Below are 57,671 nucleotides of genomic sequence, written 5' to 3' on the forward strand. Positions count from 1 at the left end.
CAGGATTACAGAAAGATCCCAAGTATTCATAGGCCTTAATATCAACCATGCCTAAAGGCATTTTTGGGCACTACTCTCTTCTTATCTATGTGGGTTAAAACCCACCCTTACAATACCGATCATGCCTAGCGGCATTATTGCTGCTTTTCTTCTCTTCTTTGTATGGGTTGAAACTCTCCAGAACAATATCTGATATCCCAAAGGCATTAATTTATAAGAAAAAATTCAAATTAAGTGACTCCCTTAACAGCTCCCTCAATTTATCCTTGGCCCTGAGCAACTGGGTTTTGATGGTGTTTTCGGAAATCTCCAGCTGCTCGGCAATTTCCCGCACGGACTTCTCCTCCAGGTATTTCAACCGAAAAATCTCGGCCATTTTGGGAGGAAGCGCTTCAATGGCTCTTTCGATTTTTTGGTTGATTTCGGCATCTTCCCAATCCACATCCGAGTCGTTTAAACTTGCCTCTAAATAAAGTAGATGGTGTTTGTCCTGAATCTTGAGGTTTCTGATATGGTTCAGGCAACGGTTGCGTACAGAAGTATACAGATAGGATTTAAAGGAAGTGGTAATGTTCAAATATTCGGCCTGCTCCCAAATATGGACAAAGATATTCTGAACAATGTCCTCGCACACTTCACCGTCAAACACAAATCCTTCTGCAAACCTTAACAAACTCGGATAATAGTCATGAAAAAGCGCCTCAAAAACTTCCTTGTTCCGTTTTTGAATTTCCCTTAACAGTAATTTATCCTCGATTCTCAAAATGGGGGCGATCTTGTTGCTTAACTTTCCGTGCAAAATAGAAAAACAATGCGATAATCCGGACACTACCCTGTATACTTTATTTCTGATTGGAGGATGAATGAACACCACACCTATTTCTTCCATTAGGCTCAGAAGCGAAAATATTCGCCACGAAGGCATTAAGAAAAATAAGTATGAACTTAAAAACCTCCATTTCCTTCTATCCTTCAAGATATCATCTTAGCTGGTTTCATACGTTTCCGTCATAGCGAACCTGTCTGCTCCAGGCAGGCATTCTTCTAATTATGAGATTCCCACTCCGCCTGTGGCGGATCGGAATGACGTTTTTGAAACTCGAAATGAGGTTAATAAAACCTTAACACCCTTAATTCCTTCATGGTTATTTACCCCCTTACTTTTTAACCAAAACTCAATTGGTTAATTCAATAAAAAATTCGTGAAAATTCGTGCAAACTTGTCCGCCGTGGCGGATTCGTGGACACTTTTCCTTTTTTACGAATCAATCTATCAATTCAAACCCCACCACATTCTCATGAATCTGCTCTTCTCCCCGGACCGCATCCACTTTGATATTGCTAAGCTGGACATTCTCCACCGGCTGCTCTTCTTCTCCTAATATCCTGGAAACAAACTCCACATCCGCAGCATCCACATTGCTCATATAGATATCCCGGATAGGGGTCAGCCTGCGCTCGTAAGTGGGCACCAAGTCCCTCCACTGATAAAGCACATCGGTTTCAATGCCCAAAACGCCCTTGTCAATCCTACCACATTTGATATCCTTCATCCTGATATTGGACACATACCCGCCCCTTCGTTCATTGGTTTTGATAAAGAGCAGGTGGTTCAGTTTGGCCCCTTCTTCCACCTCACAGTTTTGCATGTACACATTTTCCACCCCGCCGGAAAGCTCACTGCCTATCGCCAGCAGCTGATGGCCATTTTTGACCAGGCAGTTGCGGATCACCACGTTTTTGGTGGGCATATTCAGCCTTCAGGCATCCTGGTTCCTACCGGATTTCACCGCTATGGCATCATCCCCCTGGTCAAACACACAGTTTTCGATCAGCATATTCTGGCTCATCTCGGGATCAACCCCATCGTTATTGTGTCCATGGGCATACACGTCGACATTTCGGATCACCACGTCTTTGGACATAAAAGGGTGGATCACCCAGAAGGGGCTGTTTCTGATTTTCACCCCTTCCAGCAGTACATTTTCACAGCGGTTAAACTGGATGAACTGGGGCCTGAAGTTGGAAGTATCGTTCACAAACTGTCTTTCCTCCACCGGAACGTCTTTTGCGGCCAGGTTATACAGCCTCTTAAGGCTTTCCATATGGGGCTTTGGCCGGGCAAACCAGATTTTCCAGGTATCCATTTGGGCCTTTAAGGTTCCTTTTCCCGTAATGGCCACATTTTTACATTCAAATGCATATATCAAAGGTGAATAATTAAAACACTCCATGCCTTCCCAGGTCGTCTGTACAGCGGGCAGGTAATCCTTTGGATCACCGGAAAAAAGCAGGGTGGCACCCTCTTCCAAATGCAGGTTGATATTGCTTTTCAAGTGGACCTTGGCCGTGGGCCATTCTCCTTTGGGGATCACTACTGTTCCCCCTCCGCCGTCATGGGCTTTTTCAATCGCCTGTGCGATGGCTTTGGAGGTGGCTTCCTGGTCGTTTTGATCAGCACCAAAATCGGTAATGAGGTAGCGCTCTGCCTGAGAAAAGTCAGGAACTTTGATGACGGGCATTTCAAAGGGTGCATCCACCTGTATTTCTTCCATAATGAATCTGGGCTTTTGCTCTTTACATGAAGTCCATAAGGCTGCGAGGAAAACCAATATAAACAAAGGCATTTTACTAAGGCTCATAAAGTAATGGTAATTATACTTCCAAATTTTAGGCAAGGACCGTCCATTGCATCTAACCCCGGATCCTGCATTTTCAGTCCATAATAGTTAGGCGAATGCATATTTCGGGTAAATCCAAGGTAATTTAAAAAATTGCTATTTTGAAAGTGTTATGTCCTATACTGTAAAAAGGCTATTTTGGGAAGGCCTGCTTGGGGATCATTCTAGAAAGTGGTAACTTTTTACTCGACTGAACATAAAGCATAGGGATTTCATTATTTTCAAGGAATCTATTGAGAAATCAAAATGGATGATTTAAACCTATATTCAATGATAAACTCCCTTCCTTCAGATTTAAAAAAGGAAGTAAGTGATTTTGTGGAATTTTTAAAATTTAAAGCTGAGAAGCAAAAAGCTCCAAAAAAAGAGAGGTCCTTTGGAGCCCTTGAATCCAAAATTCACCTGTCCAAGGATTTTGATAAAAAGCAGTAAGGGCGTTTATGTTCGGCCTGTCTCCCCGAACACAAACGCCCCCACTTATTGGTGTTTCATCGCTTTATTAATATACACATCAAATATCAAAATGTAAAATAAGTCAAAGCCTATTTCCAAATTCGCAATACCTGATAAGTTAATTTTTAGAGGACTCATCCAACAGCTGAACAGAGCTGTCATTGATTTCGAAATCATGCATTTGCAGCATCCGGATCACTTCAGCGCCTGCGGCGATCACCGGACCATAACCATGTGCCGCATAAGGATTGATCGGACGATGGTAATAAAAAGCAGGGTCAAAGCCCATGCCCGTTCCCACACAAGTTCCTTCCACCTGGCCTTTGTCATTGACCATAGTACTTACCGCATTCCAGGCCAGCAGGGTCATCGGCGCATAAGCCTGATCATCCACCCAGCCTTCATTTACGGCTTTGGCAATACAATAGGCATAAATGGCCGTAGCAGAAGTTTCCAGATAGGAATCATTTCTGTCCAACAACTGGTGCCAAAATCCCGAGCCGGACTGAAGCCTTGCCAATCCTTTGATATGTTTTCTCAATAGGTCCAATACAAATGGTCTTCCCGGATGGTTTTCAGGAAGGGCGTTCAGCACCTCCACCTTGGTCAGGATGGCCCAGCCATTGGCACGGCCCCAGTGAAACTGAGGATGCTCCTCCATACCCTGCACCCATCCGTGCATATAGAGTCCCTTTTCTTCGTTGAACATCCGCTCCGAGAACTGCCGGATCTGGCGCACCGCCTCATCAAAATACTTTTGCTCTCCGGTATATTTCCCCATATTGACAATGGCCGGCACACTCATGTACAGGTCATCCAGCCACAGGGTGTTTTTCAATGGCCGGTTTCTGGCCAAGGTACCGTCTTCCAGCCTAAACTCCTTGTTCATGATATAGTCCATGAAATTATCGATCACAGGACGTACCTCTGCATCCAATCCGGCCAGGTCGGTCTTGATAAAGGAAGCACAAAGTGCCCCGGCATCATCCAAAGCTCCCGGATAAAGCACCGAATGTAAGGCATGTTCCTTTCCTGCCACCTTCTTAAAGTGGGGATAAAGGTCGGCAATGAACTTTACCCTTTGTTTGCTGTAATTGGTATAGTTTTCATCTCCGGTAACCTCTCCCGCCAGTAACATGGAAGAATAGGTCACGCCCCATTCATAGCTCAATAACCTGAAATCCCCTTGCTTCAACACGGACTTTTCGTCCACTTTGCTGAAGTCTGTAATTACCTCACCATTCTCGGCGGTAAGGATTTCAGTTGGCGTGGTGGATTCCAGGTACTTGTACACCCTGTCAATCACTGCTTTTACTTCCTGCTCCTCCGGAAAGCCATAGGGCACCGGATAATCAGGCTCTAAAAGGTGCAGCGGAGTGTTGGTATCGGTAAGCACTTCCTTGGTTTCCGTGCTGGTCTGGTCTTTTTCTGCCTGGGGAGAGCAGGCAACGGCGAGGCCCAATGCCCCGATGATTCCTGTTTTAAGTAGTTGTCGGACTTCCATAAACAATTTGGTAAAACTTGGGTCTTCTTTTATTACTGACTGATTTTAAAAATATAAAATTAAGCATTACCAAAAAATTTCCGTGCTGTACTGTGGGGGAGTTATTGGTTATCATGGTAGAAGTTATTAAGTGTCTATGGCCAACAGTCCACTAGATCCTTTGGGTAATTCATGGCATGACTCAAAGTCATGCCATGAATCAGCTTTCCTCTTTATCTTTTAGGAAGTGTCATGAACACTGTTTGTTATTCACTTCGTACCACGTACTTGAAACCTCGTACTTACTACTTGATACTCCATACTCCCCCATACTACAGTACAGGTTTTTTGCACCGATTGCTTAGTTTTATGATTAGGCTATGTCAAATGGCCGCTATTGTAAACAGAACCCAAAGAATATTTCAGGAATGAGGAATGTAAAATATGGGCTTTCAGCAGTCCTTACCATCATCAGCCTGCTGCTGGCCTTTACCCCTAAAGAACAAAAACACACCCTTTACATCATCGGGGACAGTACCGTGCGCAACAGCCGAGGTGATGGCGGCCCTGGACAGTGGGGCTGGGGAACCTTTATCGACGACTTTTTTGACAGCACCCAACTGACAGTCAGCAACCAGGCCATGGCGGGGAGAAGTACGCGGACCTTTGTCAAGGAAGGCAGATGGCAAAGGGTATTGGATGAACTTAAACCGGGAGACTTTGTCATGATGCAATTTGGCCACAACGAAGGCAGCAAGCCGGATACTACCAAAGCAGGTTACCGTGGGGTATTGCCCGGCACCGGAGATGAAACAGTAGCACTCACCTGGCCGGACGGGACAGCCGAAACCGTTCATACCTACGGTTGGTATTTGAAAAAATTCGTCTCCGAAGCCAAGAAAAAAGGAGCCACTCCGATCATCTGTTCCATGATCCCCAGAAACAAATTCCATGATGGAGAAGTGGAAAGGGCCAGCCAAGACTATGGCAAATGGGCCGCTGAAGTAGCCCGGAGAACCGGGGCCTTTTTCGTGGACCTCAACAGCATCGTGGCCGACCAATATGACCAATGGGGACCCGAAGTGGTCAAAGCGCTCTTTGAAAAAGACCATACCCACACCAATGAGGCCGGGGCCCGCATCAATGCCTGGTCAGCAGTGCAGGGCATTAAGGCGCTGAAAGACTGTACACTGAAGGCCTATCTGAAAAAAGACAAGCCTACGCTTTATCTGATCGGGGACAGCACGGTCAAAAACGGCCGCGGCGACGGTGCAGGAGGCCTTTGGGGCTGGGGAGATTTTATAGCCCCCTATTTTGACCTGGACAAGATCAAAGTTCAAAACCATGCCCTTGGCGGCACCAGCAGCCGCACCTTCCAAACTTATGGACTATGGGAAAAAGTACGTGAAAAGCTGGAACCTGGAGATTATGTAATCATGCAGTTTGGCCACAATGACAGCAGCCCGCTGGATGACAGCCACCGTGCCCGCGGCACCATCAAGAGTGCCGGCACAGAAGCGGAAGAAATTTACAACCCCATCACCAAGCAGCATGAAACGGTATTTTCTTACGGACAGTACCTTAAACAAATGATCACCGACACCAAAGCCGCCGGAGCCACCCCGATCGTTTGCTCCCTGATCCCTAGAAACAGGTGGGAAGAAGGCAAGGTAATGCGTTCGGATGACAGTTACGGTCTTTGGGCCAAGCAGGCTGCTGAGACAAGGGAAGCCTGTTTCATTGAGCTCAATAGGATCATTGCCGATGGCTATGATGAGCTGGGGGAAAAATATGTCAGGGAACATTTCTTCAATGACAAAGACCATACCCATCCCATCAAAGAAGGAGCCGAGTACAATGCCAAGGCCGTGGTCAAAGGCATTCAGGAACTGGAAAAATGTAAGCTAAAGGATTTTCTAAAGTAATAATACGGTTTAATAGGTTTGAAAAGGCCAGGGGTTCGCCTCTGGCTTTTTTGTTTTCCATATGAATGCTATTAACCATTAAGGTTTTTGGATTGTTTTTAAACGAAGAATCTTTTATGTCCTTTATACCTTCACTTCTTCATGTTTTGTTTTTTGAACCATTAAGGTATTAAGGGACATTAAGGTTTGGATTGGTTTATTGGGACGACAAGTCCTTCATGTCCTTCATGCCTTCATGTTTATATTTTTAAATCATTAAGTGCATAAAAATCCCTATACCTACTTCCCTTTTATGCCCTTTTCAGACCTTAACTTAATGACAAATGTAGCCTCTTACCACTGCAGATCAATTCCTATAAAAAAAGTGATTATTACCGTGCTTCGCAACCAAGCAATAGAAAAGCAGCGCACATTAATAGACCTTCAAAAAAGGAAACTTTTCAGCTACGGTTTCTAACCAAGCCTTGGTCATGATCTCATGGCCAGCCACAGTAGGGTGAACCCCATCCCAAACCCAATATTCCGGATCGGCTCTCTCCATTGCCTTATCAAAAGCCGCTGGATAATCCACCAATAGGGCATCAAATTCCTTTGCCAATGACGTTACCATTTCTTGCCTTCTCAGCACATCTTTTTCATAAGTATCCCAATGTTCTATTCGCTTTCCTATGGGATAGACAAATGGCATGCCCATAACAATGATCAGCTCCGGGTTCTGGGCCAAGCTTTGGGTTAAAATATCCCGATAGGCATTTTCAAACACTTCAAACTGGGGGCCATTCTCGGGATTTCTTACATGCTGCCCGACATCATTGATACCCACCAAAACACTAAGCAAATCAGGTTGGAGCTCCAAAGCATCCTTGGTCCAGCGCTCCTGCAAATCCGTAACCGTGTTTCCTGAAATGCCCCGATTAAAAAAAGACCATCCCTTTTCTGGAAAGTCAGCTCCTATGCGGCTGGCGACGGAAAAAGCATAACCATGCCCCATGATATGGTTCAGGTCCATATTACGACCCCTATTCCCATCGGTAAGGCTGTCTCCTTGAAACAAAACTCTCATTCCTTTTTCTTCAATTAGTGGTTTAGATTCTTTTATAGATGTCCTGGCTTGAACAGGAATGGCTCCTACCCCTAGTCCAAGCCCTGTGATGGCAGCAGATTTGACAAAATCCCTTCTGGAAAACAAATTATGCATGGGTGTTTTTTTTTGATCAATATAATGACCAACTGTAAGTAATCCGAAATTGGTTTATAAAAACAATGTTCCTCCCTTCAATCTTTGAAGCGCTGTTTTTGATTTGTCAGATTACTGCCGTAATTGTAGTAATATCCAATCATTTATCAAAACCCCTGATCAATGAACAGCGACACCATCCGAAAACACCTTTCCCGCCTTCTTCAATGGGAGGATGCCCATGTGAATTTCGATACTGCCATTGATGGCATTCCGGAAGAACTGCGGGGTGTACAGCCCCAAGGTCTTTCCTACTCTCCCTGGCAGCTACTGGAACACCTTCGTATCGCTCAACATGATATTCTGGATTTCTGCCAAAACCCTGACTACAAGGAATTGGCATGGCCGGAAGAATACTGGCCAAAATCAATTGCCCCTGCGTCAAAAGATGAGTGGGAGAACAGTATCGGGCAATACCGCTCAGACCGGGAAGCCTTGATCAAAATGGCTACCAATCCAAATCTGGACCTTGCTGCAACCATCCCGCATGGTTCGGGACAAAGCTATTTGCGCGAGCTTCTCCTTGTGGCCGATCATAATTCCTATCACATCGGACAACTCGTTGCGGTACGTCGTCTACTTGGAATCTGGCCTTAGGCTCGGTAATGTCTCTAGTATGTAAAATAAGGTTCTATCTGACTTGTAGTGGCTAAACATACTAAAACACCTAGTTACATCTCTGTTTGATTGATTGCTGGCAGATTTTTGGCATGGCTTTTCAAAGCGGCCAAAAGCTTTAGAGGAAAGCGGTTGGTATTATATAAAGTTTTGGAGGCTAATGCTTTGAACCGTTATCTGCATTGTCCCCGGGTTCCAACCCGATGCCAGAAATCCCGGATAGTCGGAAAAAATTAATTCGTGCCAACCTATCTAGCGCCACATAGATCCGTGTAATTCGTGGACAGCCTCTTGAGATTTTCGTTTACTGGCTTAATTGCGGATATCCAAACTATAAATCACTGGTTTTCGCTATAATAAAACCCCACTAATCTGTGTTTATCCTTTTCATCCGTGGACAATAATTTTCGATTGAAAACATACCACCGTATTTCTAGATAACCAGCCATTTTGTTTCCCAAGCACTTAAAATCCGCTCAAAGAAAATAAGCCCTGAGATATCTCAGGGCCCGGATATTTATCCATTGAAGAAATCAACCGCAACAAGTGTACTCCAATTATAAATATCCTCTTCTAAACCTGTTCTAAGGGCTGTAAGCCTTTGCTTGAGAAGGTACATATTGGCATCATCCCCGGTGTAGGGATGGTAATCCCTGCCATCCATATGAATGGTTTCAAAAGGCGCTATTACCGCAGCCGTTCCCACTCCAAAAGCCTCTACTCGTTTGCCAGCATCAAATGCTTCTTTCGGTTCATCCAAGCTGATCGGCCGCTCTTCTACCGGCCAGCCCAAATCCCTGGCTATTTGGAGCAAGGAGTCCCTGGTCACCCCGGCCAAAATGGTTTCCCCGGTGGGAGGAGTAAGCAATTTACCATCCATGATAAACATCAGGTTCATGGTGCCCGACTCTTCCACATAGTTATGTGATGCTGCGTCAGTCCAGATCACCTGATCGAAACCTTCCTGCTGGGCCAAGTTGGCGGGATAATAGGCCGCAGCATAATTGCCTCCGTTTTTGGCAGCTCCCACGCCTCCCATGGCGGCACGGGTATATCGTCTTTCCACTTTTACCTTTAGGGGGCGGGCATAATAGGCTGCCATCGGAGTACATACTACCATAAAGAGGTATTCATTGGAAATACTAACACCCAGGCGCTCCTCCGTGGCAATCATAAATGGCCGGATATAAAGCGAATACCCTTCCCGATCACTGATCCACTCCTTCTCCACTTCCACCAACTTCAAGATCCCCTCCTTGAAAAGCTTCTCCGGCACAGCGGGCATAGCCATACGCAAGAGGGATTGGTTCATTCTTTCATAATGCCTGTCCAACCTGAAAACACTGAGCTCACCATTGACCTGCTTGTAAGCTTTGAGCCCTTCAAAAACCGTTTGCCCATAATGCAGGCACATGGCCAAAGGTGAAATGCTTAACTGTTCAAATGGCTGGATCGTAGCTGACTGCCAGTCACCATCCTTATAACGTGCCACTAAAATATGATCGGTGGCTTTTACCCCGAACTGAAACTGCTCAAAGTCGAATTGATCCACGGCACTCTGTGGCTTTATTTGCATTTTTATCTCCATACCCTAATACTTTCAGGTGATTCTTTTGATGTTTAACAAAATTAACCAATAAAAACACACCGTTACAGATACAGATTTTTGTATTTTTAACCATAACAGATAAAGGGGTTATGAATTTATACGAAAAACTGGCGACAGACCTGGAAAGACAGATCCAAAAGGGCACGTTCAATTACGGCGACAGGCTTCCTTCTGTGCGGAGCATCCATCAAGAAACAGGAATGAGTATCAGCACCGTACTGCAGTCCATGTACCTGCTGGAAAGCAAGGGTTTGATAGAGGCCCGTCCCAAAAAGGGCTATTTTGTCAGGCCCTATCCGCGGGCTGACCATAGCAAGCCTGTGATCTCCAAACCCATTGCCCGGAAAGGGAAAAGGGACATCGAAGACTTTATCCAAAAGGTTTACGGACCAATGAACAGTGAAAAAAGCCTTACCAATTTTTCGGTGGGAGTCCCCTCACCGGAAATGCTTCCGATTGCCAAGCTCAAAAAAATCGTACGGGACATGATGCGGGACCTTCCGGATGCCTGTATCCACTATGAACCGATCATGGGCAGTGAATACCTCCGTCGGCAGGTGGCCAAACGGACCTTACTGTGGCAGAACAGCTTATCTACGGACGATTTGGTCACGACAAATGGCTGCATGAATTCACTGGCATATGCCCTGATGTCCCTCACCCAGAAAGGAGACAGCATCATCACCGAAAGCCCCGTGTACTTTGGCACACTCCAGTTGGCCAAAAGTCTTGGGCTTAGTGTCATTGAAATGCCCACGCATAGCGAATACGGTCTGGAGCTGGAGGCGGTGGAAAAGACGGTCAAGGAAAATAAAATTTCAGCGATCATTGTCGTCAGCAACTTTTCCAACCCCATGGGCTACTGCATGCCCGATGAGCATAAAAGAAGGCTGGTGCACATCTGCACCGAAAACCAAGTCCCTCTATTGGAGGAAGACCTCTACGGTGATGTTTTCTTTGGCGCCGAGCGGCCCCTTTCTTGCAAGAGCATTGATCAGGAGGGTATCGTGCTTTGGTGCAATTCCGTGTCCAAGACCCTGGCTCCAGGCTACCGTGTGGGCTGGATAGCACCGGGGAAGTTTAAGGACAAAATCTGCAAAACCAAACTCTACCACAATGTGGCCAGCTCCTCCCTTACCCATGAGGTCATTGCCCGGTTTATGGACAAGGGACGCTATGAAAACCACCTTAGGCAGCTTAGAATCAGCCTCCAACATAACCTGCTCAAATCATTGCAGACCATTCATGAGCACTTTCCCGAGAACACCAAAGTAACCTATCCCAATGGAGGTTTTTTACTCTGGCTGGAACTGGATCCTAAGATTGATACCACTGTCCTTTATGAACAGGCACTGAAAAAGGGGATCAAATATGCCCCCGGGAGAATGTTTACCCTTAGAGACCAGTTTAAAAATTGCCTGCGCTTGAGTTACGGCCTGAGCTGGAATGAACAGATCCGCCAATCCCTGATCCACTTGGGCGAGCTGCTGAAAAGACAATTAGTTTAGTATAGGACGACAAGTTCTTTCAACAGAAAGGTTTCCCCTCCTGTGTTTCCCTGTTCATTTGGAGGAATCTCCTAATTTGTTTTATAACAATCAAGAACAAAATAAAACCACTTTTCAAAGACTGGAACCTTGGAAAAGTGGCTTTGATAGAAGCTTGTCTAAAGGATTCCCCCTCTTACTCCTTGATGATTTTTTGAACCATCCTTTGTCCGTCAATATTCACGTACATAAAATAAATGCCGGAAGGATAGCTACTGATATCCCATGTGGAGACCTGCTCATCAATTAACCTTTCGGCTTTTTTCACGCCATTGATATCATAGATGCTAACACTGGCCCAGGCCGACTCCCTCTTGGAAAGGTACAATTTGATCAAACCACTGCTTGGATTTGGAAAAACCTTAACCTTGACCATATCCGTTAAAGCATATGACTCTTCACTAGGGTTATCTTCGCTCAATACCCTTTCTGCGGCCGAACCGCCATTACTTTCAGAAGGCTCCAGGCCATAAATCAGTTTTCCATAATGATAAACCGTGATCTGCTCTTTCAGCATCCACTTATTTTCACCAGAATAGGAATAGTCATTTTCCTGATCAAATTCCGACCAGTCTGACTTAGTGATTCTCAACTGGATTTCTCCTGTTTCTGCCAAGGGGGGCAAAGCCCCAAGCTCTCCAGCCAGTTTTATTTCTAAATAGTGATCGGCCAAAGTGCTATCTCCGGGCACATCCATAAAAACGCCCTCAATGTGTTCCTTGCCCAGCTCAGCATAATCCACCCAATGCTTCAATGTCCCGCCACCGTCTTTTGTAAACCAATAACGGAAGCTCAACCCTTCGTAATCCAGGGGCACATTTCCTTCATTTATCAGGTTAAAGGTCTTTTTAATGGTATTTTTCCCTCCTGAATGATGCTTAAGGTACACCTTGGCACTTATTTCGGTTGCTACTTCCTGAGGCTCTTCTCCCCAGATCAACCTTCCCTGATGGTACAGGGTGATGGATGGATTAGGGCTAAAATCTGCCGCCTCCATCATGGAATGATCATTGGTTTCATCAAAATCAGACCAGTCCTCATCATGGAAGGCTGACATGATCTCTCCGGAATCCCCTCCCGGATTCAATAGGCAATTATCTCCAAATGCATATTCTACATAGCCAAAAGCCTGCTCTCTGGGCTCAGGCAAAGCCACATATTCCATACTCACCTGATCTGCTCCCAAGGCGGCATAATCCAACCTGGTCTGTATAGAATTGATATTTTCCGCAGTAAACCAATACTTGGCCGTAATATCCTTAAGATTTACCGTCAAACTGTCCTTATTGACCAGCTTTAAGTTGGGGCGGATCTGATTGTCCATCGGTTTGTTCAGGTCCTCCTTCTTATAAACTACTTCCAGCTTTGGATGGGCAAAATACAGGGCCTCAACCTCTGACGGATCCAAGGCATAATTGTACAGCCGCACATCATCCATTTGGTCCCTAAAGGGCTTGTTTTCGTCCGAATTGCCCAATCTTACCGGGCTGGATCTGCCAATCCTGCTTGTTCCCGAATGGGTTTCAGCAGTTTTTTGGCCATTGATATAAAAGCGGAGCTTATTAGTTTCACGGTCACAGATGGCCACCAGATGCACCCACTCATCAGTAAAGATCGGATGGGAAGAACTGTTCCCTACGGAAGTGTTTACAGAGGTTTTGGTCCTGTCATCATCGATGGCAAAGGTCAAACGTCCATCCCTTAATTGGATACCGTACCAGTTGTCCGCAAAACTGCCCTTATGGATCAGATAGCTGTCTTTTCCATCCCCATACCGATAAGTATCCTCCGGGATCTTCACCCACATGGAAATCGTAAAGGAAGTTTCATCAAAGGTCAAATGATCGGCATGTGGAACATCAATGGAAGCCGTACTGCCAGGCCCTTCAAAAGCATAAGCCCGGCCAAATTTCCCGGCCACCCTGTCGGTAGCTGTAAAGCCTAGCGCCATTCCATCTTGTCCGTACAAGCTATGATCTTCCACCCATGTCCCGGACTGTTCGTCCATCTTCCAATGCCCCACCAAACCGGCAGGTGCAGTGGCATTAAATGACCAAACATCACCAATAGTTGTTCCTTTTGGCCCTATGGCATCCACGCGCCAAAAATAAGTTTTTTGGCCTTGGAGTTTTTTAAAATCATAAACAGGGTTTTCCACATCCGTGCTTCCCAGCAGGGTCAAATCATTCTCATCTTCACCTAGATATACCTGATAGGAAGTGGTATTGACCCCGCCTTTCCAGCTGACAGCAACCTCTTCTCCAAAGCCCTCCAAAACAGCTCCCTCAGCCAAAGAAGGGTCAAAAGCCTTCATAGGGGTGGGCAGGGTATGGTAAAGCTCCAGCACTTCCTGTGCCGATAAGCGCTTGTTGAAAAGCCGTACCTCATCGATATGGCCTTTAAAAGGTGTCCCAAAACCGTTGGAATTGCCTAAAATGATCGGCTCAAACTGTCCAATAGGCTTCTCTGTGCGGTCATTGGTTTCCTTTACCTGGACGCCATTGAGATAAACCCTCAACACATCGTCTTCCCGGTCCCTGATGGCCACCAGGTGCACCCATTCCCCGCTAAACAAAGGAGAGGCACTGGTGGAAAGTTCGGTTTTGGTGGAATTATCATCCACCGCAAAACGCAGGTTGCCGTCCTTGATTTCGATCCCGTACCATTGACCGGTCCCTCCGGTGTTCTGGTCTGCCTTGAAGGTTCCCTTGTGGATCAAATAGGATTGGCTGGTCCGTGTGGAAGATTTTAACCACATGGAGATGGCGAAGGAATGCTCGTCAAAATACAACTGGTCAGCATGGGGAATGAACACATGGGAAGGGTTCTCTGCATTGGAAAAGTCCAGGGCCTGGTTAACTTTTCCTTCTGCTGTCCAAGAATAATCATTGAGCTCGTTTACCTCGCCCTCATTAACAAAACGACTGCTGTCAGCCACCAAAGTGCCCTCGGTATGGTCCATCAGCCAGGCGCCAACCAGTCCTTGGGGAATGTATGGCCTCGTGCTAAATGACCACACCGGCCCTTCGGTGATCCCCAGCTCATTGCCTGCATCCACCTTCCAGTAAAATGTCCGGTCAGACATCAAATCCCTCTGTTCATACTCCTTTGCCGACAAAGAATCCTGCCATTGTAATGCTTCTGGACTTTCCCCAAAATATAAGATGTAAAAGTCGGTGTTTTCACTTCCTGTCCAGCTCAAGGTCAGCGAGGTGGTATCGGCAAAGCCAAAACGGTCTTCCGGAAAGCCTATTCCAGGCTCTGCAGGTGCCGTCGGTACCGGGCTGGTTTTGGCAGAAACTACAGCAGATACCGCCTTAAGTTCTCCCGCATAAGGACTCAACCTGAACCGGTAATTTTGGTTGGGGCTGAGCCCTTCGATCAATAATTCGTTCAGGTTTCCTGCAAGACTGTCCACAAAAGTAAATTCTCCATTGGACGGGGATTTTTCTACCAGAATCCCTTCATAGCGCCCATCATTGTTCGCCCAGCTCAATTCTACTGTGGAAGGACCGATCGCTCCCACGGCCAGATCAGTAATAGGCTTTAAAAAATCAGCTGGTTCCAGCTCAAGGATCCCATTGATATAATGCTCAATATTAGCATAGCCATCTGCTCCGATAAGCATGGCATCAGAAGCATCATGGGGATCAAGCCCGTTGGCCGCTTCCCATTCATCGGGAATACCATCCCGGTCGGAATCAGCTTTGGCCGGTGCCCCAAATACCTGCCCGGGGCCTCCTGTTGGCAGCTCCCTTTCATTGGCTATCAGCTTTCCTTCCAGCCCAAGACTGGACAGTTCTGTCATCAGGAATTCATCCACCTGATCCCTTTTGGGAAAGTTGGTCCCTACATGCTCCAAAACATAAGTGTAGCTTTCCTGGGCGCTCATTACCTGCTCTGGAAAAGCATAATCATAAGGCGTTTCTGCAAAGGTGGTAATCCCCTGATAAGCGGCTTGCTCCACCAGGCTCCCGTCCAAAAGTCCGTTGAGGTTTCCATCATGATAGTTACCCTCCACATAGGGGATAAAGGATTCGGTTCCCCTTGAAAAAGGCCTGATGGTGGTGCTGGGTCCATCGATATAGTAGTTGTTGATGATATTTACACGGGACTCAGCAGTGGATCCTCCCATAATATAACCGCCCCCACGGCCCCAGTTGTACACCACATTATTGACAAACTGGTTTCGGTTTTTGACTTTGGGATTCCGGGTATTATTGTCGATGTACAGGTTTCTAAAAAGGCTCACCAGCCCCGAAGGTTCCATCAAGCCTCCACAGGAATGGGTTTCCAATCCCTGGGCGATGATGCTGTTCTGGATGGTAATGCTGTCCGCATGCCCGGTAATGGAGAAAGTTTCATCCCTTCCCCAGCTGGCAGAGACATGGTCAAAGATAAGGTGCTTGGCATTATCGGTCAGGGTCATGGCATCTGCTCCACTGGTGCCATAGCGCCCCATCCTCACCCTTAAATAGCGAACGATGGAATTGCTGGCCTGGGTGAAGGTAATGCCATCCCCATAAATGACCACTCCGTCCCCGGGGGCAGTCTGTCCGGCAATGGTGACATTACGGGCGACAATAATTCTCGAGTCCGTAGAAATAACACCGCCCACCTCAAATACCACTATCCGGTTGGGCTGGCTGACCGCTTCCCGAAAGGAACCTGGCCCTGAATCATTAAGATTGGTGACAATGTAAACCTCCCCATGGCGGCCGCCTTCGGCAAACCTTCCAAAGCCTTCTGCACCCGGAAATGCCAAGGTTTGGGCCATGTTCTGGTGAATGATTAATCCTATCAATAGGAGGGTCAGGAAGCAGGTGATTCCCGCTTTCCCGATGGGATTGGTAAAAGTTAAATTCATGTTAGTATGGGTTATTTTGGTTGCAAAACACTACTAACACCAGGGGTCTGAAAAAGAAATTTTATTGACAGTCAATTTCAAAAATGTTATATAAGAAACTGTTCTGAGCTGTCCTGCATTACCTTACGAAAAAGTAAAGGACACTGTAGGGAAAATGCAATTAATCTACTTGATCCAGCATCTGATTCCCGTTAATTTTTAACCATGAAGAAGAGAAGGAAATTAAGAGAGGTTTTTATATCAGTAAAAGAAGAAACCTTTATGCTCTTAATCCCTTCATATTTTTTTATTTTTGAACCATTAAGGTATTAAGGGACATTAAGGATTTGAGTTGTTTTTTTACGGGAAGAATTCTTCATGCTCTTAATCCCTTCATGCCTTCATGTTTTTACTTTAAATTAGATGCATCAATGCTCGCTCTAAATTTATCGTTTACTTTCTTCTTCAAACTTAACTTCCTCCCCATTGACCACCACATTCTCAAACTTCGCATTCTTCATGTGATTGACATTGAATACCTGCTCCACGCTGTCAATCCGGCAATTGATCATTTGGAAGTTTTCCACCGGTGACTCTCCATAAGCATTGACCATTACGGCATATTTGCCCCCGTTTTTGACATGCAGGTTTTCCACGATCACATTTCTAATGGTCGGGATATGCTCCCCTTCTTCTTCATAGAACATGTTAAAGCGGACAGCTGCCTCTTTATAGGTTCCTACCACCACATCCCTCATGTATACATTTTCTACCGTCCCTCCCCTTTTAGAGCTGGTTTTGATGCGGAGCACCCGGTCCAGATTGGGGCTGTCCATCGTCAGGTTCTGTGCAAAAACATTCCTGGCCCCTCCGGAAATCTCACTGCCGATGACCACACCACCATGGCCCTCTTTCATCTCGCACCCTTCGATAATGATGTTTTCAGATGGGATTCCCGGAATCCTGCCATCCTCATTCCGTCCCGACTTGATAGCGATACAGTCATCCCCTGTATCAAAATAACAATCCTTGATCAGCACGTTTTTGCAGGCCTCGGGGTCACAACCGTCATTATTGGGACCTAGGGTTTCTATGCGCACACGCTCCACAGTGACATTTTCGCAAAGCACGGGATGCAGGTTCCACATGGGGGAATTGATCAGGGTCACATCTTGGATCAATACGTTTTTGCATTCAAAAGGCTGTACAAACTGAGGCCGCAGGTAATGGCCCTCACCGAACACCCTTTCTTCCAAAGGCACCCGGTCATGCACCATTTCATGCAACAGCTTCCTGGCAGGATTTTGCCTTCCCATGCCTTCCTGCCAGCCAAAATGCCTGGCACCGCACCAAGGCCACCAGTTTTCCATATCGGCATAGCCATCGAGAATCCCCTTGCCGGTAATGGCAATGTTTTCTTGCTGATAGGCATAGATAAAGGGGGAATAGTTCATCAGCTCCATGCCCTCCCATCTGCTGCGCACCAAAGGCAGGTAATCTTTTGGGTTGCGGCTGAACCGCAAAGTGGCCCCTTCCTGAACATGCAGGTTGACATTGCTTTTAAGATGTACCGCCCCGGTGAGCCAGATTCCTTTGGGCACTAGCACCCGGCCGCCTCCAGCCTCATGACAGGCCTCGATGGCCTCGGCAATGGCTTCAGTGTTTAGAAACTCTCCTCCCTCCTGGGCTCCAAAATCGGTAATCGTAAAATCCCTGTCGGGAAACTCAGGTGCCTTGATCAAAGAACGGATCGAATCCAGTTGCGACCAGGGACCTTGGTCCACCTGTGCTACTTCCTTTTGACCACAACCCAGCATCAGGCCGAGCATCAAGGCTAAAATGCAGTATATCTTGTTTGTTTTCATCATATTATAGTTTGCTTATCTTTTCAATCAATCGACTCTTTCTTTTCCAGTTTTTCATTTGGAACGTTGTCCCGTCTGCTGTGCTACACCACAGCGCACAGGAGCGGGGATTATTATAATTGGGCCTTATTATTTTAGTTAGTACTTATGCAAAGGCCCCGCACAATCATTCATGCTTGAATACATAGCAGGTACTTAACAAAGAACCATCATAGGTCGGGATTGCAAATCCCGATCAGCGAACAAATTATCGCCCGCAGTCAACGACTCCTCTTCTGTAAGTCCCGTGGCGCAGCCAGCGGGACAACTCCGTACTTCGGAACGCTAAACCGGTAAGCTTGAAACCTTACAATTTTAAAACTTTCAACCTTACAATTCCCCAATCTTCCAATCCCTCTACTTCCCCAGCTCCAAAGCAGCCAATATAAACGGCCCCACGCCTTTGGGATCATTGGTTCTTATCTTTTCATTGACATAATATTCATAGCTTCCATCCCGATAGGGATCTCCGCCTAAACCTGCTACTGCACAAACTTGGGTGAGACTGAGTTCACCCATATCCCCAACTTCAATGAGTTGCTGAGTAATTCCCTCAAAGCCCTTTTCAGCTGCTTTCCAAAAGCTCTTATCCAAACAGCCTTGATTTACCCCTTTGGCCAGGGCATATACAAACATGCAGGATGCCGAGGCTTCCAGGTAGTTTCCTTTACGCTTGCCTTGATCAATCACCTGATACCATAATCCGCTTTGCTCCTCCTGATAGTCATGGATGGCCACAGCCAGTCGTTGCAAAATGCCAGTCAAGACGACTCTTCCATAATGTTCTTCCGGCAAAAAATCCAAGGCATCCACAACTGCCATGGCATACCAGCCCATGGCCCGGCCCCATATATTTGGCGAGCGGCCAGTCTCAGGATCCGCCCAAGCCTGGAACCTGCTTTCATCCCATCCATGGTACAACAACCCCGTTTTGGGATCTCGGAGGCATTTTTCCATCAACACCAGCTGAAGTACCCCTTCCTCAAAAGCCTCCGGTTCATCGAATTCTTGCGCATATTGCATCAAGAAAGGCGTGCCCATATAGGCCCCGTCCAACCACATTTGATTGGTATAGCGCAGCTTATGCCAAAACCCACCTTCGCTGGTCTTCGGTTGATATTTCAGTTGCTTTCTGAGGGTTTCTAAAGCCTTTTTATAGCGCATATCCCCGGTCCTGCGGTAGAGATTAAACAGCAACTTCCCGGAATTGATCATATCAATATTATAGGTTTCGTACTTATAGGTGCTGATCTGTCCATCCTTATCGATCAGTCCATCCGCATAGGCTTTGATATAATCGAAATAGGTATCATCACCGTTTTCCTTCCACAGCTCCTCAAAAGCATGCAGCATCAATCCTTGCGGGTAGCTCCACACCGGCCGGTCCATAAAGTCGATCTGCCAGGCTTCAGGATTGCGCTTCATCACGGAAAGCGCCATCCTTTCGGACCAATTTAGGTTTTCATCTATCCGACCGGATTGCCCAAAAGCCTGCTGACTTAAAAAAAGGACGATTATCAGTAGGAAACTTTTCATTTTCATATTGTAGTGGTAAGGTTTTAATGTTGTAAGATTAAAAGGTTGTAAGGTTAGGAACACGGATCCCCACGGTTGTCTCGGTTGTCCTGTCGGCTGTGCCGCAGGACAGTCAAGAACCAGGATTGCAGATACCTATCCGACATGATAACATCACTGTGAGGATGCCCCTTAGAAGGACGTGGCAGCCTTGTCCGCTGAAAACGGGATTGCTTCACTCCGTTCGCAATGACGTTTAATACCTAACCCCATCTAGTCCTTGTTTGCAACGAGGACCACTAAATCCCTGCGTTTAATAACGCCATAGCCTATTCCTTTACTAATCGCATTAAAAATGCTAGGATTTAGCAACCCGCATTGCAAATGCGGGTTAGAGAAAGCAACCCGGAATTTACTGCTCCCCTGCACCCCCTACCCCCCTAAAGGGGGAAGGCCTAGACGCTGCCAGCTGACTTACCGACAGCGAATGGTTTGACCGCTGGAACGATAATTATTACTTCATTTTACATATTCAGTATTTACCTAGCTCATTTTTCTTCGAGATTGGACATTCATGTCTCGTCCATCTAGAGTCTAAAGTCTTTTGTCTAATATCTAGCGTCTAATATCTAGCCTACGGCATTTCCCGCAGTCCTTCCCACTTCACTTTCCATTTGCCATTGTCGGGGAAACCAGGAGCTTCCCTATCTGGGGCCCCTTCCCAGCCGGCAGCCATCATGGCCACTGTGGTCAGCAGTCCCCCATTTCCAGGCAAATAAATACGCAGGCGCTTGTCCTGGTAATTATGTCCATTGGGCAAGTAGGTATTCTTTTCTTCTCCCATAAACAGGGCCTCCAAAGCCGTCTCAGGCATATTGAGCCTTGCCGCATTCATGGCCATCATAGGATAATCCCAGCCCCAGGTGGTTTCCCAGTTCCAAATTTTCAGTATCTTCTCCAAGGTGTTTTTCATGATGACCGTATCGATCATGTCCGTCTTGGGCAAAATCCCGTATGCTCCCAATACCACTGGATGATCGTGCAAATAAAAATCATCCTCATAAGCCTTCGGGTGGGTGCTGCTGGGCAGGTACAAGCTGTCCTTGATGGCTAGAGGTGCCAAATTATCCAACACTTCCCGCCACTTGGGGTTTTCTTCCATTCCCAGACGCTTCTGCCAATCCAAGGCCACATTCAGCCCATAATGCCAGTAGGCCAGCTCAAAGGGAGGGTCATCGGTGGATTTGGCAGGAAAAAGTTCCTGCGCAGGAATCAGCGGAGCAATCAAATGGTATTTGCCGTCCCCTTTACTGTCTTTGGCGAAAGAGGCCATAAACTCCGCCGTCTCAAACACAATTTCCTTGTACTTTTCCAAAGTGGCCTGATCCTGCCTGTCCTGATAAAGCTGCTCCACAAAGTAGAGGATATGGGGCTGTTGCCAGATCAGGTACGAGGCCACACTGGAGGGGCTTTCATCCCCGTAAGGATCGGTCATTTTTTGCCACCGTGCCCCTTCAAAACCTTGCCGCTCGGCGGTAGCTTTGGCCTTTTCTAATGAACTGAAATACCAGGGAAGGCTTTTTTCCATCAATTCCACCCGGTTCCAAAGTCCAAAATGCGCCCCATGCCACCAGTGCATTTCCATATGGAACTTTCCGTACCAGCTGTTCATGGTCAGCCCCGTCTCCTGGGGAGGCAAAGATCCCGAGCAGTTGACCTTCGTGAGGTACTGGGATAGCACCACCCTTCTTTCCAACTCCCCAGCCCGCTCATCGGTGCATTCCGAAAAGTCAATGGCCCCGCCTGACTTCCAGAATTCCTCCCAGCCACTTTCACTGCTTTTGGCTGTAGCCTCAAAATCGGGGATTTCATTTTCGCCCTGTTTCGAAAACAAGGCGGTGAACTCCAGGCTTTCCTGTCCTTCCTGGGCATTGAGCAGGAAGGTATGCTTATCGGCCGTTTCAAAAGCCCCATTGCCTTCCCATTGCACATCGGTCACGTATTGTGTGCTGTCCAGTGTTCTGGACACCCTGACCTGGCTGGGCCTGATCACCTCCAGGTCGGAGGAATGCTTATCTTCCTGTGTCCAGTCATAGCCCGGACACACATGACAACCCGAACCATATGGGAACCTGAATTTCACTTTCAGCTTTCCTTCGGCCACCAAGGGAGATGTGATTTTAGCGGAGATACCGTCTTTTTCCTGATGGCCATAGAGCTCCACTTTTACCGGCTGCCCTTCCACACTGTATTCACTGGTAATCTTTCCCTTCCAAAGGTCCAGTTCCTGGTGCACCTTCTCCAAATCATGCACCTCGACGGTCGATCCATCGGCCTTAAAAATCTCTAAACCTATAATCCCCAAGTGCAGCCTGTGCGGACTGGTCCTGAAATAATCGGTCACTTCCTTTTTCCTTCCCTCCTTCCATTGCACCGGAAAGGAAATCACCTGACCGGTGGCAGAGGTGTCATATCTTAATATTTCTTCCCATTGGTAATCATCCGGATTGGGAAAAGAATGCCATCCCCACTGGCTTTGGGTGCCCAAGGAGACCCCTTTTTCATAATATTCGGGAAAGCTCTGCAGGCCGCTCACATCCACGGTATAGGCAAACTCCCCGTTCCCCACGGATAGGGAAGCCAAGGTATCCGGCTTATCCAAAACAACATTATGCCGATTGACCAAAGCATAGCGGTCGATTTTATCGGATGCTTCTTTCGCATCTTCTTGGGGCGAGGAACATGAAAAAAGAGCCGCCACAACCGCCACATTCAGGCTTAAGATTTTGAAGGGGCTTGTTTTAAAGAATTTGATCATAAGGGTGTTATTGAAATTGTTATGCTTTTAAAAACGGGTTGTTATTTTTCTGATCCCCGTAATCTTACAGTTAGAATTATCTTCTTTGTTCTTTTATTCAGAATTGTTTTCTGTCCTTTTCCATTGATGAAAAGGACCAAAAATCTAGGCCTGTGGAGCATCCTTCAAATTGGTCATTTTCGTTTTCAGTTAAGATTCTATTTCCCAATTTGATTTTGAACAATTGCTTCAGGTTAAAAATGAGTGGATCTTGCTCGTCCACTTCGCAAGCTAACTCATTTTCTTAACACCTTCCTCAATTGTTCAAAACCGGATGCTCCAAGGGCCGCCTATAAGAATCAGATATAATATACTACTTTAACATACCTGCCTGTAACATTCCGAATAATCGGATATTATACCCACTTTTCATATCACCCAAGAAAACTAAAGCCTTTCGGGTTTTATGGGACCAAAGCTTCAATGTCTGGAATTCCGCTCTTCTAAACCTGGAAGGTTTATAATTAATTATCTATTACCAATGCATTAAGATAGTTTTCCAATTCGGTATATCCGTCCTTATCTATCCTGTTTCCGTCAGCTGCATTTCTTGGGTCCAAACCATTTTTCCTTTCGTAGCGATCTGGCATCCCATCTCCATCGGTATCTTTCTGTGCTTTGCCTCCCTCCACTCTACCAGGCCCCTTCATGGGCAGTTCCATTTCATCATGGATGGTCTTTCCGCTTTTTCCCAAAGAAAGCAAGTCCTTGATCAGGAATTTGTCCACCTCATCCCTGTGAAGAGAAGCCCCTACTCGATCAACCACCCGTTGATAGGCTTTTTCAGGAGATAGGGTATTTACTTTCGGATAGTCAAAGGGTTCTTCCATCCAGCTGACCGGTTCATACACCTTTTTCGGCAGCAACTCCCCGTCCAAATTGCCATTGAAGTTACCGTCATACCAATTGTCCCTGGCATAGATATGGAAGTTTTCGTTGGAGCGGTTAAAGGGCGCTGTGTCCCTGGTTTCGGGACCTGCAATAAAACAATTCCCCTCCACGTTGGCGTAGGACTTGCCCTGCGAACCTCCTCCCTGGATATAGCCCGCCACGGCCCAGTTGTAGACCACATTATTGATATATTGGTTGATGCCCTTTACTTTGGGATTTCTTGTGTGGTTGTTGATCCATAGGCAGCCCAGAATGGACACTCCGCCGCTAGGCTGGATCAGTCCGCCCGTAGAATGGGTCTGCAGGCCCTGGCCGATGATGGAATGCTGCAAGGTGACATTTTCCACCTCCCCGTTTAGGTCAAAAGTGCCATCCCTTCCCCAGGTAATCGACACATGGTCAAAAATCATATCATGTCCCCTGGCAATAGCCACGGCATCCTTTCCCTTGTCCCCTACTTTTCCCATCCTCACCCGGATATACCGGGTAATCGTATTGTTGGCATCTGAAAAGCTGAGTCCGTTTCCATAAACGGTAATGCCCTCTCCCGGTGCGGTCTGTCCGGCAATGGTGATATTTTCCTGCACCACAATCCTGGATTTGATACGGATCACTCCACCCACTTCAAAAACCACTGTCCGGTTGGGCTGACTGACCGCCTCACGAAAGGAACCCGCGCCTGCATCGTTCAAATTGGTCACCTTATACACCTCTCCTCCTCTTCCTCCCACCGCATATTTCCCAAAGCCCTCCGCTCCCGGAAAGGCCAATTGCTGGGCAGAGGCAGTGATGGATGAAAGCAAGGTGATAAGGAATAATAGTCGTGTTATTTTCATTTTTGTATTAATTATAATGAGTATGGAGTAGCTAGTCTTGAGTATGGAGTAAGAAATCAAATTCAAAGCTCAAGACTCAATACTCATGACTCAGTACTCAATAAAAAGACAAGACCGGGTCAACGAATGCCCGATCCTGTGCTGAATTAACAAACCCCTAGTGTTAAGTCACTAAATAAATAATTTGTCAATACCTTATTTATTCAAATCGTAGTGGATAAACCAGTTTGTCGGCTGCATCAACAGGTTTCTGATGCTTTCCTGTTTCCCTGAAGGGTACTTGGCACTGACCCTATCGGCCAACATCGCTGGATCATTCCAGCGCTTGGCCATTCGGATCATGGCGAAGTAAGACCTGGCCTCTCCTGCACTTTCCATACAGGTTTCTTCTATCAGCAGGTTATCCAGCCCTTTCTTGTACTGCTCGATCTTTTCAGGGGTATCCAGCTCATCCTTGCTCAGTCCTTCTGGATAAACCGGGCCTAAATCTATCCTTCTTCTCACCCCCCAGTTGGTGCTGATGCCTGCATTGACCACTTCATTATCCAAAGGATAGCGAAGATTGTCGCCGTTTTTGGAGAGGTAGTTCTGCACACCATCATTCAAAAAGGCCTCTGCTTCTGGAAATAACTCCATCTGGTTCAGGGCCTCGGCAATGAACAGGTGAATGTCAGCAGCCCTGTAAAGGACCAGATGGACATCATTTTTGTGGATATTGTCAGCCGATTCATGGGCCCGGGAAAACTTCCTGACCACCCATTCTCCATTTTGCCTCCAATAGGTATAATCTTCGCCCCTGTACCTGTCGCCCACGGTGATCCCGTCCTGACGGACCTGCTTTTGGAAACGCTCCATGGACACCTCTGTTGGTTTTAGGAAATAGTCGTTCGGCTGGGTATTGGAAAAGAAGGAGATCAAGCGGTTGGTCTGCTGCCTTTGATAATCAAAGGGCACAATATTGATCAGCTCCCTGGTCTTGGTGATGGGATCTCGGTAAAAAAACTGAATCCACTCCCCATTATAATCCTCATTGCTGAGCTTATAACGCTTGCTGCCCTCATCATAAATATACGGCATGCCGATGCTGACCACCTGCTCATAACTGCCGTTCCACAGGTACAGCTCCATCATTAAAGGTTCCGGTGAAGGACAGATCATGTTCCAGGTAAGGTCCTGCGCAGAGGTGCTTACCCCCGGGAACAGCAGGTCTGACCAGATCAGCACTTTTTTGCCGTTGATTCCATTTACACCACCTTCCATCAGGCCGATCAACTGACCGATCAGCTCATCAAAACCCAAGGTAGGATACTTGGACAAGTCTGTCTTTTCGGTTAGCGGTTCATCCAAATAAACGGCCTCCCCGTACAGTTTGGCCAACATCAGATAAGACCATACTTTGAAACGGATAGCCCCGCTGACCAAAGGCTCAAATACCGCGTCTTCCACGGCGTTGGGATGGGCTTCCTTGTATTCAAAAGCCTTTTTGATATAATTATTGGCATTGGAAATCACATCATAGTAGCCGCTGGGATCCGCAAAGGAGTTTCCTTGGCTGATGCTATGATTGTAAATGTCCCAAAGTTCCTGGGGTGCATTGTCAGTAGGCTCCAGAAAGTCCCCCCGAAGCTCCGCCAAAAAGATGGCCTTGTCCGCTACGGTCTGCACCTTAGCGGCTATGCCCATATAGCCGGAATAAAGCTCATTGGTATTGCCAATGTAATTTTCCTCCAGTAAGATATCGTCCGCATCCGACTCAAAGTAGCTTTCACAACCACTAAAAGCCATCAAGCCTGCGATCAGTGCGCATTTATAAAACAAGTTATATTTCATAGTTGATGTCATTAGAATTGTAGGTTAAAACCAAGCTTCAGGGTAGTCGGCAAAGGCATGGCGCCAAAGTCCACTCCTTGCATATAGGGCTGGTAAGCATAAGAAGTCACCGGATCCAGCCCCAGGTAGTCCGAAAGGGTAAACAGGTTCTCCCCTGCCAGGTAGACTTCTCCCCCTTCGATAAAACTCAATTTCCCAAGCTGATAGCTAAGCGTCACATTATTCAGGCGTAGGAAAGAACCGTCCTCGATCCATCTGTCGGAGAAGCGGCTATTGCCCATGGGATCACCGTACATGGCCTTAGGAATATCGGTCACCTGTCCATCGGTCTGCCATCTTCTGTCCACTGCCAAAGATTGGTTACGGAAGTCACTCAAAGACTCCATCTCCCTTCGCACGGCATTGTACATCTGGTTGCCCGAGCTAAAAGTGAACTGAGCTGACAGTGAAAACTTCCTGTACCTGGTCTGAGTGAAGAAACTGCCAAAGAAATCAGGCGAAGCATCCCCAATGAGTGTGCGGTCTTGGTCATCGATAATCCCATCATCATTAAGGTCCTCAAAATGGATGTCTCCAGCATTGAACTGCTCACCTTTGAAATCCACCAAGCCCAAAGCATTGGCCGCTTCCTGGGTAGGAATTACCCCCTTGGATTTAAAGCCGTAGAAGCTGTAGGGATTTTCGCCCTCCTGGGACACCAATGCCCAGTCACCCGGCATTTCTCTGACCAGGGCTTTATTCTCTCCTTCAAAAGAGCTTATTACGTTTCGGTTTTTATTGATGGTTCCTCCGATATTCCAGTTCAGGTCCCTTTTATTGATCAGGCTCAGCTGTAGCCCTGCTTCGATGCCCTTGTTCTCCAGTTTGGCTCCGTTCACATACATCTGGTTGATGCCATACACTGAAGAAATTTCCTGGGGATAAATCACATCAGCGGAAACGGTCTGATAGACATTGACGCTGGCCACCAGGTTTTGATCAAAGAACCCTGCATCCACACCTGCGTTCATCGTTTGGTTTCTTTCCCAGCTCAAGGCGGTATTGGCCACATTGCCATTTACGATTCCTGCCAGCTCACGATAAGCTTGGCTGCTATAGAACTGGCTGCTCAGCCCCGTTGGATACCGACTGTTTCCGGTAAGGCCATATCCGGCATGGAAATCCAGTTTGTCCACTCCTTTGGCATCCCTGAGCCACAAACTATTCTTGGCCTGCCAGGTCAAATCCAAGCCGGGGAAAACCCCAAAACGGGGACTGTCCTTGCCCGTGGAAGAGGCACCGTCCACAGACACATTCAATGAAGCCAAAAACTGGTCAGCAAAACCATAACGGGCATATCCGTACATGCTCATCCAGTTCCATGAATTGTAATACCCCTGGAAAGTACGGCCCTCGGCATCTACATAGGAAAGGGTCTTGTAAAAATCCGAGCTGGTATTTCTTCCATAGCCCCCATCAAATTCCTGTCGGGTCAAAAGCCCCTGATAGCCCAGTCCGGCATCCAGTGGATTACCGCCTACTTCCTTGGAATAGTCGGCATTGACCTTATAATAAAGGTTGGAAACATTGCCACTGCCCGCCCGGGCGGTATTCAGGGCTACCCCTTCTTCCAAAGGAACAATGGTCAGATCAGATCGGCCGGGAATAAAACTGGTCTGTCTTTTATAGCCGGAATAATAGCCAAAGGTTCCGCTTAGGGTCGTATGCTCACTGGCCAGAAAATTCAGCCCTGTATTCAAAAACAGGTCAAAATTGTCCGATTCCATTTTGGTATTGTTCATGACCGCCAATGGATTGGACACACCAAACTGTCTTACCGCATCGTAAGCGGGCAACTGGTTATTGTACTCGTCCTTTCTGAACGGGCTCAGGATCGGGGCTTTGAACAAGGCCGCCATCAGTGGGTTGGACGCATCAGAAAGTATCTGCTCATGCAACTTGCTGTTTCCATAAGTCAGGCCCAGGGAGCTGACCAACTGAAACTTCTGGCTTAACGCTATATGCGCATTTAGCCTCGTGGTGTAACGGGTGAAGTTGGTTTTGTTCATGGTCCCGCCTTGGCTACTGGCTCCCACAGAAAGATCGTATTTGGCAATGGCATCACCACCTTTCACCCTGAGGTGGTTTGAGGTGACAAAAGCTGAGCGATCGATCAGTTCCTGCCAGTTGTTATCATTATTGTACAGGAAGTTGTAATAGTAATCCGGGTCGTCCTTCAAGAAAGGGAAGAGGGCCAGCATATCGCCCATATCTTCGTAACGGGTAAGTCCTACATCTCCGATATAGCTTTTAAAGCCATCCACGCCCAGCACGGGCAACTGATTTTGGTTATAGGCCATTCCGTATTGGCCGGAAAATTCAATGACCGTTTCCAGGTCCTCGGGAGAACTGGTCTCGATCAATAGCACCCCATTCGACCCCAGCGAGCCAAACCTCGCTGCTTCACTGCCCTTCACCAACCTGATCTGGGCAATATCATTGACATTGATGGCATTAAACACACTGGAAGAATAGCCTTCGATGATCCCAGAATTGTTCATGTCCTGAAGATGGGGCACGCCATTGATCAAGATAAGCGGGGCATTGTTCCCCGCCATGGTGCGGATTCCCCTAAGGTTCAGGTAAGCCCCTTCCCCAGGCATTCCGCTTTTATTGATGACATTCAATCCAGGAAAAGCACCCTGGATGACATCTTCCACATACAGTGCACTCGGTTTGAAACGCTGTTGGCTAAGCACCTCGGCCTTCATTGTCCCCTGCTCTGCCCCTTTACCGGGCAGTTCATAATAATCGAAATTTTGCGGCACCAAGACCAGCTCCACGTATGCCCTTCCCAGTACAGGGACCACTTTTTCCTGATAACCGGGCAGCCAAACCCTCAAATCTCCCTCCAGCTTATCCACTTCAAGGCTAAACTCCCCGTTTTCATCGGTTTGGGTAGTGTTTTCTTGATTTTCCAGCGATATGTAGGCCTCCCCCATGGGAGTATGACCAATAGAAGAGGTCACTTTTCCCCTGAGGACTTGCTGTGCTTTGGCCCCAATGGCAAAGACCATCATCAGGGCCAGCAGTATCCATCCTTTATTTATGTTTTGCATCTTAACTTCAGTTTTGATCAATAGTTATTTTGGGTTGGCACCAATGCCCAATGGTAAAGCTTCATCTCCTCCCGGGAAGCTTTGCCCAGCAGGGCCACTTCTACCCGGATCTTGAATGAACGCACTTCGTTTCCATCGATATTCACGATACCGACCAATCCGCCCAAACCGTCCCATTTGGTCCCAGATACCGTATTGGTACTTCGGTCATAGTTCCAAGGCGAGGAAGGTTCCACGTTAAGCTCAGCAGCCACCAGTTTGTCATCAATGTACACATTGAGGAAAGGGTGGTTTTTGGACTGAACACCCATGTACAGGTTGTATTCCCCAGGAGGCACTTCCACGACCGAGGCTGTAGTGGTCCCATCTTCATTTTTATCCAGCTTCACGGGAGTATAATCCACCGCCAGCGGTTGTCCCGGAATGTCCTCTCCAAATAGCCTCAAAATGGTATAAGTGCCCGAAACATTGATATTCGGAAAGGAATAATTGTCGGTTGCCTGTGCCCTTATCTCAGAAGCATTGTGAAAAGTAAACAACTCGTCCCGCTGCTCGTCGGGCACAAACTCATAATAATAGAAGAGCTGCTTGATGGCGGAAATGTGGACATTATTAGGAATCTTAAGAAAGTTGACATCGTACACCCGGCCATTGCTCATGCGCTTGTACTGTGGATTTACCCCCTGTACGGTGGTTTTCCAAAGCTTCCCAAAAGCAGATACCAGGTCTTCCTCCGCACCATAATTGTCCACCACCTGATCATAAAAAACCGCATCCATGATCCAGTTCCAGGCGGTCAGGGAGTCTGACTTGGTAAAGGGCTTGCCAAACTGATCATAAAGGCCCTGGAGGTTTTCGAAACAGGTCCCGATCACCTCATTGCTGGGCACAAACATGGTTACCTGTGAAAATTCCGACCTGAAATCCACCCGTTCAAAAATGGGGTTTTCGATCACAAAAGCAGAATCATAAATCGTGTTTCCTGATTTGTCCACCCCTATCGGGATACTGTTGCCCACGTCAAAAATCGTGTCATTGGCAGCGAAAACAGAGTCCCGGATCATGGAATAGTCATCAGACATCCCAAACAGGTAGTCATAAATACTTTCATCCGGAACCATCAGTTCGTTGATCTCATGGACCACCCCGTTTTGGCAAAACTGATTTCCAGCAGTCACCGTAGCATCAGCTACATACACGGCATTGTCCATGCCCTTGCTCACCGGAATGTATTTCCCATTCAAAGAACGTAGCCTCAGCCCGTCCCTCAGCTTGCTCATATCATAGGTCAGGTTATTGATATGGTAACGGAGCACAAACTCCTCGTCCAAATCCATGCTTTGCAGTGCCTCCATCGCCTCATTTTTGACCGCCCAAACAGATAAATACTGGTCACGGGTCAGTTCCTCCGCGATGTCGTGCGCTTCCAACGCCTCCACAAACTTGGAATATTCCGGATTGCTTTTGAGATAATCCAGTAGGTTTAGCGGGGAAACCACATAGGCACTTTCCTCCCCTCCTTCAAGTCCATAGTGCTCGTCCCAAACTTCGTTACAAGCCATGGAAAGCAGGATGAGCAATCCCATTATGTATTTTAAGTTTTTCATTTGCTTCGTGTTTAGTCTACAGGTGTAAATCTGATATGATCTAAGGTGAGCAGCTCTCCATCTATAGCCACTATTCTCAGGGTATGGCTGCTCGTTTCGTCAAAGGAGAAAGAACTGGTCATCCTTCGCTCCAGCTTCCGGTCGTACCGCCTGTTGGATACCGGCCACTCGCTTCCCAATCTTTTGCCGTCCATGGAGCACTGCAGGTAGCCCGTATTGGAAGACTTGGTATAGCTCAGGTAGATCATGGTGATCTCGTATTTGCCTTTGATCAGGACCGGAGTTTCCATTTCTATCCAGCCTGATGCTCCCAGATCCAACCGGAGATGATCGTGGTTTAAGGCATCGGCATACCAGATCCCGTCCGCGCCCCTGTTGTTTCTATAACTGACCACATTGGTCCTGTATTCTGGGGTAGTTTTCCATTTATAACAGGAAACCTCGTCTTGGGTGAATGTCCTGGTGTAGGTGGAATTCAGGCTTGGGTTTTGGTATTGGTCGCACAGTGCCTGTAAATCGGCATAGTCCGTCAGGTCCCAAAGCACCGTCACCCTAGGTGGGGTAAAGAGCGGCATCCAGTTGTCCACTTCATGCACCACCCCGTTTTTACAGTTGATGTTCTCCTTGACAAAGGCCACCCCTTCTCCTTTTTCCTCATCATAGTTCATGACCAACCGGCCGGAGAGATCCGCAATATTGATCAGCTCATTCTCTGCCATGGTATTGATGTTCATGGAGCTTTCCCCCTCCGGGAAGGCTCCCAGATCCGCAAATGACTTCAATTGTGTCAGGATATGGTAAGAGACGTATTGGTTGAGGGCATTTTCCGGAGCTGTATAATTTTCATCCATCACCTCCAGCTTTGCCTTCAGATCTTCCAGGCTCATGATCCCCTCTTGTGCAAACACCTCGTCCGATACCGCAAAAGCAGTCACCCTGATACGGTATTCCAGTAGATTTCCATTTGCATCGCTCCCTTCTTCCACAATGGTATTGAGCAGATGGTCTTTGCCGGTAGCTTCCACAGCAGCTTTGAAAATGGAAAACCTATCCTCTTTGAGGCGGTCCAAAATAGTGGCCCTTACCGGCACCAGTACATCCTCCAAAACATGGATGATCCCATTGGTAGCTTCTATATCCAGTTCAGTGACCCGGGCCTCGCCGTTGATATAGATGGCATTGAGGCCGCCTTCCCGGAATTCAATGGACAGGTTGTCATCCGTGGCGTTCCGGTCATTGATCACGCCGTTTTCAAACTGACTCTGGCTGATCTTAACCGAATTGATCGTATGGTACTTCACCAGGTATTCGGCATCCTCCTTGGGGATATCGCTTACCTCGTCCCAGCCATTGGCCTGCAGGTACCGTTGCATTCCCTCATTGGAAGGGGCAAACACCGTATAGGTGGCCCGTAGGTTCAGGGTATTGTACATATCAGCATGCTCCATCAACTCCACCCAAAGCGAAAAGCTTTCGGGTTGTGATTTTAGTAAGGAGGAGATGGGCAGTTCTTCATAGGCTGCAAAGGTGCTTTCATCGTAGGGGTCCTGACAGGACACCACGGCCATAAGCAGCCCCAGCAGGTATATCAAATAAGTCTTTTTCATGCCTCGGTTAATTTAGGTTGTCGTAATAAGGGTTTTGGACCAAAAGTCTGTTGGCCGCCAGTTCATCAAAATGGATCGGCAGGTAATGGCTGTTCTCATCCAGTAATTTAGACCGGATAATCGGAGCCGAGCTGGCCGGAGCAGTAAGCAGCACCTGAGTGATCAAATAATCCTTGTACCGGTAATCATCCCTGCTTCCTACCCTCAGCAGGTCAAACCAGCGCTTGCCTTCTCCCACAAATTCACGGGCCCGCTCGTTCATCACCAACTGCAACATCTCGATTTCCGTAGAGACGGCAGATACCGGTTCAGATATCTGTGCCCTTTCCCTGATCGTATTGATCAGCTCGGCAGCTTCCTCATAATTTCCTGCTCCCTTCATCACCAGCGCCTCTGCTTTCATCAGGTAGATGTCGGCGATGCGATAAATGATCCAATTTTGGTCGCTGTAGGTACGTGGAATACCGGTCCCCGCTTCCGCGCCCAGGTACTTCCAAACTTTGAGGTCTTCCTTGAGATAACTGGCGCCCGCACCACGGATATCCTCATCGCTTTCTTCAAAAAGTGTCACCATATAATCCGACACCACATAGCGGTTGTTGGTGCCAAACCAGGCCACCAAACCATTGGTCTGGCTCTTTTCATAATCAAACTGCAGTTCGAAAATCCCTTCATTGGAATTGCCCGGACTGAAGATGCTGTACCAGTTGTTGGTGGTATTGACCATTCCTTCCAACAAGCCCAGCCTGCCTGAATTGATCACTTCCTCACATACGGCAACGCACTTATCGTATTCTTCCGTCCAAAGGTAGACATCTGCCAAAGCCGCATAAATGGCCCATTTGGTAGACCTTCCTTTAGTGGCCCAAACTGTCGGGGCTACTTCCTTGGCATATTCCACCGCCCCTTCCAGGTCGGATTTGATCTGCTCGTAGACTTCATTGGCAGGCGATTTGGCCACCTCGAAGGATTGTTGATCGTCCATATAAGGCTCGGTGATCAACGGCACATCCCTGAAATTTCTCACCAGGTAGAAATAGGCCAGCCCTCTCAAGAAATAAGCCTCGGAAAGGTAAGACTGCATTACATTTTCGCTGAACGACGGATCCTTGGCCACTACTGTAGGGCCGTATTCAATGACCATATTGGCATAATTGATCACCTGATAAAACTTGTCCCACTTTACATATTGGTTACCGGGGATGATGTCCCATTGCCTAACCCTGAACAGATCGGCGCTTGTGGAACCACCACCTAGGGAAAGGCCGTTGCCCCTCAGTTCTCCCCAGACCAGCATCTGCTCCATGGACTCCCTGAGCCGCACATAGCCCGCTCCAAGCACGGCCTCGACTTCTTCTTTATTTTCCCAATATTCATCGCTCACCTGATCGTTTTCCGGTTGCACATCGAGCCACCCATTGCAGGAGCTTAAGGCCAATGCCATCACAGTGATCAGGTATATATATGTCTTCTTCATGATTTGCTCGATTAAAAGTTCATGTTTATCCCCATTGCAAAGCGCTTCGGCCGTGGCGTACTCGCCTGATCCACACTGAGCATGTAAATGTTGCTGGAAAGGTTTACCTCAGGATCCTGACCGGAATAGTTGGTCCAGGTATACAGGTCCTGAACGGTAAAGAACACATCGAAGCGATCGATCTTGTTCTTGGTCAGGAAGGTCTTCGGAAGAGAATACCTCAGGGAAATGCTCTTTAACCGCACAAAGGAGCCATCTTCCACAAAACGATCCGATCCCAGGTAGTTATAACCTTCATTGTAAAGGGCCCTCGGAATGTCGGTATCGTCCCCTTCATGCCTCCAGCGCTTCAGTACAGCTGTACTCTGATTGGAAGTACTGAACATGTTTTCGGTGTTGATCCGGGTTTCGTTGACGATCTTCTGCCCAAACCTTCCGTGCAGGAAAGTGGTCAGCATAAAGTTTTTGTAGCGCACATTGAAGCCACCACCTGCGGTGAACAGCGGCATGGCATTGCCCAGGTAAACGATGTCGTATTGGTCAATTACCCCGTCGCCATTGATATCTTCATACTTGGCATCCCCTGGATAGACCCTACGGTTGCCGTTTTGCATATAAACCAGTTCCCCGTCGATATCATACATCAGATTGCCATTACCATCACGGGCATAAGTTTCTTCGCCGTTTTGGTATACCCCTTGGTAGCGGTACCCATAGAAGGAGCCAATGGGATTGCCTTCCACGATTTTGTGGGCGTATTTTCCATTGCCAAACTGGTAATTTTCAAACTGCATGTTTTCCGGAAGCTCCTCTACTTTGTTCCGGTTTCGGGCAATGTTGAAATTGAAGGAAACTTTCAGGTCCTCGGTTTTGAGGGCATCGTAGTTGAAAATCAATTCCCAGCCCCGGTTATACACCCTACCGGAGTTGAAATACCTCACTGCTGAAAAGCCCGTAGAAGAAGGGAGGCTATAATCTTTTTGCAGCAGGTCAGTGGTCAGACGGTCATATACTTCCGCAGTGATGTACAATCTCCCCTGCATCAGGGACAGGTCCAAGCCGATATTTGACTGCGTGATGGTCTCCCAACGTAGGTTTTCCAACTGGATACTGGCCGGGGAAATGGCCACCATGTCAATATATCCCGGAGTGATCGGGCTAAAGGTCCCGATATAGGGGAAAGCCCCACCGGGAGGGTTGCCGCTCTTGCCCCAACTGGCCCTTAGCTTGCCCAGGTCAATCCCAGCAAGTCCCTTCATAAAGGGCTCATCGCCAAAATGCCAGGCCACACCTACAGAAGGGAAACCTGCCCAACGGTTGGCTGCCCCCAAGCTGGAATTTGCCTCCCAACGATAACCGCCAGAAATGATGTACTTTTCATTGAAGGTATAATGGGCATTGGCGATGGTGGCCACTCTTCGGGACATGGAATTGTCCGACTTCATGCTGGCCACTGACGCGCCGTCCGTAGGATCGCTCAAAGAACCTGATGCATTGCCACTGGTTTCGCTGACATAGCCAAAGCTTCTGGCTTCATTGGTCTGTACCAAACCACTCAGGATAACATGGTTTCTGTCGTTGATCGCCTTATTGTAGATCAGCTTGTTTTCGGTATTGATGTACAGCTGGTCTGAAAGCAGGTCAGCACTTCTGTTGAAGTAAGGATCTGTCCAAAGCACACCGGTCACGGACTGGGGCAAAAACTTGCGGTTTTTGGTCGTTCTGGTGTCAAAACCTACAGTACCGGTATATTCCAGATCAGGGTTGAACCGATATTTCAACCTGAAAATCACCCGGGCATTGTCCGCCTGGGTTTCATTGACGGATTCATTGACCAAGGCCACCGGGTTATAAAATCCCGTGCTGGAAAACCCACCCTGGAAGTTTTCCAATGGGGTGAAATATTCCGAGGTCCTATGCCCATTATCATCCAAAACATAGGGACTCATATTGGGCATTTTGCGCATGGCCATACTTCTTGCAGAGGAAATACCATTTCCTGACCAGTTGGCATCCTTGATGCTTTGGGAATAGGACATGTCCGCACTGACACTTAGCTTATTGGAAAACTTATAGGTCACGCTGGCCAGGGAGTTGAAACGGTCCAAAGAAGTACCTGTGGTGGTTCCCACATCCCTTAGATAACCTAGAGAAACGCGGTAAATGGCCTTGTCACCTCCACCGCTCAAGGAAAAGTTATTGTCCAGAAAGTGCCCCAATTGGCTCACTTCATTGATCCAGTCGGTTTTTTGGTTGTATTCGTCAAAATACACCCAATCAGGATCAAAGTTGATTTCCTGGGTTTCAAACAAACGGTTGGTATAGGCCGCACCGGCCAGATATCCGATGTCATTAATAGAATTCCAGATGCCATCCTGCATCAGGCTGACATACTGTGAGCCGTCCAGCAGGGGAATGGTGGAAGGTTCTTTTTTGATCTCCGACTTGGTGGAGAAAGAAAATCGGGTCTTGCCTTTACGGCCTTTCTTGGTCTTGAACACCAAAACCCCATTGGCCCCCTGACTGCCCCAAATGGCTGTAGCCGCGGCATCTTTGAGCACCTCGATGGATTCAATGTCATTGGGGGAGATGTTCACCAAGGCACCAAAATCCTGGTCATTGGCCGTGGAAAAGTTAAAATCATCCGAGAAGTTGGTCGGATAGGGAATCCCGTCCACCACGATCAGCGGATCGGAATTGGCATTTAAGGATGAGGTTCCCCGGATCCTGATGGTACTTCTGGAGCCAGGATCTGCACCGGAAATGATGTCCACATTGGCCATCCTTCCCTGAAGGCCCGATTCTATGGAAGTCATGGGTACCTCCTTCAACTGCTCAATGTCAAAACGCTGGGAAGAAGAGGTCTGCTCACGGGCACTGATGCCCAGTGAGTTGGTCTGTACCCTTTCCGCCACCACCTCTGCAGAGCCGTATTCAAAGGCTTCCTCCATCAAGGTGACATCCAAGGTGGACTGGTTGCCAAAATCCACTTTTTTGGTCTTAAACCCGATATAGGAAAAGACGATTTTGAGTCCGTCCTGTCCCGGCACGGCCAATCGGTAATTACCATTTTCATCTGAAATGGTTCCGTTCACATTCCGCTGTTGGTCATTTTCAACAAAGATGCTCGCCCCTATCAAGGGCTCGCCGCTTGCATCGGTTATTTTGCCTGTCAAAACAGTTTGCTGAGCGCGCAAAGGCGACGCAATTAGCAGCATCAGCAGGCAGCTAATGATATAAAATGATTTCATGAAACTGTATTTGAGGTTTATTGTCCTGAACTGAGCACCTTATCGATTTGATAAATGGCCCCATCCACATAAATTTTCGGAAAGACACTGACCACGTCGGCCGTTTCCCCCGTTTCGGATTTGAGCTGTATGCTGCTACCCTTATCTGCCAAGGTCAGCTGACCATAGGCATCACCCTTTTCCTGAGCAGTCAAAAATTCTCCGGAAACACCCATACCCGGGAAAGCATAGTCATTGATGCTGTTGGGGCTGATGGGCACGAAATAATACCTCAGGTACCTTTCCAGTTCATCCCTATCGGAAGGAATCTTCCCTTCCTCCTTGGCTTTGAGGATGGCCTCATTGGTCGGGGCAAAGAGCATGTAATTGTCACCAAACAGGAATTCAAATTCCTTGTTGGGATCCACAAGACCTGCCTGGGACAACAGTTTGGAAAACTCCGAAAATTCCTGCACGGTGCTGGTGCCCGAGCTGGCGGAAGCTACGATGTACTTGAAGCTACCCTCCTCACGGATCAGGGAGCGCTCCACGTCATAGACTTTGCCATTGGTCCAGTCCCCGTCCACATTGGTTGCAGAGGTAAACTCCGACAGATTATAGGTATTGGAGGAGGCCACGCCCTCATCAGTGATATAGAGATAACTGAAAGGATTTCTTGTCCTGAATACTTTGGTGCCGGCTATCTCCGTAATTTCATCGGTGATGATATGGTTTTGGACAAAGGCCTTCATGGCTCCGGTACTCATGGGCACCCGGATGCCTTCTGCATTTTCCACTTCCACTGCCTCGTCACCAAATCTCAGCGGATTCCCCTCATTCCAAAAAATCTCGCTGCCTCCATAGAGCGTATTCAAAATCACCTCGTCAGAAGGTACAAAAAGGGTAAACTTCAGGGCATCTCCCATCAGGGCCTGAAGGATGCCAGAACGGTATACCATGTGCAAAAACATATTGTACTTGGGATTTTGCAGCATAGGTCCGGTCACTCCCTGAAACAGGCTGGGCACGATCACCTCGTTCAGACCATAATACACCCCGTTTACGCCGATTCCTTTGTCCACCACATCCTGCATGGGGTCAAATTGGATCACATTGCCAAAGGTACTCTTGATATCTCCCCTTTCCACTTCTGAAGGGAATACGATACTACCGCTGTAAACATGGTTATACAACAATACCTGAAGCGGAAGAAAAGGCACCTCCTCCAAGGAAGAATAATAGGGAGCCCAAAATTCATTGAAGAAGTTTTGCAAGGCCTGGTTATTGGGAGCAAATACATTATAAGCATTTGCAGAAAGTGCTGCCAGGTTGGCGTAATCCACCAAGCCTCCACCGCCGTTATAGGACCACTCCGAGGCAATTTCAGGAAGCCCCGCATGGGTTTTGATATACAATGAGTCCCCTGCATCTGCGTACTGCTTGGAGGTTTCATCATCGTACCAGTAAGTGGTAAAGCGGTCATAAATACCGATAAAATCGCTGTAGTTGCTTTCATCCTTCAGCTCCTCATACACGGTTTCCAAAGGTGCGATGACCCTGTCCACCAGGTATACGTAACCGTTGTCCGTAGGCAAAGCATATTCCTTCACACTGGCATTGGAGATATTGAAGCCCCCTGCCCCGGTCCAGCGGCTCTCGGGATAGAAATACTCATAGTTCGCCGTGGCATCAATGTCCTTTGAGGTGAAAAGATAGTGGGAGAATACCGGCACAAACCTTTCTTTGTGAAAAATGGTCCGCTCTTTTCCGGTTACTATATCCAGTTCCACGGAAACGGTGTCCCGGCTTTTGGTTCGGTGCTTATAATACAGTCCGGCCAAAGCAGGCTTTTCCACGGCCTGTCCCTCAGGTCGGTAATTGGCGAACCTTTCACGGCCAAATGCATAATACACCAGGTGATATCCAACCAGTTTTTTAATCTCAGCGGTGGAAAGCTCTTCCACCGAGCTCAGGCCTTTTTCACTGAGATAAATTTCAAAAGCTTCATCAGAGGGTGCCAGCACCGTGATGATTCCTTTTCCTTCTACCAGGCTTCTATAGCCGGCACGTTCGACTGCTTCTAAAAATATGGAGAACTCTCCACGGTTTTCCAGCAGTTCCCAGGCATTGCCCTTGAGCCATTCTGGGCGTTCATAATGTTCCTCCCAGCCCACTTCCCTACATGCAAAAAGTAGGAAGCAAGCTGAAAAAAGGCAAGTAATCCTTTTGATCATCTTGAGGGGGTTTAGGTTATTAAAATGGGTACTATTTGTTAATTCACTAACCGCTAAAAGCTATTAGTACTATTGCGTAAAAACGTTATTCTATAAAATCTACTAACTACGATTAGTCTAGGGTCAAAATCTAACAGCAAGATAAAGCGGTACAAAAAACCAGCTGATCTGTACTGTACTGTGCTGACCATACAGCACGGGTATGTTTGCATTTTTCAAATATATTCTTATATTATATTAATATTTTATTTGCCAAACCTGATATTATTTTTGCACTATTAGTAAAGTCTACACCATCTGCGCATACTTTGCATTAATAAAACATGTAATTGTACTAATAGATAATGGAGGTCGGTAAGCGTTAGTTTTTAAACCATCAAGGCAGTACGGGGAATAAGGAGAATGCCAACAGCCCCTTAAAAGCATAAAACATCAATAACCGTGGGTGCTAAGCCGGGGTCAGAAGGATCTAATCCCCCGCTTTCCAAGCCAAAGCAGCATAAGACATAGAACTTACCAAACGTCACTGAGCTTGTCGTGGGTCACTGAGCCTGTCGATCGGTCACTGAGCTTGCCGATCGGTCACTGAGCTTGTCGAAGTGAGCCGCTTTTCCTACTAAGGTCGCTATCGTCACTAGACCTCTAGTTCATATAGCGCTGACCAAACATTCCACCTCCATAAAAAATGCCCCACCCGAAAAGGGTGAGGCAAACTCCATGAAATTTATAAGACTTTATGATTTGTAGTGGGCAATTGGGACTTACCTAATCACTTGATTTCTAACACCCTTAGTGTTTAAAACATCATTGCGATCCCTTTTGCGAGGGGCAGTGCGTTGGAAAGGACGTGGCAATCCCCCAATTAAGAGACTGCCGCGGCTTCCCTCCCGCAAATCCTCGTATAAACCTCGCAGTGACGGTATTTAAACTGAGGTTAATTGGCTGTTTAATGGTCTAATCTGCCAAGGGAAGATAGCTTGCCTAATTGAATGATCGGATTTGAAAAGTTTGCGGCCTAGGCCCTATGTCCAACACCATTCATTCTTCATTCCAAATTTATCATTCCTTAAGCCTTAGTACTTAGACCATAGACCTTCAGCCTTACGCTTTCTCCCCTACACTAAAACAGGTCTTTGTCCCATATATCCCCTCCTATTGCCCTACCGCTCCAAGGTCACCGCCATCAGGCCAATGACCACTTCTATGGTAGTGGCCTTGATTTCCAAAAAGGCCAATTCCTTGCCTGGGTCAAGCGGCAAGTCCAGCACCGTGGCAGCCCCGCCGTCGATGGCATATTCGGTAAAGTGATCGATGGTCACATAGTCCTCATGGGCTTCATTGCTGATCTTGCCCGTTTTTAAGTGCACCCTGACAGGCCTTGCCACCCCGGTCTTGAAGGCATACCCATCTATATAATAATCCTGCTCAACAGGCCACCAGCTCTCCGGGTTCCTCAGTGACAGCTCATCAGTAGTGCCATCCTTGTAATGGATGATCACCTTTCCGTTCTCCATCCTGCTTTGCATATGGTTCGTTGAGCCGGCCATCAGCAAATAGGCATGCTGCGCTTTTCCATTTAATGAAATCTTTGCACTATCGGGGTAATTGTCCCAAATCGAAGCAAACAGGATATTGTTCTGGGCAGGATCACCTGGAGAGTAAAAGGGTATTCCTTGGGGCAAATAAAACTGGTTTTCCTCTCCGGCCAGTTTCCTCAGGCCCTGGTCCTCTATCTCCATGTACGCGCCAAACGAGGCCCAATCGCCCATTCCTTGAATCGGGATTTGCAGGGTAGGATAGGGAGAACGGGGACTTAAATATTCGTTCCTGAATATATTGCTCACCTTATCATTAAATGCTTTAGAAATGTCTACTGGTTCCAGTTTTCTACTCTGGTTCTGCAGGTTCCAATTGGCCACTTTTTTGGAAGCCAGCACCTGCCCTCCTGAATAAATCTCCACCACATTGGTGCCTGTTTTTAATAATTCAAGGGAGTTGACAGTCAAATCAATCTGTTCTTTGGCCTCACATACCAGCTGCTCCTTCCAGGCTCTTCCATTGATATAAATATCCAAGGACTTGTTCAAATCCGAATGGTTGTAAATAGAAAACTGCAAAGAAGAGGAACCTTGCTCCTCTTTGGCTATCAGCTCTGTCTCAGGTTTTACCTCCACATTATAAGGAGCCCACCATGTCAATTGCCCTTGTTTCAGCTTTACAAAGAAGGTCCCATAGCCGAGTTTTGTTCCTATTTCGGCAACAAATGCCCCGTCCTCTACCAAGACATTTTTCAAAATCCCCTCGGGATCATGAACTTCTATGACTTGGACCTCCTCCTGATTTATCCCCACTTTTTCTCCTGGAATTTTTCTTTGTACCTGGTCAAACAGAGGAACTTTGTTTCCTCCCCACTCGACCTCTATGGTGGCATTCCCCTCCAGCGTGGCCTTCACCAAAATGACCGGTCTCCCTACCTGCTCTCCATCAGTCTCCCAAGAAACTGTTTGGCCATTTACCTTTACCGAACGGATACGATCATAGCTTGCTGTCAAAGCAAGATCAAGCATCAGCGGTCTTCCAAAGCGGTTGACCAGCTCATATCGGTCGGTATTCCCCGTCCTCCTAAAATCAATGGCCAGATCAGGACTGCTAAATGCTGCATATTCCCAATCCTCAGGAAAGCCGGGCTGTATCCTTAGCCTGTCGTGCAGCAAGTCCGGTTGGATTCCAAATAATCCTTCGATTAAGGAACGTGCCCCCATCCCTACAGCATCCGCAAAATCTCGGTACAGCTCACTGCGCATGGCATCCAAGAAGGATAACTGCTGAAAATTGCCCGGGCTTCCCCCCAGGTACATACTTTCAAGCAAGGCACTTTTCCAGAGCTTAAACGCATTTTGGGAATTTCCGGCCTGCCAATAGGCCAAACTGGTATGGAGGATTTCCGCTAAAGCCACGTTATTGACCGACCAGGTATAAGGCATCCAGTTGGTCGTGGAAAGAACTTCAAACTGCCCTTCGGGAAGTCCTTCTGCTACCAAAGGAATATGGGGAATTTCCGTATCCACGTAGCGGCACATCTGATAGGCCTGAAAAGCATCAGGCACCTCACTGTCTATGGTATGGTACACCGACCAAAGTCCGGCCTGGGGATGTAGCCTTTTGGGTCCCAGAAAATCCTTATATTCTGCATACCAACCTTCTTTCAGCCACAGTTCTCCGTTCATGGCCTTTAAAATCTTCTCCGCTTCTTCGCTATACAAAGTCCCCTCTTCTCCAAGTATCTTGGCCAATTCCGCGGCTTTCGAATGGGCATAATAATTATAAGCGGAAGCATGGGCGACACCGCCGCTATTATACTGCAGGGCATCACTGGCCCAGATGCAGGCATAGGCATTGTAAAGCCCGTCGCCGTCCGGATCAAAATTGCGCCTTTCCCAGGCCAAATGTCGTTTTATGGCCGGCCATACTTCCCTCAGGTATAATGTATCCCCGGTCCAATCAAAATGCCGGATCAGCTGGTCAAAGAAGACCTGGTTCATATCATAATGGTGCGGTGCGGAAGGTTCTCCGGGCCTCCTGCTGATATATCCCTTATTGAAAATGGATTTGCCTGCTTTTTCCACCTGCCTGGCCAAGTGCTTGGCAGAGTCTGGATCATTCCGGCTGCCCTCAGGTTCCAGGTACTGGGATTCCAAATACCCGTCAAAATGGGTCCTGGCCCGATCATGCCATCCCATCCCATCCGCGACATAGGCCCCACGCCAGCCCGGAAGAGGCATCCTCCAGGCTACAGCCCCATGCACATAGGCTGGGGAATCGTAGATGGCATCAGCCGCTATGCCTAAGGCTCCTCCCACCGTATTGATAAATGGGTCAGGAGTATGGACCATCACCCGGTTGGCCACTTCCGCCCTTGCTTCATCGGCCTCTAGATAGGCCAATGCAAGTTCAGGGTAAGTCAGTTCTCCAAAACCCGGTCGATAGATACCAAAATAATGTTCCCCTGCTTTCAGCTCCATTTTACCCATTAGGGAAGCAGCTTCTCCAGGATCGGATGGCCAAAGCTTTGACATCTCGTCCAGGTATTTGGGATCAACGGCCTTCAATTCTGCAGCTTCAGGAAAAGTCCCCAGCATCCTGCTCCTTTCCTCTCCTGCTTTTTCTTCCCCATAGCGGAGTTCCATCTGTTGGTTATCCCTGATGAGGATTTTATTTCCAAAGCACTTCTCCACTGTCAGGTCAAAGACAGATGGCGGATCGGCACCAAGGTCACCCATACGCCGGAATTTCTTGCCGGTCACTCCCCCATAGATCCAGAGCAATTCCGCTTCCTCTGAAACACCCTTTGCCTCTACCTTGAAAATCGCACCTTCTTGCTTCCGGAGGGGCATGACGGTAATTTCTATTTTCCCATCTCCCAGTAAAGGGTCTGCCAGGATATAAACCATAGAGCCCGACCGGTATCGGGATTCAATAGAGGCAGCATCACTCAGCCATTTTGACTCGGCACCATGCTGTACTCCAAACCGGAAATGACCGCCCATTCCCGGAAGGTAAAATGCAAATAAAGGCAGGTCTCCAGCCTCTGTCCTGAAGTCGGAATGATAACCGTAAAGCGCCCTGTTGAACCTGCGGTCTCCATTCTTGATAACAAAATCCTCCCCATCTGGAAGGTATCGCAGCACTCTGGGGACCCCATGCCAAAATTCTTGAGCCATTACCTGCTGACTTGCCTCTGTCAACAACAAAATCAAGAGAATACTAATTTGAAAAAGGTGTTTTAAAGTGAATTGCCGAATCATTATTGAATTAGTTTTATATTCTAAAAAGCGGGATACTGAAGGTCATTTGATTTCTTCCCTGACAGCCCCAAAAAGGCCATCAGGCTTTATATTACTGAAAAGTTTCTGAGTCCTTTCCAACCGAGCCTGGTTGCAAAGTTGCTTGTCTTCAAAACCAGGTTTCTGATAAAATCCAAAAACCACCCGCCTTCGGCGGATGGTTTTTATTCAATCTATTGTCCTCAATTTCTCCTTAATACCCTCTGTTTTGGGTATACAATCCTTCTTTTACATCTAGCTGATTGATCGGTATGGCATAGATCAGGTCATTTTCTGTAATATCAGTGGAAATCTTATTGGCATCATCTTCCTCTGCAATCCAGTCCAACATCACATCAATGGCCATCCCAGACCTTACAAGATCATGCCATCTCAAACCTTCTCCGATAAATTCCCTTCTCCGCTCTTCCATGATCTGCTCATAGGAAACATTGACCAAAGGCAAGATAAGTCCCGCTCTTTCGCGGACCTCGTTGACAAGCAAATCAATCTCGATTTGTGATCCTCCGCTTTTGCTCAGCGCTTCCGCTTTCATCAACAGGATATCCGCATAGCGGATCACGGGGAAGTTCAGCTCAAAATCAAAACGGTCCACCCCAAGATTATCCAGGTTCAAATATTTCTTGATAAACCGGTCCTGCACCATGTTGCCATTTGCATCGGTATAATTTATCCACACAGAGAAATCATCCCTGATATCATTTCCGGCGTAGGCGTCCATCATATCCTCGGATACCGTCTTGGGGGCATCAGGAAATGTACCTCCGGCAAAGGGGATCCCGTTGGAACGGGCAAAAGCTTCCGGATAGTGATACTGCACATATTCTCCACCTACACCCAGTCCACCGCTGAGGAACTGAATATCAAAGATGATTTCCTCATTGTTTTCATTGTCATAAGAAAAGACATCCGCATAATCATCTACCAGGTCAAACTGTCCGCTATTGATGATTTGATCCAATAGCGTCAGGGCTTGGCTCCATTCATTGGTGCCCAATACCGGACCATCAGGGTGAAGCTGAGTACCTGAACGGGTCATGTACACCCTGGCCAACAAACCTCTGGCCGCATGGGAAGTCGCCCTTCCTAAATCACCTGCGCTGGAATACTCATTGGGCAGGCTTGAAATGGCAAACTCCAAATCACTGATGATCAACCCATAGACATCCGCAGCAGGGCTTTGAGGGATTTCCAGTGCCTCAAGCGGTGTCACAGGACGGTCAAACAAGGGAACCCTGCCAAAGAACCTCACCAAATCAAAATAATACAGGGCTCTCAGAAACTTGGCTTCCCCTTCGATTCTGGCCCGCATATTATCGTCTGCAATCGCATCTGGACTAAGCTTTTCCAAAATGGTATTGGCCCGCATGATGTTATTGTACAGTTCGTTCCAAGTGCCGTTCATGATCCCGGCGGTGGCCAGATTGGTGCTGAAGTTATTGATCAGGTTATAATCCCTCACACCCGCTGTACCTGGGGTGTAAATATTGTCCGAACGCACCTCGCTCAACTCAAAGTGATTGATGGGATAAGCATTCAGGCCATTGTACACTCCGGAAAGGGCTTTAATAAAGTCCGCTTCATTTTGATAGAAGCCGTTGGAACCTAAGGATGAGATCGGAGATTGGTCCAATTTACTCTCACAGGAACTCATCAACCCTGTAGCCAATCCGATCAAGATGATATATAATTTTTTAAACTTTTTCATGATACTGATCTTTTAGGGGTTAAAACTTCAGGTTCACACCAAATACAACAGATCGGGATAGTGGGAAAGCACCATAATCATCCCCGTCATTATTGACTGCTTCAGGATTGAAGCCGCCACTGTATTTATCCCCACCGAAGAAGTTTTCAGCGGTCACATATACCCTGGCACCTGAGAACAGCTTTTCACTTCCTGTAATTCTTCCCAGATCATACCCTAGGGTAATGTTTCTGATTCTCCAATAATCGGAGGAATACAGCCAATCGGTATTTTTTATCCTACCAAAGCCGGATACAGCCTTTCCGGTTTCCCCGTCACCAGGATTTTCCGGAGATCTCCATCGGTTACGGTGTCTGCCCAGGGTATTTTCCACATAGCCCATACCTGGACGGTCCATGGCACGGCCAAAGGTGGAATAGATCAATCCTCCCCACTGCCCTTGCACCAGGAAGTTCAGGTCAAATCCTTTGTAAGAGAAGTTGTTGGTAATCCCCCAGATATAATCAGGATTGGGGTTACCTGACATCACACGGTCATCCGCATTGATCACTCCGTCGCCGTTCGCGTCAAGGTATTGTGGGTCACCTTCCTGCTGGTTGCCATAAAGTGCTGCACCGTTGTCGATTTCCGCTTGGGTCAGGATACCAATGTTCTGTACCAGATACAAGGTGTTCATCGGCTCACCCACTCGGGTGATGCGGTGATTGATATCCCAGCTACCTCCTAAAATAGGCGTATTGTTTGGCCCCAATTGTAATACCTCATTGGTATTGTGGCTGAGGTTGACATTGGTGCTCCACTCAAAATCTCCCGTAAAGTTTCTGGTGGTCAACTCCAGCTCAAAACCTTTGTTCAGCACTTCTCCGATGTTGGTCAGCGCTGTGGTAAAGCCAGTCGCGGAAGGCACTGGAATATTTAGCAAGAGGTTGCTGTTGTTTTTTCTATAATAATCCAAGGAAGCATAGATCCTGTTTTGCAAAAATCCGACGTCAAAGCCGACATTCAGCATTTCGGATTCCTCCCAGCCCAAATCCGGATTGGGGAAATTGCCCGGGATCAGGCCATTGACCAAAGATCCGCCATAGGAATAATTCGCAAAATCCAGCGTGGCGATATGGGAATAGTCCCCGATACCGTTATTACCACTGAGTCCCCAAGATCCTCGGACCTTCAAGTCACTGATCGCCCTGACATCTTTCATGAAACCTTCATCAGAAAGCCTCCATCCAAGGGATACGGAAGGGAAGAATCCCCACTTGGTATCCTGACCAAATCTAGAAGATCCATCTCTACGGGCTGAGGCAGATATCAGGTATTTGCCCAGGTAATCATACTGTACCCTTCCGAAGTAAGACAATAAAGTACTTTGGGTTTCGGTGGTATTGGTACTTCCGGCATTGATGATTGCGGCATTGAGGGTGGTAATCCCTTCCACATCAAAATTACCGCCCATGGTATAGGTGTTTCTCTTATTGAAATTATAAGAAATACCGGCTACCGCTGAAATATTATGGGCATCGTCAATAGACGCATTATACGAAAGGGTGTTTTCATTGACAAAAGTGAGTTTTCGGTAACCGTTAAACCCACCAGTGGTTTGCCTGTTCCGTGTAACGGCCGCAGGGGTGTAATCTTTTGCTTGCTGGTCCACATTGTCCACGTTTAAGGTGGTTTTCAGTGCCAAGCCATCAATGATGGTATACTCCCCGTACACTGTGGCCAGGTTACGGAAGATCGTGGTTTCGTCCAACCTTTGTTGCGCATAGGCAATGGGGCTGATTCTGGAGCTTGCCCAAGTGTAAAGCGGAATATCGCCCACACCGGTATTCAGCCCTGCATCGGCTTCCACTACCGGAGCCATCCCTACAGTAATGTGGGTAATGGCATCCTTACCCTCTACTCCGGGGTCGTTCAACTGGGAATAAGACGGGCTAAGGTTTAAGCCAAACTTCAGTTTTTCATTGGCCTGCACTTCCACATTGGCCCGCGCTGAATATCGCTTATAGTCCAGACCCACGGCAATACCTTCCTGATCCATATAATCACCGGAAACAAAGTACTTCACGTGTTCATTGCCTCCCTGTGCATTTAACTGATAGTTTTGTACCAGGCCTTTTCTAAAGAGTTGGTCTTGCCAATCTATCAGCTGAAGTCCAGGATAGCCATCCATCAGCCATCTTTCATCATACATAAAGTTACGGTCAAAACCGCCTAAAATGGCCTCCCTTTCTGCCAGGGACTGTGAAGCGGATCTGCCCTCTCCGGAGTTTTCCCACTGGGTATTGATCATTTCTACCGCCCGGTCTATCCACTCGGTCGGACTGAGCACGTCCAGCTTTTTAACCGTTTCGTTCCATCCTACATAGGAATTCACACTGATCTGGGCCTTGCCGGACTTACCGCTCTTGGTGTTGATGATGACCACACCATTGGAAGCCCTGGATCCGTAAATGGCCGCCGCAGCCGCATCCTTCAATACCTGAATGGATTCAATATCATTGGGACTGATATTATCCATTGGGTTGCCTCCTGCTGCTTCCAGCGGGAAACCGTCGATCACATATAGGGGTTGGTTATTGGCGGTGATAGAGCCAACACCCCGTACTTGAATATCAAAACCTCTCCCCGGCACACCGGAAGTCTGTTTTACACGTACACCGGCCATTTGGCCTATCAATGCTTGATCCACTCTTTGCAGAGGCCGTTCGGTAAGGTTTTCAGGCTCAATCTGTGCAATAGCACCGGTGATATTGGCCTTTTTCTGGGTACCATATCCGACCACTACTACCTCACCCAACTGCTGCATGTCGATCTGCATCACCAAATCAATGGTACTACGGTTACCCACAGCGACCTCCTGTGTCTCAAAGCCAATTGAGCTAAATATCAGCACAGCACCTTCATCGGGCACTTCTATACTGAACTTACCATCAATATCAGTGACTGTACCACGGCTAGTGCCTTTTAATAAAATACTTACCCCTGGAAGGGGCATATTGTCCTCGCTTGATGTGATGGTCCCGGACACTTCCTTTTCCAGCAGATTCAACTTAACAGCTGGTGCATCTTTGGGCAGTTCAAGAACAGGTTGGGCGGTGATTTCTCCTGCACTTACTGCCGTTCCACAAGCCATGGCCAAAAACAGCAAGCTGCTTTTCCTCCATGGTGTTTTAAGAGTAAATTGTTTTTTCATCGGGTTACTTGTTAAGGGTTTGTTTTGCCGCCTTTTAAAGGGAAAACGGCCACCTATTTCATAAGCTTTTGTACCAAAGCCACCGTATTGCCATATCATTTTATCTATATCTTTCCGATCAAACGCAACTGGATATTTTGCTTAGACAGCCAAGCCTTTGCTCTTAGGAAAACATGGGCCTTTCAGCTTCAAAAGCGCATGGCCTATGTTCAAGAAATTATCCTTTTTGGTTTTTATTTCTCTTATCTCTGCCTCCTTGCTTTTAATTCAAAGAGTGAGGAGTGAGATGCTTCATTCAATACCTTCACCGAAAGCGATGGCCAGGTACGTATACCCTTGACCTGTGTATCGGTACCGAGGGTAGTGATCAGGTTGACGAGCAATGGATTGAACCTGATTTTGGGAGTGGTGCTAAAGTAAATGTCCCTGTATGGTTGTACGATTTTTTTCATGTTGAGGTATCCTTTTGACCTCCGAGAAAAAAATCACCGCCTTCTACTTCCACTCACTGTTCCTGGCTTATTGTGGTTAAGGCTTAAGCCTCCTTCTTCCAATCCATTATCATCTCTAAAACACCTTATTGCTGATAAGCTGAATTGCTTACCCATAATGTGATTTCCCTGTTGCTACCTTTTGGGTTCTTCCATCAGTTTTTCCCAATTTGAGTACCCCTAATCTAGAGGATAGAAAAATCATTCTTGTACTGAACTGTCCTGTAAATCGCCTTTTTCAAACGTTTGAAATTTTCACCGAAAAATCTCAATTTATAAACAAAATAATATTCTATCTCATAAAAAAACTATCAAAACATTCACAAACCCCTACTTATTACTTATTTAAAGAAAAAATAAAACTAAAACAATCTCCACCAAATGCTTGATCCTTGTACCGGCTGTTATGGAGTATCCTGCCATCATTCAGGTGCGTGCCCGTCTTAAACCAAGCCACACTTGTATCCTCAATTGTTTAAAAAAAATAAACATTAAGGTGTTATGTTTGAAAAAGAGCATGAGGGCTCCTCTCCCCAAAACCAACCCCAACCTTAATTTCCCTTAACTCCTTAATGGTTAAAAAAAACAAAACTATGAAAGAAGTGAAGGTATGAAGAGCATGAAGGTCTCCTCTTTCCCAAACCAAAACCAACCTTAATCCCCCATAACTCCTTAATGGTTCAAAAATAAAAACATGAAGGAAGTGAAGGTATGAAGGACATGAAGAACTACTCTCTCCCCAAAACAACACCAACCTTAATTCCCCTTAACTCCTTAATGGTTAAAAAAATATAAACATGAAGAAAGTGAAGGTATGAAGGACATGAAGAACTACTCTCTCCCCAAACCAACACCAAACCTTAATTCCCCTTAACTCCTTAATGGTTAAAAAAAATAAAACATGAAGGACTCCTATTCCTTGAATAAAGTAAGCCTTGATCCTCAACTCAGTCAGGGAGTTGTCGGAAATATTCATTTACCATGGGCTTCATAGATTTACTGATATTTTCTGTAAAGAAATTGATAAGCAATCCCTGCGGCTTTTTCAACAGCTTCATATAAGTTAGCAGCTGAGCCTCATGAACTGGCAGTAATTTTTCTACTGCTTTTAACTCTACTACCACACAATCATCCACTAGCATATCCAACCGGAGAATTGTTTCAATCGTTTGCCCATAGTATTCCACAGGAACAAGTGTTTGCTCTGTTACAGCAAAACCTTGTTTTCTTAATTCATAAGATAGACATTGTTGATATACACTTTCCAACAAGCCAGGACCTAATTCCCTATGCACTTTTATAGCACATCCTGTTATTTCATAGGATAACTGGGTAACATCCAATTTGGTCATATTCAAAAATGAAGACATCCCTATAAAAATTTGATAAAAAAACCAACACCTATCCATCACCAACTTATCATCGAAACAGCTTAATAATCAATATAATAAAATCCGTTCAGGTATTGAGCCTTAATTCGCTTCTATGTTGAAAAAATATAAACATGAAGGTAATGAAGGTGTGAAGGACATGAAGCATTCCTCTTTCCCAAACCAACACCAAACCTTAATTCCCCTTAACTCCTTAATGGTTTAAAAAATATAAACATGAAGAAAGTAAAGGTATGAAGTGCATGAAGAACTCCACTCTACCTAAAACAACACTTACCTTAATTTCCCTTAACTCCTTAATGGTTTAAAGAATAAAACATGAAGAAAGTGAAGGTGTGAAGGACATGAAGAACTACTCTCTCCCCATAACAACACCAACCTTAATTTCCCTTAACTCCTTAATGGTTTAAAAAATATAAACATGAAGAAAGTGAAGGTATGAAGGACATGAAGAAACCCTCTCCTCCAGAAACCAACACCAGCCTTAATCCCCCTTAACCCCTTAATGGTCTAAAGAATAAAACATGAAGAAAGTGAAGGTATGAAGAACATGAAGCATTCCTCTTTCCCAAAAACAAACCCCAACCTTAATTCCCCTTAACTCCTTAATGGTTAAAAAAAATCAAACTAAGTCCCTCCCCACCCAGACCATAACAGTTTTTAGCGGACAAGTTCTTTTATTAGTTGATTAAATAGTTTTAAATGACCTTACTTCATGGAGTTTAAATTATCAAAGCCATTCAAAAAACACCTTCACCTGATCGCTGCATTATGCATGCTGACAGGATTTTTCACCTCGCCCAAGCTGTTGTTTGCCCAGCAAAAAGAAGTCCGATACTTAAGCGGTACTGACAGCAAACATACCGTTACCTGGGATTTTTACTGCACAGGCGGAAGAAACAGCGGGTACTGGACCAGCATCGAAGTTCCTTCACATTGGGAACAGCAGGGTTTTGGTTCCTATAATTACGGAAGAGATTACCATACCTATGGAAAGTCCTTTCAATTTGCCGACGAAAAGGGCTTATACAAACATACTTTTGACGTGCCTAGCGGATGGGAAGGCAAAACGATAGAATTGGTATTTGAGGGTTCCATGACCGATACCGAAGTAAAGGTAAACGGCCAGCTTGCCGGGGACATCCATCAAGGCGCCTTTTACCGGTTTAAATATGACATAACAGATAAGGTAAAACCAGGACAAGAAAACCTCTTGGAGGTCACGGTCAGCAAAATGTCCGCTGACCACTCCGTAAACAGGGCCGAACGGTATGCGGATTACTGGATCTTCGGCGGGATTTTCAGGCCGGTTTACCTGCAAGCCTTTCCAAAGCAGCACATTGCACATACTGCCATTGTTGCAGAAGCTGATGGAAGCTTTAAGGCAGAAGTCCATACCAAAGAAGCCTCCAGCAAAAGTAATATCAGCGCCACCATTACAGACCTGCAAGGAAAGGTGATCAGCACTTTCGAGGCCAAAGTCGACAAAAGTGGAATAACCCTTTTGGAGGACCAACTGGACAATATCGCTACATGGACCTCGGAGACCCCCAACCTTTATGAGCTGCACCTCAGCTTGAAAGAGGGCAGCCAAACGGTATTTTCCACCAAGGAACGCTTCGGCTTCCGCAGCATAGAAATCAAACAAGGGGACGGCATCTATGTCAACGGTACCAAAGTGAAGATGAAAGGCGTCAACCGACATGCTTTCTGGCCGGAAACCGGAAGGTCCCTTACCCGGGAGATTGACCTTCAGGACGTCATGCTGATCAAGGAAATGAACATGAATGCGGTCCGCACGGCCCATTACCCACCGGATCCATCTTTTTTGGATCTCTGTGACTCCTTGGGACTTTATGTGATGAACGAGCTTGGGGGATGGCAAAATGCCTATGCCACCGAACCGGGTGAAAAACTGGTCAAGGAAATGGTCCTAAGGGATGTCAACCACCCTTCCATCCTCTTTTGGAGCAATGGCAACGAGGGAGGCACCAATAAAGAACTGGACGATGACTTCTTACTGTATGATCCCTCCAAGCGCCCTGTACTGCATGCCCACCACCGACCGGGCAATGCCTTCAACGGGGTGGACACCGACCATTATGAAAACTATAAAAGCTTTATCAATAAGTTCAAAAGTGACAGCCTCATTTATATGCCCACCGAATTCCTGCACGGTCAGGACGATGGCGGTGCCGCAGCCGGCCTCCATGACTACTGGGAACTGATGTGGAAGTCCAAAATGTCCGGCGGAGGTTATCTTTGGGTCTTGGCAGATGAGGGAATCATCAGAACCGATATCGGTAATAAAATCGATGTCAACCGCCTCAATGCCCCTGATGGATTGGTAGGGCCTTTCAGACAAAAAGAGGGCAGCTTTTATGCCATCAAAGAGATTTACTCTCCTGTAAAAATCCAATTGGACCGATTAGCTGAAGATTTTGATGGCCGTATTGCCCTGGAAAACCGCTACCATTTCACCAACCTGAAGGAGGTAAGCTTCCAATGGGAATTGGTGGATTACCACCAGCCTTCCCATACCCAAAACGGTTACCAGCGGATAATTTCAGGCCAATTCCAAGGACCGGACCTAGAACCTTTGGAAACGGGCAGCATCCAGATCCCTCTGCCCGACAACTGGCAAGAACAAGAGGGGCTAAGGCTTACCGCCACTGACCCTCATGGAGATGAAATTTACACCTGGTCTTGGCCCATCTCTCCTGATAAGCGCTTGATGGCAAGAATCCAGGCGAAGAACGAAGGAGGTAAAGGAGCATATAAAGATTTGGACAGTTTGTTTTCCATCAGCGGGGGAGGTTTCACCCTTACCTTTGACAAGAAAACCGGCAAGCTTGCCCGCATCCAAAAGCCTTCCGGTCCCGAGCTTTCCTTTAATAATGGTCCTACCTTTACCCAAGGCGATGGAAAAGTGAGTTCGGTGAATCATGAGGAGCTGGACGGGAATCAGATTTTCAAGGTCAGTTATGAGGGTTCCCTGAAATATGCCCAATGGACCATACAGCCAAACGGATGGGTGGAGCTAACTTATGAATATGCGTTGCCCGAAGGAGCATATCCATTCATGGGCATCAGTTTTGATTATCCTGAATCCAATGTCATCAGTGCCAAATGGCTGGGCAAAGGGCCTTACCGGGTATGGAAAAACAGGCCACAGGGTCAATTTGGCCTGCACCAAAACCTTTATAACAACACCCATACCGGAGCCACGCCTTGGGAATACCCAGAGTTCAAGGGTTACTTCAGCGATATTGCCTGGATGGAGATCAACACCGCACAGGGCAAATTCTATGTGGTATCACCTGAGGACGAGCTCTTTGTCAGGTTGTTTGATTTCCATGGCATCTCTGGCCCAAAAGCCTACCCTAAGCTTCCTACTGGGGACATTTCCTTCTTGGACGGCATTCCAGCGCTGGGCAGCAAACTGGCACTGGGCATCACCTCCAATGCGGGCGTTTACGGCCCACAGGGCGAGGAGAACAAAGTACTTGGCCCGATCAAAAGAACCTTGTACTTTTATTTTGACATCTTGCAAGATTGATTTGAAAGAAAGTCCACGAATTACACGGATTTACACGAAGTTTACTTTGGTGCTGGTTGTCCCGCCAGCTGCGCTGAGGGACAACCAGAAAAATAATTAGTGAAAATTAGTGTAATTCGTGGACCAATATTTACCTGAAAAACATGAATAAACAAATCGCTTTCCGCATGAAACTGTTTCCGGGCCATGAGGAAGAATATGAGAGAAGACACCGGGAAATCTGGCCGGAATTGGCTAAACTGTTAAAAGACAGCGGGGTGGTGGATTATTCCATCTTCCTGGACAGGGAAACCTCTACCCTGTTTGCCGTGCAGACGGTATCGGGGGATAGCTCTTCCCAGGATTTGGGCAGTACCGAAATCGTACAAAAATGGTGGGCCTATATGGCCGACATCATGGAAACCCACCCGGACAATTCCCCGGTAAGCGTGCCCTTGAAGGAGGTGTTTACACTTTAAGCCCCTGGATCCCCCTTGAGGGGGACTTTTCGATATCATTTTCGATATCGATCTCTCCCCTTTGAGAGCCTGTCCCGATTTACCGAGAGGGAAGTCAGGAAGCGGACAACAAAGGAGTTATCCACAGATGAAAGGAATAAACACAGATTAATGATAAAAAGATAAAATCCATCTGTGTGTATTTGTGTCCATCTGTGGATAATATTTATAGCTGTTCTGCTGAGGGCTCAGCAGACTGGACAACTAAAAAAAATTCGTGACAATTCGTGTAATCCGTGGACACAATTTGACCATAAATAACCCATTCATGAAACTCAAAACAGGCCTTTATTCCTTAAGTTTAGTCACAGCAATATTTACATTTTCCTGCCAAAAAAGCACCGAATCCCTAACCACTCCACAGATTCAGGCAGGCAGCTGGCCGGAAATCAGCCAGACCGCCAAACCTTGGACCCGTTGGTGGTGGATGGGCAATGCCGTGGACAAAAAAAACCTACGCTATCTTTTGCAGGAGTATGCGGATGCCGGCATTGGCGGAGTGGAAATCGCCCCTATCTATGGGGCCAAAGGTTATGAGGACACTTATCTTGAATTTCTATCCAAGCCCTGGCTGGACATGCTTCACTATACCGTGGATGTGGCCGACAGCCTACAGATGGGCGTGGACCTGACACAGGGAACCGGATGGCCATTTGGGGGACCTTTTGTGGAACCTGAATTTGCCGCTTCCAAGCTGGTGACCAAAGATTTTGAATTTGTGGGGCCGGGAACATTTGCGCAAGACCTGAATATCCAGGACGAAAAACGTCCGGAACTTTCCCCACAACTGCTGGCCGTCATGGCCTATGGAAACGATGGACAAGTAGAAGATATCACGGCACAGGTATCAGAAAATGGGCAGATCAGCTGGAAAGCTGAAGGCACTTGGAAAATCAAGGCCATCTATAATGGCAAAACCGGTCAAATGGTCAAAAGGGCCGCCCCAGGAGGTAAGGGTTATACCCTGGACCACTTTGCCAAAGAAGCCGTGGCAGATTATATTTCCGAATTTGAAAAAGCCTTTGGAGAGGATTTCCCCGGCATCCGAGGCTTCTATAACGACAGCTTTGAAGTCTATGGGGCCAATTTCACCGCCGATTACCTGGAAGAGTTCCAAAAACGCAGGGGCTATGACCTTAAGCCTTATCTACCGGAATTGCTTGGGGAGGAAAACAGCGAAAAAGCGCGCCGTATCAAGTCCGATTACCGGGAAACCCTGCATGAACTGCTCTTGGAGCATTTCACCCAAAGATGGACCGATTGGGCACATGATAAAGGCAAGCTGACCAAAAACCAGGCCCATGGCTCTCCGGGCAACCTGATCGACCTGTATGCGGCCGTGGACATTCCCGAATGCGAGACCTTTGGGTCCAGCTATTTCCCCATTCCGGGCTTGCGCAGGGACAGTGCCGATATCCGCAATGTGGATCCCGATCCCATTATGCTGAAGTTTGCTTCCTCTGCCGGTCACCTGGCAGGTAAGGACCTGATCTCCTGTGAGACCTTTACCTGGCTGGGTGAGCATTTCAAGAGTTCCTTTTCCCAGATGAAGCCCGAAGTGGACCAGGCCTTTTTGGCGGGCATCAACCATATTTTCTATCATGGGGTAACTTACTCTCCTCAGGAGGTAGACTTTCCGGGGTGGCTGTTTTATGCTTCCCTAAACCTGACCCAGCAAAACAGCCTTTGGCCGCATTTTAAAAGCTTCAATGAATACATTGCCCGCTGCCAGTCCGTACTGCAGACCGGAAAACCCGACAATGAACTGATCATGTACTGGCCGGTATATGATGTCTGGGCGGATGAGGGCAATATGTTCAAGATGATCTCCGTGCACCATATCGACCACTGGCTGCACCCGACGCAGTTTTATGCCCAGTCCACCGCCCTGATGAAGCAGGGCTACTCTGTGGATTTCGCTTCTGATAAATTGCTGGAGGGAGCAAAAGTGGTGAATGGGCAACTCCAAACCCATGAAAAAGCCAGTCCTGCCAAGGCCCTGCTGATCCCGGCCATGGAATACCTTCCGGTCAAAACCCTGGAAAGCATTTTAAAACTGGCCGAAGCAGGGGCTACGGTCATCTTCCAGGAACAGCCCAAGAATGTACCGGGATTTGATCAAGTGGAAGAAAGAAAAGCGGCCCTGAACAAAGCCTGGGAGCAGCTTAGCTTTGATGAACAGGGTAAGGCCTCCTACGGCAAAGGCAAGGTGATCCTGAACCATGAATTTAAAACCGCCCTGGAAGCGGAAAGCATCAACAGGGAAGAACTGGCCGATACCGGGCTACAGTTTATCCGCAGGGCAGTGGGCCAGGACAAGTACTACTTCTTGGTGAACCATACTGCCCAAGCCATCCAAAAGGAAATCCCGCTGAACCTAAGCGCCCAAACTGTAAGCATCCTGGACCCGTTGAGCGGAGCTGCAGGCCTGGCGCAAAGCCATGCCGAGGGAGAAAAGACGATGGTAAAGGTTCATTTGGCATCCGGGCAAAGCCTGATCTTA

28 protein-coding genes and 1 pseudogene (1 of these 29 running past the window's edge) are annotated in these 57,671 nt (G+C 47.2%); 7 read left to right on the top strand and 22 right to left on the bottom strand.

Annotated elements, in window-relative coordinates; genetic code table 11:
- Positions 1-211: 211 nt before the first annotated feature.
- Both ACYVAA_RS09110 and ACYVAA_RS09115 read right to left on the bottom strand, forming a co-directional pair.
- Entirely contained in the window at positions 212-889 is a 678-nt protein-coding gene (locus ACYVAA_RS09110) for an RNA polymerase sigma-70 factor (protein ID WP_460540760.1), read from the bottom strand.
- Between the two features lie 376 nt (positions 890-1,265).
- A pseudogene (locus ACYVAA_RS09115) lies at positions 1,266-2,642 on the bottom strand (glycoside hydrolase family 28 protein).
- Between the two features lie 285 nt (positions 2,643-2,927).
- On the opposite strand from ACYVAA_RS09115, the gene vapB reads away from it, so the two are divergent.
- A complete protein-coding gene (gene vapB / locus ACYVAA_RS09120) occupies positions 2,928-3,113 on the top strand; it encodes a DUF2281 domain-containing protein (RefSeq protein ID WP_460540762.1) in 186 nt (61 codons plus the stop codon).
- Between the two features lie 139 nt (positions 3,114-3,252).
- Here vapB and ACYVAA_RS09125 read toward each other — a convergent pair whose 3' ends face one another.
- Entirely contained in the window at positions 3,253-4,638 is a 1,386-nt protein-coding gene (locus tag ACYVAA_RS09125) for a glycoside hydrolase family 88/105 protein (protein ID WP_460540764.1), read from the bottom strand.
- A gap of 407 nt (positions 4,639-5,045) precedes the next feature.
- On the opposite strand from ACYVAA_RS09125, the gene ACYVAA_RS09130 reads away from it, so the two are divergent.
- Positions 5,046-6,542, top strand: a complete 1,497-nt coding sequence (locus ACYVAA_RS09130; protein WP_460540766.1) for a rhamnogalacturonan acetylesterase — start codon at positions 5,046-5,048, stop codon at positions 6,540-6,542.
- Between the two features lie 412 nt (positions 6,543-6,954).
- Here ACYVAA_RS09130 and ACYVAA_RS09135 read toward each other — a convergent pair whose 3' ends face one another.
- Positions 6,955-7,740, bottom strand: coding sequence for an SGNH/GDSL hydrolase family protein (locus tag ACYVAA_RS09135; RefSeq protein ID WP_460540767.1), 786 nt, complete (start codon positions 7,738-7,740; stop codon positions 6,955-6,957).
- 162 nt (positions 7,741-7,902) lie between these two features.
- On the opposite strand from ACYVAA_RS09135, the gene ACYVAA_RS09140 reads away from it, so the two are divergent.
- Entirely contained in the window at positions 7,903-8,376 is a 474-nt protein-coding gene (locus tag ACYVAA_RS09140; RefSeq protein WP_460540768.1) for a DinB family protein, read from the top strand.
- 538 nt (positions 8,377-8,914) lie between these two features.
- Here the strand turns inward: ACYVAA_RS09140 and ACYVAA_RS09145 are convergent.
- On the bottom strand, positions 8,915-9,973 hold the full coding sequence (locus ACYVAA_RS09145) for a branched-chain amino acid aminotransferase family protein (RefSeq protein WP_460540770.1): 1,059 nt from the start codon (positions 9,971-9,973) through the stop codon (positions 8,915-8,917).
- A gap of 122 nt (positions 9,974-10,095) precedes the next feature.
- On the opposite strand from ACYVAA_RS09145, the gene ACYVAA_RS09150 reads away from it, so the two are divergent.
- The gene (locus ACYVAA_RS09150; protein WP_460540772.1) at positions 10,096-11,514 is read left to right on the top strand and encodes an aminotransferase-like domain-containing protein; all 1,419 of its coding nucleotides are present in this window, start codon (positions 10,096-10,098) and stop codon (positions 11,512-11,514) included.
- A 175-nt stretch (positions 11,515-11,689) separates the two neighbouring features.
- Here ACYVAA_RS09150 and ACYVAA_RS09155 read toward each other — a convergent pair whose 3' ends face one another.
- The 17 genes from ACYVAA_RS09155 to ACYVAA_RS09235 form a co-directional block, all read right to left on the bottom strand.
- Positions 11,690-16,420, bottom strand: coding sequence for a LamG-like jellyroll fold domain-containing protein (locus ACYVAA_RS09155; RefSeq protein ID WP_460540775.1), 4,731 nt, complete (start codon positions 16,418-16,420; stop codon positions 11,690-11,692).
- 425 nt (positions 16,421-16,845) lie between these two features.
- Positions 16,846-18,267 carry a glycoside hydrolase family 28 protein gene (locus ACYVAA_RS09160; protein WP_460540777.1) on the bottom strand — a complete coding sequence of 474 codons (1,422 nt, stop codon included), beginning with the start codon at positions 18,265-18,267 and terminating at the stop codon, positions 16,846-16,848.
- A 393-nt stretch (positions 18,268-18,660) separates the two neighbouring features.
- Entirely contained in the window at positions 18,661-19,845 is a 1,185-nt protein-coding gene (locus tag ACYVAA_RS09165; protein WP_460540779.1) for a glycoside hydrolase family 88/105 protein, read from the bottom strand.
- 607 nt (positions 19,846-20,452) lie between these two features.
- Positions 20,453-22,636 carry a hypothetical protein gene (locus tag ACYVAA_RS09170; RefSeq protein WP_460540781.1) on the bottom strand — a complete coding sequence of 728 codons (2,184 nt, stop codon included), beginning with the start codon at positions 22,634-22,636 and terminating at the stop codon, positions 20,453-20,455.
- Positions 22,637-23,139: 503 nt separating this feature from the next.
- The gene (locus ACYVAA_RS09175) at positions 23,140-24,402 is read right to left on the bottom strand and encodes a pectate lyase family protein (RefSeq protein ID WP_460540783.1); all 1,263 of its coding nucleotides are present in this window, start codon (positions 24,400-24,402) and stop codon (positions 23,140-23,142) included.
- Positions 24,403-24,597: 195 nt separating this feature from the next.
- Positions 24,598-26,232, bottom strand: coding sequence for a RagB/SusD family nutrient uptake outer membrane protein (locus ACYVAA_RS09180; protein WP_460540785.1), 1,635 nt, complete (start codon positions 26,230-26,232; stop codon positions 24,598-24,600).
- A gap of 11 nt (positions 26,233-26,243) precedes the next feature.
- The gene (locus ACYVAA_RS09185) at positions 26,244-29,330 is read right to left on the bottom strand and encodes a SusC/RagA family TonB-linked outer membrane protein (protein WP_460540787.1); all 3,087 of its coding nucleotides are present in this window, start codon (positions 29,328-29,330) and stop codon (positions 26,244-26,246) included.
- Positions 29,331-29,347: 17 nt separating this feature from the next.
- Positions 29,348-30,937, bottom strand: a complete 1,590-nt coding sequence (locus tag ACYVAA_RS09190) for a fasciclin domain-containing protein (protein ID WP_460540789.1) — start codon at positions 30,935-30,937, stop codon at positions 29,348-29,350.
- An 11-nt stretch (positions 30,938-30,948) separates the two neighbouring features.
- Positions 30,949-32,544: a fasciclin domain-containing protein gene (locus ACYVAA_RS09195; protein WP_460540791.1), complete on the bottom strand. Its 1,596-nt coding sequence runs from the start codon at positions 32,542-32,544 to the stop codon at positions 30,949-30,951.
- Positions 32,545-32,551: 7 nt separating this feature from the next.
- Positions 32,552-34,021 carry a RagB/SusD family nutrient uptake outer membrane protein gene (locus ACYVAA_RS09200; RefSeq protein WP_460540794.1) on the bottom strand — a complete coding sequence of 490 codons (1,470 nt, stop codon included), beginning with the start codon at positions 34,019-34,021 and terminating at the stop codon, positions 32,552-32,554.
- An 11-nt stretch (positions 34,022-34,032) separates the two neighbouring features.
- Positions 34,033-37,272, bottom strand: coding sequence for a SusC/RagA family TonB-linked outer membrane protein (locus ACYVAA_RS09205; RefSeq protein WP_460540796.1), 3,240 nt, complete (start codon positions 37,270-37,272; stop codon positions 34,033-34,035).
- A gap of 17 nt (positions 37,273-37,289) precedes the next feature.
- On the bottom strand, positions 37,290-39,485 hold the full coding sequence (locus tag ACYVAA_RS09210) for a fasciclin domain-containing protein (RefSeq protein WP_460540798.1): 2,196 nt from the start codon (positions 39,483-39,485) through the stop codon (positions 37,290-37,292).
- Positions 39,486-40,645: 1,160 nt separating this feature from the next.
- Entirely contained in the window at positions 40,646-44,206 is a 3,561-nt protein-coding gene (locus ACYVAA_RS09215) for a DUF4450 domain-containing protein (RefSeq protein ID WP_460540800.1), read from the bottom strand.
- A 316-nt stretch (positions 44,207-44,522) separates the two neighbouring features.
- Positions 44,523-46,037, bottom strand: coding sequence for a RagB/SusD family nutrient uptake outer membrane protein (locus ACYVAA_RS09220; protein WP_460540802.1), 1,515 nt, complete (start codon positions 46,035-46,037; stop codon positions 44,523-44,525).
- 19 nt (positions 46,038-46,056) lie between these two features.
- Positions 46,057-49,230: a SusC/RagA family TonB-linked outer membrane protein gene (locus tag ACYVAA_RS09225; protein ID WP_460540804.1), complete on the bottom strand. Its 3,174-nt coding sequence runs from the start codon at positions 49,228-49,230 to the stop codon at positions 46,057-46,059.
- Positions 49,231-49,472: 242 nt separating this feature from the next.
- Entirely contained in the window at positions 49,473-49,682 is a 210-nt protein-coding gene (locus ACYVAA_RS09230) for a hypothetical protein (protein WP_460540806.1), read from the bottom strand.
- Between the two features lie 986 nt (positions 49,683-50,668).
- Positions 50,669-51,091 carry a GxxExxY protein gene (locus ACYVAA_RS09235; protein WP_460540808.1) on the bottom strand — a complete coding sequence of 141 codons (423 nt, stop codon included), beginning with the start codon at positions 51,089-51,091 and terminating at the stop codon, positions 50,669-50,671.
- A 736-nt stretch (positions 51,092-51,827) separates the two neighbouring features.
- Between ACYVAA_RS09235 and ACYVAA_RS09240 the strand changes: the two genes are divergently transcribed.
- The 3 genes from ACYVAA_RS09240 to ACYVAA_RS09250 all read left to right on the top strand — a co-directional run.
- Positions 51,828-54,671, top strand: a complete 2,844-nt coding sequence (locus tag ACYVAA_RS09240) for a glycoside hydrolase family 2 TIM barrel-domain containing protein (protein WP_460540811.1) — start codon at positions 51,828-51,830, stop codon at positions 54,669-54,671.
- A gap of 143 nt (positions 54,672-54,814) precedes the next feature.
- A complete protein-coding gene (gene rhaM, locus ACYVAA_RS09245) occupies positions 54,815-55,129 on the top strand; it encodes an L-rhamnose mutarotase (RefSeq protein WP_460540813.1) in 315 nt (104 codons plus the stop codon).
- A 307-nt stretch (positions 55,130-55,436) separates the two neighbouring features.
- Positions 55,437-57,671: the 5' portion of a glycosyl hydrolase family 2 protein gene (locus ACYVAA_RS09250; RefSeq protein WP_460540815.1), read on the top strand. Its footprint extends 567 nt past the window's final position; 2,235 of the gene's 2,802 nt are visible here — the first part of the coding sequence; the start codon lies at positions 55,437-55,439; its stop codon lies beyond the right edge, outside the window.

The organism is Echinicola sediminis (genome assembly GCF_054777495.1).

Coding starts and splice junctions, on each gene's coding strand:
- ACYVAA_RS09110 (WP_460540760.1), bottom strand. CDS start 889: ATGGAAGAAATAGGTGTGGTGTTCATTCATCCTCCAATCAGAAATAAA.
- vapB (WP_460540762.1), top strand. CDS start 2,928: ATGGATGATTTAAACCTATATTCAATGATAAACTCCCTTCCTTCAGAT.
- ACYVAA_RS09125 (WP_460540764.1), bottom strand. CDS start 4,638: ATGGAAGTCCGACAACTACTTAAAACAGGAATCATCGGGGCATTGGGC.
- ACYVAA_RS09130 (WP_460540766.1), top strand. CDS start 5,046: ATGAGGAATGTAAAATATGGGCTTTCAGCAGTCCTTACCATCATCAGC.
- ACYVAA_RS09135 (WP_460540767.1), bottom strand. CDS start 7,740: ATGCATAATTTGTTTTCCAGAAGGGATTTTGTCAAATCTGCTGCCATC.
- ACYVAA_RS09140 (WP_460540768.1), top strand. CDS start 7,903: ATGAACAGCGACACCATCCGAAAACACCTTTCCCGCCTTCTTCAATGG.
- ACYVAA_RS09145 (WP_460540770.1), bottom strand. CDS start 9,973: ATGCAAATAAAGCCACAGAGTGCCGTGGATCAATTCGACTTTGAGCAG.
- ACYVAA_RS09150 (WP_460540772.1), top strand. CDS start 10,096: ATGAATTTATACGAAAAACTGGCGACAGACCTGGAAAGACAGATCCAA.
- ACYVAA_RS09155 (WP_460540775.1), bottom strand. CDS start 16,420: ATGAATTTAACTTTTACCAATCCCATCGGGAAAGCGGGAATCACCTGC.
- ACYVAA_RS09160 (WP_460540777.1), bottom strand. CDS start 18,267: ATGATGAAAACAAACAAGATATACTGCATTTTAGCCTTGATGCTCGGC.
- ACYVAA_RS09165 (WP_460540779.1), bottom strand. CDS start 19,845: ATGAAAATGAAAAGTTTCCTACTGATAATCGTCCTTTTTTTAAGTCAG.
- ACYVAA_RS09170 (WP_460540781.1), bottom strand. CDS start 22,636: ATGATCAAATTCTTTAAAACAAGCCCCTTCAAAATCTTAAGCCTGAAT.
- ACYVAA_RS09175 (WP_460540783.1), bottom strand. CDS start 24,402: ATGAAAATAACACGACTATTATTCCTTATCACCTTGCTTTCATCCATC.
- ACYVAA_RS09180 (WP_460540785.1), bottom strand. CDS start 26,232: ATGAAATATAACTTGTTTTATAAATGCGCACTGATCGCAGGCTTGATG.
- ACYVAA_RS09185 (WP_460540787.1), bottom strand. CDS start 29,330: ATGCAAAACATAAATAAAGGATGGATACTGCTGGCCCTGATGATGGTC.
- ACYVAA_RS09190 (WP_460540789.1), bottom strand. CDS start 30,937: ATGAAAAACTTAAAATACATAATGGGATTGCTCATCCTGCTTTCCATG.
- ACYVAA_RS09195 (WP_460540791.1), bottom strand. CDS start 32,544: ATGAAAAAGACTTATTTGATATACCTGCTGGGGCTGCTTATGGCCGTG.
- ACYVAA_RS09200 (WP_460540794.1), bottom strand. CDS start 34,021: ATGAAGAAGACATATATATACCTGATCACTGTGATGGCATTGGCCTTA.
- ACYVAA_RS09205 (WP_460540796.1), bottom strand. CDS start 37,272: ATGAAATCATTTTATATCATTAGCTGCCTGCTGATGCTGCTAATTGCG.
- ACYVAA_RS09210 (WP_460540798.1), bottom strand. CDS start 39,485: ATGATCAAAAGGATTACTTGCCTTTTTTCAGCTTGCTTCCTACTTTTT.
- ACYVAA_RS09215 (WP_460540800.1), bottom strand. CDS start 44,206: ATGGCTCAAGAATTTTGGCATGGGGTCCCCAGAGTGCTGCGATACCTT.
- ACYVAA_RS09220 (WP_460540802.1), bottom strand. CDS start 46,037: ATGAAAAAGTTTAAAAAATTATATATCATCTTGATCGGATTGGCTACA.
- ACYVAA_RS09225 (WP_460540804.1), bottom strand. CDS start 49,230: ATGAAAAAACAATTTACTCTTAAAACACCATGGAGGAAAAGCAGCTTG.
- ACYVAA_RS09230 (WP_460540806.1), bottom strand. CDS start 49,682: ATGAAAAAAATCGTACAACCATACAGGGACATTTACTTTAGCACCACT.
- ACYVAA_RS09235 (WP_460540808.1), bottom strand. CDS start 51,091: ATGTCTTCATTTTTGAATATGACCAAATTGGATGTTACCCAGTTATCC.
- ACYVAA_RS09240 (WP_460540811.1), top strand. CDS start 51,828: ATGGAGTTTAAATTATCAAAGCCATTCAAAAAACACCTTCACCTGATC.
- rhaM (WP_460540813.1), top strand. CDS start 54,815: ATGAATAAACAAATCGCTTTCCGCATGAAACTGTTTCCGGGCCATGAG.